Consider the following 55,239-nt stretch of genomic DNA (forward strand, 5'->3'; position numbering starts at 1 on the left):
AATAGCAATGGCCTCCGGCAGGATCAACCGGAATGGGTTCCCCGCGTGAACGGGGAGGGTTGGCGGGATTTCTCCTCGTGAAAGGAGGAATCACCAAATTGTGGATTGCACAGATCCTACTGCATTGCATCGCGTCGCATTGCATTGGTTGCGTGGTCCGTGTGGTTCGGGCGACACCGAACAGGTGTCACCGAACCACCAAGGCTAACATCAGATTCCATCGTGTACGGCGGACCGCAGGGGTGGAATCCTCATTTCTTGCGGACCTGAACGTACACCGGACGAAGCCATAAAGGCATCGGTCCGGGTCCGTTGCCGGCCGAAGCCGGCACCCAGGTCCACACTCGAACGGTCCCCGACCGGGGTGTCCCGGGCGGGCTTCCGCGTATTAATCCGAACGGCTGGGTAACATAAAACCCCGTCGAACCGTCCCCGCCTCGTTATGCGGTTTCACACCGTGGCGGGGAGGCGTGCCGCGTCGGGGACGACCCGGACCGACAGAGCGGGCCGAGAGCGGCGGCTGACGGTACTCGGAGTGTGGCGCGGCAGGAGGCCGACACGTCATCCCACGCGTTCGACGTGTGGTCGGGTCGGATGGTGACCGCGCGGTCGGCACTCGCCACGGAACGGATAAACCGGTGTCGGACGCCGTCGGAGCCCCGACGGCGCCGGCGTGAGGACGGAAGGGAGCGGCTGTTCGGCCCCGATTTGCGGCCGGAACGGTGGATCGGACTGACGCGGGCCGCTACGTGTCGATGTGTTCGATCCCTTGTTTGGAGACGTTGCCCCGCGTGACCGTCGACACGTCGTTGTCTTCCATCCAGTCCGGTTTGGTGTCGGGCGCGCTGTCCTCCCACGCCCAGGCGTGGTAGACGTGGACCCGGTCGGTGCCGCGTTCGAGCAGCCGGATCTCGGTCGGGTTCTGCTCGGCCTCCGACTCGGAATCGTAGGACTCGTAGCCCTCCAGCCGCCGGGCGGCTTTCAGTGCGGCCTGCCGCGGCATCTCGCCGGTGAACTGTTTCGTCTTTTCGCCGTCCTCGAGCATTACGAAGTTTCGTTTACCGTCCTCGCGTACCATCGGGTGACACCCTGTGTCAAACCAGCACACAGTTCGGCATAAATATATCGGCAAAATAAGGTGCGGCGTCGGGGTGGCGGCCGTTCCGTTCGGAACAGTGTCGTTGCGCGGGCGCCGACGACATCCATCCCCCGGCCACGACGGCGCCCGAAGGACGCTGCGTGCGCCCGCCTATCGGAGACCCGGTACCACCGGGGGTAACGGAGCGACACATATGTATATCGGGCGCCGAATTGGTCCGTAGACACCGCCGATGGTTCGGAAAAAGAAGCTCTCTCCGAGTGGCGCCAAGGGCGAAGACGGCGAGTACCACAACGTCCACGTCAACCTCCACGAGGACGAACTCGCCGTCGCCGGGATGGACATCGGGGACGAAGTGTTCGTTCGCGTCCGTGACGGCAAGATCATCATCCAGAAGGCCGACACCGACGCGGTCGAACACGACTTCTGAGTCGCGATGACCGACCGATCGGCGAGGGGTCGGGTGATCCGCCCCGCGTACCGCGCCCTCCGGCCGGTGCTGTTCTCCGTCCCTGCCGAGACCGCCCACCGGACGGTCCACGCCGGGCTGCGGGCGGTCCAGCACACCCCGGTCGAGGACCGACTTCGCGACCGGTTCGCGGTCGACGACGGCCGGCTCGCGGTCGACGCCTTCGGGCAGTCCTTTCGGAACCCCGTCGGCGTCGCGGCCGGGTTCGACAAGAACGCCGAACTCCCCGCGGTGCTCGGCGCCCTCGGGTTCGGGCACGTCGAGGTCGGGGGCGTCACCGCCGACCCCCAGCCCGGTAATCCCCGGCCGCGGATGTTCCGGTTGGTCGAGGACCGCGCCCTGGTCAACCGGATGGGGCTGAACAACGAGGGCGCGGCGGCCGTCGGCGACCGGCTCCGGACCGGCCCCGACCCCGGGATCCCCGTCGGCGTCAACGTCGCGCTCTCGGAGACCGCCGACGCCGACGACGCCCCCGCGGACTACCGCGAGACCTACGAGCACGTCGGCGACGCCGCCGACTACGTCGCGGTCAACGTCTCGTGTCCGAACAGCGAAGGGGTCCGTGACCTCCAGAACCGCGACTCCCTTGAGGCGATCCTCGGGGCGCTGGTCGACGCCGGCGCCTCCCCGCTGCTCGTGAAGCTCTCGCCGGACCTCCCGGGGCTGGCGATCGAGGAGGCGCTCGCGGTCGTCGACGACTACGACCTCGACGGCGTGATCGCGGTCAACACCACCACCGACCGCCCGGAGGGGCTGGAGAGCCCCAACCGGGCCGAACGGGGCGGACTCTCCGGCGCGCCCATCGAGGACCGTGCCACCGAGACAGTCCGGTTCGTGGCCGAACGGGTCGACGTCCCCGTGATCGGCGTCGGCGGCGTCTCCGACGCCCCGGGGGCGTACGCGAAGATCCGTGCGGGGGCGAGCCTGGTCCAGTTGTACACCGGGCTGGTCTACGAGGGGCCGACGCTCGCCCGCGACATCAACGAGGGACTCCTGGACCTGCTGGACCGGGACGGCTTCGACAGCGTCGCCGAGGCCATCGGCGCCGATCTGTAGCGGGACGAAGGAAAACGGCGGGTGGCACTACCCCTCGCGGCGGACGATCACGACCGCGTCGCCGGCTTCGATCATCTCGCCGTCGCCGGTGTACTGCCGTTCCTCCTCGATCTCGAACGTCTCCGGATCGAGTTCGGCGCCCGCGGCGTGGAGGTGGCCGTCGACGACCTCGTAGTCGCCGGCCTCGATCGCGGCCTCGATGTCGGGCACCTGGCTCCCGTACTCCGGACCGACCAGCGAGTAGTCCAGGTCGACGCCGGTCACGACCGACTCGATCGCGGGGCGTTCCGCGAGGGAGCGAAGCTCCGCGACGTGCATCACGCCGGAGATGTCGGCCTCGAACCCGGAGATGTCGCCCCACACGTCCACGCGGGCCAGCGGCTCGTTCATCGGGAGCTGGCGGTCGCTCTTGTACTTCCGGAGCGCGCCGACGACCGCCATTGCGGTCTCGCCGGCCGCGAAGTCGGCGTCGATCCCGAGCGGTTCGGGCCACCCGCTGGTGTGGACGCTCTCTCCGCCGTGCAGATCGTGCCACAGCTCCTCGGTGACGTGCGCGAGGATCGGGGAGAACAGCTTCAGGAACCGGCGGTGGGCGACCGCGAGGGTGTACGCCGCCGAGTCGGCCGCGGCGTCATCGTCCGCCGACCTGATCCGCTGTTTCGCGATCTCCAAGTAGTCGTCACAGAAGGTGTGCCAGAAGAACCCCCGAAGCTCGTCGCGGGCCTTCGAGAACTCCCGGCTCTCGAACCAGTCGGTGAGCCGCTCGATCTCCCGGTCCAGCGAAGCCAACAGCCACCGGTCGAGTTCGGTGAGGTCGTCGTGGTCGACGTCGTCGTAGTCGGGCGCGTCGTCGGTGAGGCTCTCCACGAGCTTCGAGGCGTTCCACAGCTTCCGGAGCAGCTTCTCGCCCGCCCGCAGCCCCTTCTCGGAGTACGGGAGGTCGTCGCCGACCGCCGACCCCGCCGCCCAGTAGCGCGCGGCGTCGACCGGGAACTTCGAGACCACCTCGTCGGGGTCGACGACGTTGCCCTTCGATTTCGACATCTTTTCGCGGTTCTCGTCGAGCACCATCCCGTTTATCATCACGGAATCGAACGGGACCTCGCCGGTGTGCTCGTAGCACTTCACGACCGTGTGGAACAGCCAGAAGGAGATGATGTCGTGGCCCTGCGGCCGGAGGTCGAACTGGTAGAGTTCGGGGTTCTCGAAGGTGAACTCCTCGGCCTCGTCGTCCCAGTCCCACCCGGCGTTGATCAGCGGCGTCAAAGAGGAGGTCGCCCACGTGTCGAAGACGTCGTCCTCGGGGACGAACGCGTCGTGGCCACACTCCGGGCAGGCCTCGACCGGCGGGTCGTCGGCGAGGGGATCAACCGGGAGGTCGGCCTTCTCGGCGACGACGGCGTGATCGCAGTCGTCGCAGTACCACACCGGGAACGGGATCCCCGACGAGCGCTGTCGGGAGATGGCCCAGTCCCACTGGAGCCCCTCGATCCAGTTCCGGTATCGGGTAAACATCTTCTCGGGGTACCAGTCCATCTCCCGGCCGGCCGCGAGGTACTCGTCGGTCTTGTCGAGGAGTTCGACGTACCACTGCTCTTTCACCAGGAACTCGACCCCGGTGCCGCAGCGCTCGTGGACGTTCACCGTGTGGGTGATCGCCCGTCGGTCTAAGAGTGCGCCCGCCTCGTCGAGATCCTCAACGATCGCCTCGCCCGCCTCGTCGGCCGAGAGCCCCTCGTACTCGCCGGCGACCTCGGTGAGTGTCCCCGATTCGTCGATCGCGAGCCGGAGGTCGAGGTCGTGGGCCTGGTACCACTCGATGTCGGTCTGGTCGCCGAAGGTACAGCACATCACGATCCCCGAGCCGGTCTCCATATCCACCCGCTCGTCCTCGATGATGGGGACCTCCTGCCCGAACAGCGGGACCGCCGCCGTCTCGCCGACGAGGTACTGGTTCTCCTCGTCGTCGGGGTGGACGAACACCGCCACACACGCCGGCAGGAGTTCCGGCCGGGTGGTTGAGACGGTGAACGTCTCGTCGCTGCCGGCAACGCCGAAGGCGATGTCGTGGAAGTGGCTCGGCTGCTCGTCGTCCTCGGTTTCGACCTGCGAGATCGCGGTTTCACACTCCGGACACCAGATCGCGGGCGCCCGCTGTCTGTACTCCCGACCCTGCTCGTAGAGGTCGACGAAAGAGAGTTGCGAGACCCGCTTGACCTCGGGGGAGATGGTCTGGTAGGTCTGGGTCCAGTCGATGGAGATCCCGAGGCTCTGCATCTTCTCGGTGAATTCGGCCTCGTAGCGGTCACAGACCTCCCGGGTCATCTCCTGGAACTCCCGGCGGCCGTAGTCCTGGTGGCGGACGCCGAGTTCCTCCTCGGCGAGCCGCTCAGAGGCGATCCCGTTGTCGTCGTACCCGAACGGGAAGTACACTTCGTTCCCGCGCATCCGGTTGAACCGAGCGACGAAGTCCTGGAGCGTGAAGCCGTAGACGTGGCCCCAGTGGAGGCTCCCCGATACCGTCGGCGGCGGCGAGTCGATCGAGAAGGCGGTGTCGGGGTCCGCTACGTCCCCGTCGTATGCGTAGCGGTTCGCCTCGACCCACCGGTCCTGCCACTTCACCTCGACGGTCTCGGGATCGTATTCTCCGCTCGGCATTCTCGGGCGAAAATACCGGCCGGCGGGCTGTTAAGTGGCTCGATTGGTGGAGCGATACGGGTTAGAAAAGAACGAGAGTGTGGAAAGAGTGCGGAGACGACCGTGGAAGCCCCCGCGCTCTCGACTCCCAGGACTCGCCGCGCTCCTCGTCGCTCACTGCGTTCGCTCCTGCAGTGCTTGCGTCGTCCGGGTTCGCCGAGAGCGCGGCCCCTTCCATACCCGCCCGCTAGCGGGTTTCCGACCGTCCAACGCACAAGGAAACGGGCCAGCGGAGCGGAGAGAAAGCGAAGTCTTTCGAGAGGTCAGGCTCGGAAAGCGTCGATCGAGCCTACTCCCCGCCGAGCGCCTCGAGCGCGAACTCGAAGCCCGCAACCGGGAGTTCGAGGTCGTGCTCCACCAGAACCGCGGGGTGGATCTCGCCCACGACGCCCACGTCGTCGCCGTCGATCACGACCGACGCCGCGCGGCCGTCGATGAACGAGGGGTGGGCGGTCGGCGGCGTCTCCAGCTCGACGCCGAAGCTCCGGCAGACCGCCTGGAGCCGCGCTTTGGCGTCCTCGTAGGTCGCGTCGGTGCGGGCGAGGACGGCCGCGACGTGTCTGGACTCCGCCACGCGGGTGTTGACGTCGTCGTCGCGCTCGGCCACGAGTCCGACCTCCGCGAGGTCCTGCGGGTACGCGCGGTGGGTGTTGTTCTCCAACACCATCACGAGCGAGGGCAGCGCCCACGGCCGGAGGATGGTGTAATCCTCGCTGTAGGGTTCGGTGATCCCGACGGGGTCGCCGCCGCCGAGGACGTCAGTCCCGGACTCGACGCCCATCCGGTCGTAGACCTCCGGCTCGGAGATCATATGGAAGTTCAGCAGATCCTCGAACCCGAGCCCGGTCAGGACATCTCGTGTGGCGGCCTCCAGCCGCGAGCGCTCGTGGCGGCCGCCGACGGTGCCGACGTCGGGATATCGGGGGTCGAGTTCGTCGAAGCCGTACGCCCGACCGACGTCGTCGACGAGGTCGAGTGGGTGGAGCACGTCGACGCGGTACGGCGGAATCGACACCTCGTAGGTGGTGGCGTCCGCGGGACCGTCGGCGTCGTCGCTCTCGGCATCGTCCGCGACGGCGGCGTCCAGCCCCGACCGCTCGAAGAGGTCGACGACCTCCCGCTCCGTGAGGTCGACCCCGAGCATCGTCTCGATCCGGTCGTGGGTGACGGACTTGCTCCGAACCTCGAAGTCCGGCCGCCGGAGCGTTCGGCCGCCGGCGTCGGAGCCGCCCTCGTATTCGACTTCGACGTCCTCGATCGTGGCACCGCGGGCCGACAGCGCATAGCAGATGATGGCGCACATCCGGTCGATGGTCCACTGGTCGGTCCCGGTGAGTTCGATCAGGAGTTCCCGCGAGTCGGTCGAGACCTCGGTTCGGCGGCCGTTGATGACCGGCGGGAACGAGAACAGCCCGAGTTCGTCGTAGATCGCGGGGTAGCGGTCGTAGTCGGCGACGAGGTCGGCGTACGTGCGACCCGTGGAGTGCTCCTCAAGGACCTCGGCGGGTGTCAGTTCGCGGTCGCTGTCGAGCGGGACGAACGTGTCGCCGCCGGGCGCGATCCCGGTGTAGGTGATGGAGTTGCCGCCGCTGTCCTCCGAGGCGTTGGGCGCCTCGCCGAGCGTGTCGCCTTTGATCGCCACGAGGTCGTGGATCCCGATGGCGCCCTTCGCGCGCTTCCGCCCCATCGTGGCGTGGAGCTTCTCCTGCAGTTGGATCACGGATTCCAAGGCCGCCTCGTCGAGGTCGAGGCCGCGGACGACCGCGCCGGTGACGTACGGCCGCGCGTCGGGCACGTCGCCGTCGACGACGAACGTGAAGTCGGGGTCGTTCGTGTCGGGGACGTCGACCCCGCGGTCGTCACCGTACTGGTACCGCAGCGAGCGCGCGACGCCCTCCACCGACAGGCGGTCCAGGCGGTCGGGGCCGAACTCGAACTGCAACAACCCCTCGTCGGTCTCGCCCTCGAACTCGAGGCCGAGCCCGAACAGGTCGTCCTTCAGATCTTCGTCGCTCTTCTCGTCGTGGCCGGTCAACTCCCGGAGCTCGTCGGGGTCGATGTCGACGACGGGCATCAGTAGGTCACCTCCGCACCGCGGAGGAAGTCGAGATCGGCCAACGTCCCGTGGAGGTCGCGGATGTCCTCCGCGCCCGTGGTCAGCATCGCGAGCCGTTCCAGCGCCAGCCCCCACGCCATCACGTCGCAGTCGACGCCGAGCGGTTCGAGCACCTCGTCGCGGAACATCCCGGAGTTGCCGATCTCGATGAGTTCGCCCGTCGTGGGGTGGCGGCCGAACAGCTCGAAGGACGGCTCGGTGTAGGGGTTGTAATGGGGTTTGAACTGGATGTCGGTGATCCCGAACTGCTCGTAGAACTCCACGAACGTGCCCATCAGATCGCGCACCGAGAGGTCCTCGGCCATCACCCACCCCTCGATCTGGAAGAACTCGAGTAGATGGGTCGCGTCCAGCGTGTCGTTACGGTAGACCTTCTCGACGGAGAAGAACCGCTGCGGCGGGTCGAGGTCGCCGACCTGCTCGCCGGAGAGATACCGCATCGACAGGGAGGTGGTGTGTCCCCGGAGCGCGATCGCCCGCGCGAACTCCTCCGACCACGGCGAGTGGTAGCCGTCGCCGTCCTCACCGACCCCCTCGCGGTGGGCGGCCTCGACGCGGTCGACCAGGTCCTCGGGGAGGTCGTCGATCGGCGGGGTATCGAGGGCGAAGCGGTCCCAGTGGGTCCGCGCGGGGTGGTCCTGGGGCATGAACAGGCAGTCGTTGATCCAGAAGTCCGCGTCGGCGTGGGGGCCGTCCATCTCCCGGAAGCCCATTCCCACGAGCACGTCCTTCACGCGCTCTGCGGTCTGTCGGAGGACGTGCGTGGAACCGCCCTGGACCGCGGGCGCGTCGGCCTCGACGTTGTAGTCGGCGAACTCGACGTCTTCCCACTCCCCGGAGGTCAGCAGTTCCGGAGTCAGCCGGTCGACCGTCTCTGCGGCCTCGACGCCCTCCATCAGCGCGGTCACGCCCGCATCGGTGAGCGTGACCGTCCGGTCGGTCCGGTCGCGGCGGACCGCGAGGTTCCGCGAGACCAGCCGGTCGAGCACGTCGTCGTCGGCGTCGTCGACGCCGTCGCCCGCAACGAGCGCAGCGAGCGCCTCCGCCTCGGGGTCGGCGTCGGGGTCGGCGTCGGGATCCGCCGAGAGGTCGCCGCCCTCGATGGTTCCGTACCCCTTCCGGCCGAAGTTCGCCAGCGCGATGTCGACCGCGTCGCCAGCGAGGTCGGCCGCGCCGATGACCTGCCCCATCGAGACCGACCCCTCGTCGGCGCCGGCGTCGACCGCCGCGCGGTAGAGCCGGGTCTCGGGGAGGTGCTTCTCGACGTACGTGCGGCCCTCGTCGGTGGGTTCGTACTCGACCGTCTCGCGCTCGGCCACGTCGAGGAGGCCCTCGTCCCGCAGCTCGAAGACGGCCCGCGTGGCGGTTTCGGGTTCGAGTCCGGCCGCCTCGGCGAGTCGGTCGATCGGCGTTTCCTCGGTCGCGCTCGCGGCGTTCAACACCGCGACCTGTGGTTCGGGGAGTTGCATCTGTGTGTGTTCGTGTCGGTCGTTGTGAGAGCTACCGACCGGCCGGAAGTTAGGGGTTCCGAAGACTCCGCGGGCGATCGAGGCCCTTTCGGGCGTGATGTTTTATGCTCGGCCGCGTCGTCGTAGGTGTATGCCCGAAGAAGTGCTCTTCGAGACCGAGGACCGCCGGAGCCGGGCCGAGATCGCGTCGTACCTCCGGACGCTGGCGGACAAACTCGACGCCGACGGCCCGATCACGCTGACCGCCGGCGACCAGTCGGTGACCGTCGACCCCCCGGAACGGCCCACCTTCGAGGTGAAGGCCGAGCGCGAGGGACCGGGCGATGGACCGGGCGAACTGAGCGTCGAATTCGAGATCGAGTGGGATGAAGGGGAAGGCGGCGACAGTGGTGACGGCGAACTCTCGATCGAGTAATCCCACCTCGTTACTGCGTCGGGTGCGCCTGCGGCGCACCACTCTTCAGGGGCGACTCGAGAGTCGTCCGCGAAGAAGCCGGACGGCTCTGCCGTCTCGCCCGACTCGCGGATACGCAGTTCGGACGAACGCCGTATCGGATCGGACGTCCACCTGCTGGGGATCCGCTCGGACCGGGCTACTGAGCGTAGACGGTGTCCCGGTCGAAGCGTAGCGGTTATCTGCACCGGGGAGCCGGAGGTTCCGAACCCTGAATCGGCCGATCACGCGTCGATCGCGGTCGGCGAAGGCCCGATCGTCCCGCTTCACGTCCGGGAGAGAGCGGTGTAGACGAGCTGACCGCACCACCGTCTATCGCTGTATGATGATCGGCGCCGGGAGCCACCTTCGACACGCGTTTGGGGCTACTGCGTTCGTTATTCCGTTGCAGCGTCCGGCGCTCGTTGGAGCCGCCCCATCACCTCGGGGACGAACTCGGCAAAGGGGGCGAACGCGGGCGTGTACAGCGGGACGCCGCCGGGTGCCGCGGCCTCGGAGATCAGGTAGCCCGAGTTGCCGACGACCTCCATCACCCGGTCCGGCGTCGAGACCGGCCGGGTGGTCCCCCCGACCGCGATCACGTGGTCGTCGTCGGTGATCCGCGCCACCGACAGCACCACCGCCCACGGACCGTCCTCGCCGCTGACGACGCCGGCGAAAGAGGCGAGGTCGGTCCCGGTGCCAAGCAGCGTCGCCTCCGACGGCGCGTCCTCCGTGAGGACGACCTCCCGGGGGCCGCCGAGCCACTCCACCGTGTCCCCGTCGGTGAGGCCGGTCGCGGCCAGCACCCGCTTTGTGGCGTCCCGCTGGAGCAGGTCCGTCGTCGCCATCCCCACCAGCGGGTTCGCCGACTGGCCGGCCACCGACGCGTTCGGCGTCGCCAGCACACCCACCCCGAACGGCTGGCCACCTAGCGGGGCCGGGACGCCCCTGTCGAACGCTCGGTCGGCGGGGACGTCAATTACGTCCCCCGCGGTGACGATGACGTCCCCCTGGGTGACGAACACCGTGCCGGCCGTATCGATGGTGGCGCCCGGGTCGACCCGCTCGGCACCCTCGGGCAGCCCGTCCATCCCGACGCTGCTCATCACCGTCTCCACGTTCGGCACGAACACCCGCACGTCGTCGGGCGAGTCGGGGGAGAGGGTCTCACTCGGGAAGTACGTCTCACCTGGGAAGTACGTCTCACCCGGGAAGTACGTCTCACCTGGGAAGTACGTCTCACCCGGGAAGAACGCACCCGGCTCGTCGCCGTCGTACGTCACCGTGTCGCTCCCGACGGCCGCGCCGGGCACGAGCGCCATCACTTGCTCGGGGGCAATCCCGTCCCCGCCGCGCGCGCCCTCCGGGATGACCAGGCTGAACTGGTCGCCGGAGACCTGCACCCCGCCTTTGATGAACGACAGCTCCGCCCCGTCGACGCCGATGTCGCTCGCGACGGCGTTGATCGCCGACCCCGACCCGGGGGTCTGGTTGACGCTGCTGACGAACTTCTCCAGTACGGTGGGCGCGCCGCGGGCAGGCCCGCGCTGGTAGACCGCGCTGTGGCTGGTGATCGACACCTCCACGTTGCCGGAGGGGCCCTCCCGTTCGATGGTTTCGGACTCGTTTGCGGTCTCGGCTAGCAGTACCTCCTCGCGGGCGCTCTCGGGCAAGACAACCGACGTAGCCTCGAAGGACTGGTCGGTCACGTCCGAACAGCCGGCCAACCCGGCCAGCACCGCGCCGCCCACCGCCGCCAGCGTCCGTCGCCGCGACACCCGCCGGCTTCTATCGGTCGGGAATGTCATACGATATATATTGTCAACTGTCGTGATAAAAGATGTGGCGTGACACGGTTACTCCACCCGTGTACTGCGTCGGGTCGCGCTCCGCCGTCTCGCGCTGCTTGTACGGATCCGTCTCGCCCGGCTCGCGGATGCGCAGTTCGGGCGACCCATACATCGTTCATACTGTTGGCTATAACTACGTGAAGATGTTCGACACCCCGGGGTGTCGAAATCCGTCACGGGACGATAGCCGACAGTATCAGAACGGACGAACGCTGTACCGTACCCGCTCCGCAGCCGTTCGTGTTCCGCCAGGAGCCGGGTGCCGACTATAGTAGCGTTTGCAACTGGTTTCATATCCGATCGCACGCCGTCGTGCGATCGAGTGAGCGAAGACTTGCAAACGCTACTATAGGGAGCCTGCATCTTGCACTCCGATATCAGTCCTCTGTTGGCGTGCTCGGGTTGTTAGGTGACAGATTACACCGATTTCCGGGTAGACGGCTTCACGCACTAAAGGAGTCGACCCGATCAACGAAGTTTGCAAGGGCAACTCGGAGATGCGGTAGTCGCGCCCGTTCGGGGACGAACGAGATAGTGACGTCCTCCTCGATCAGACCCGAATACTGTTCGTGGCTGTCACTTCTCCAACGGACCGCGGTTTCATTGGTGACATCACCGGGGGAGCCGTGGACGTGGTACCCGGGAGGTCCGTACAGAAGCAACCGATCCGCTCCCGGATACGGAGTGCCTTCTCCACCACTGGCGAACGGTGGTGCACCACGCGTGTGGAACGCGTCGAACTGCACGATGCCAAGGGTTTTGTGTGCTACTTCGTCGGAGGAATAGCGGACACGTAACGTATCTCCAACTACGGACGTTCGGAGGTTTCGCCGGTCGTCGACTACAGTATAGGATACCTCTTTGACGATCGCATGTCGAAGCGAGTCGTTGTTGAGCTGTTCGGCGCCCTTCAGTAGTTCGACACCGGCGACGAACTCCGCACGTCCGGTTTCCGACACTCGGATAGTCATTGTACTCTGGCCGCGCTCGACCGTCACTCCGCGCTCGCGTGCGGCCTCATCGAGAGCGCCCGTACACACGCCACAGACTGGCTCAGGCGGTGCTTTGGCCGTTCCTGAGCCGATAAGTGCTGGACTGGCGATGAGGAGTCCGAACACGAATACGCCGATGAGAAGGCGGTGCCGACTGGACGAGCACATCGTGGCTATCGTATCGTGGGAGATGTAGATGGAAAGTATCTCCGTAAAGTACAGTCACCACTTGTGTCAAAGCGACTCTTTGTTCCTCCGAGTCCGCGGCGATATGGCCACGTTGACTGACACGTGAATCGGTCCATCCGCCGCTAATACTGTCGGCTATCGTCCCGTGACGGATTTCGACACCCCGGGGTGTGGAACATCTTCACGTAGTTATAGCCGACAGTATGAATCGACATACGACACCGTCGATACGCGGTGGCCGGCTACGGCGGGCCGTATCACGCCCCGGTCGTTCCGACCCGCCGTGTTACTCGTCACCGGGGGCGACGCCACGCCGCGACGATTCCAGCGAGACGTCCAGATCCTCCAGCAGCGCTTCGGCCTCCGCACGCTTCTCCTGGTGGTCCGCCAGGAACTCAGCCATTAGCTCCGCGGCCTGCTCCTTGCAGTCGCCGCAGAGCCGCTCGCCGCCGACGCACTCGTCGTAGACCCGCTTTGCGAACTCGTCGTCGTCGCCCGAGAGCAGGTAGGCGTAGAGTTCGTAGACCGGACACTCGTCGGCCTCACCGCCGAGTTCGCGCTGCTTCTCGGCGGTGTCGCGTCCGCCCGTCGTCGCGGCCTTCACCTTGTCGTACCCCTCCTCGGGGTCGTCGAGAAGCGAGATGTGCGACGCCGGGATCGACGACGACATCTTCCCACCGGTCAGCCCGGTCATAAACCGGTGGTAGATCGAGGAGGGCGGGACGAACCCGTAGCCGCCGTGGTCGAGTTCGACCTCGCGGGCGAGTTCCGCGGCCGCCTCGCGGTCGAGGTCGAAGGCGTCGACGTGGGCGTCGTACCGCCGCTTCTCGCCGTCGATCGCCTCGATCAGCGCCTCGAAGGCGTCGTCGGTGGCGTTGGAATCGAGGAACCGCACCCGGGGACGGAGCGGTTCCATCCCGGCGTTGTCGAGTTTCTCGGCGGCCGACTCCCGGACGTCGCCGGCGACGACGACGCCGAGGGAATCGAGGGCGTCGTCGCCTGCGTCCCGGAGCCACGCGGCGGCCTCCTCACACCGGGGTCGGTCGGGGTCCTCGGCGTAGGCGTCGCGCTCGCCGTAGACCGCGCCGACGAGGGGGCGCTCGGCGTCGGTGAGCTCGAAACTCGCGTACGCCTCGGTGACTTTGAAATACCGCATCCGCGCGGCGAGGTCGCGGGCGAACCGGACGTGGGGGTCCTGGTCGGGGCCGACCGGGATCACGGTGGGTTTCGGCTCCTCCAACTGGGGATAGAGGATGTCCGCCATCTGGGTGACCACCGACTGTATGTGCGAGACGTTGGTCCCGCCGTCGAAGCCGTAGATACCCTGGAACTCCGAGAAGTTGGCCTTCGACCCCAACTCGAAGGCGAGATCCTGGAGCTCTCTGTTGTCGGACTGCCGGTAGAGTTCGCCCTCCTCGGGGTCGAACCCCAGCGCCAGCAGGCTCAGGAGGTAATCGCGGGCGTGCTCGTCGATCTCGGCCCACGTCATCCCGCGGGCGGCGTGGGCTTCGAGGTCGGCGATCAGCCCGTAGGCGTCGGCGCCCTGCTCTTGATGCCAGATGATCTCGTCGAACACCAGCTTGTGGCCGATGTGGGGATCGCCGGTGGGCATAAAGCCCGAGAGCACCGCGGCGTCGCCGCCCGCCCGGAGCGCGTCGGCGACGGGGGAGTAGTCGCGGTGGCCGAAGATGACACCCCGGCGCATCAGGTAGTGGGGGTTCGGGACGCCGGGGAGCACGTCGTCGAACTCCCCGATCCCGAACTCCTCGAAGAGGCTCCGGTAGTCGGCGACCGTCGACGACCCCCACGGGTCGAGGGCGACATCGTCGGCGCCGGCCGCCCCCTCGGTACCGCCGTCGGGGGCGAGCGGCCCGTCGTCGGCCGGTCGCTCTCGCTCGTGATCGCCCTCGGCGACCGGCGGCGTCGCCTGCGGGCCGTCCTCGCCGCGCCGGGAGTCGTCGTCTCGTGTCATAGGGTGAGTCGGGCTACCGAGAGCCAGCGTATGCGTCCGTTGGCCGCGGTACGCGCAAAAACCATTCGCTTCCGGACCCCGCCGGCCAGCCGGACGTCCAAGGAGAGGTCCCGCGGGTAGACGGTGTGCTCGGGGCCGACCACCCGAACCAGGTTCGCGGAGTGCCCCAGGGAATCGACGCCGTCGAAGCCGTCGTACACCCGGAAGTCCGCGCCGAACTTGAACCCGCTTTTCGGAACGACCCCCCGGCCACGGAGCGCGGCGTAGACCCGCAGCCGGCGGTCGAACCGCTCGCCCTCGACGGCCTGGCCGCGGTCGACGATCGCTGCGGGATCGGCGTCGAGGACGCCCCGCTGGGCGAGGTACGCGGCCTCGACGAGCGAAAGCTGGAGCGGCCCCGAGTCGGCGTTGCGGCCGAACAGCCGCTGGCCGTAGAACCGCGACTCGTAGAGGCGATCGGCGGCCTCGTAACAGACCACCCGGTCGTCGAGCAGGTCCGCGTCGACCGATGCGGGGAGGTCGGCGTCGCCCGTGCCGTCCGCGTCGTCGGCGCCTATGTCGGGGGCGGCGTCGGTGTCGAAGTACGTGAGTTCGCCGTCCTCGTCGACCACCGCGAGCACGACCCCGCCGAGCGACGCCGCCGGGACGCCCTCGCGCTCGCCGACCACGCGAACCCGGTGGGCCACCTCGTCGTCCCACGGCCCCTTGCCGCGGGGGTAGACCACGAAGTCGACGTCCGAGTGCCCCTCGGACTCCGCGTCGACCCCCGGCCACGCCGGGCGGGCCGGGGAAAGGTAGAAGCCCCGGTCGCGGAGGTCCTTGTAGACGGTAAACCGGAGCGCGGTCCCGGTCCGGGCCAGGAACGCCCGGAAGTCCAGCCGGTCTTCGTCCGCCGGGGGGTCGGCGTCGCCCGCGGAATCCGCGCCGGACTCGTCGACGACGGCCTCGAGGTCCCCCCGGGAGAGCAGGTGGGCGGCTTCGACGGGCGCCACCTCGATGCGGCTGCGGTCCAGCGGCCGGCCGTAGCCGTGGGCGTCGTGGAACCGCTGTCTGGCGTCGCCGGCGATGCGGACCACGCCGTCGGTCAGGATCCCGTCCATATCCGTCCTGGCGGCCGGCCGCGACATAGGGGCTGCGGTGTGGCCGGCTCGAAGAGAGCCGACTTCTCGACCGCATCACTCCACGAACCGCTCGCAGGTGCCGTCGAGACACCGCCGGCCGCGGTCGGTCTCGAAGACCGGCAGCCCACAGTCGCACTCCCCGTCGACGACCCCTGCGGGGATCGCGAAGGCGGTCTCGCAGTCGGGGTAGGCGTCACACCCCGCCAGCAGCCGGCCGCCGCGGCGGATGATCCGGAGGTCGGAGCCGCACTCCGGACAGGCCCACTCGCGGTCGAACCGCTCGCGGACGGCGTCGTCGAGGGAGTCACACGACCGGTCGAGACACACCTCGAAGGTCTCGCCCGCCGGCGCCCGGATGGTCGGGAGCCCGCAGTCGGAACACGACCCGTCGGTGACGGTCGCGCCGCGGGGAAGCGGATAGCGGACCTCGGAGTCGACGCCGCGGACGTCCCCCCCGGTCCGAACCAGCGGCTCGCCCGTCTCGGGGTCGGAACCGACCGGGACGCCCGCCTCGGAGACGGGGTACTCCGCCCGTCCCGCGGCGCGGTGACAGACCACCCGGAGAACCTGGTCGCCGGCGCGGGCGACGATCCCGAAGCCCTCGTCGTCGACGGCTTCTTCTCGCGGGCCGGGGGACGGCTCCGCCGTCCCGTTCGAGGCGGCTTGGCCGCCTCGCAGCCCGCTCGGACGGCCCGAGGCGCTTTGCGGCTCGCTGTCGCCGGCTGTTCGGGCCGTTTCCGAGGCACCGCCGGTCTCGACGGTCAGGGCGTCGGGGCGGGTCAGCCACGCGACGGGCTGGTAGCCGTCGGCGTCGTGGACCAGGGTGGTGCGGTCGGGCTTGATCACGACCGCGACCCGGCCGCGCTGGGTTCGGGTGCGGTCGCCCTCGAAGGTCGTCGTACAGTCGCCGGCGAAAACGCGGATCGTCTCTGGCATACGGGGGGTCTGATCCCGGCATCGTTCATAGACCCTCGCGACAAGGGCTTTATCCGGTGGCGTTCGACCCGGCGTATGGAGCCGCCCGCCGGTCCGGTGCTGTTCGATATGGACGGCGTGCTGGTCGATTCGGAGACGTACTGGACCCGCTTCGAGTCGGAGTGGGTGTTCGGGACGGCGGTCGCGTCGGGGTCACCCACGCACGCGGAGGTAACCGGAACGTCCGTCCGCGAGCGGTTCGACCTCGACCCGCTGGACCTGGTCGTCAGCGCCGACGACGTCGGCGGGCCGGGGAAGCCCGAGCCCGACATCTACGAGTACGCCGCCGTGGAACTCGGCCGGGAACCCGAGGATGTGTCGTGGTGGAAGACTCCCCGAACGGGATCGCGGCCGCGGTCCGGGCGGGCGCGTTCACGGTCGCGTACCGGTCGACGCACGACGCGGAGTTGGACCTCTCGCGGGCCGATGCTGTGGTCGAAAGCCCCGACGCGCTGCGGTCGTTGCTTCGCGGGTGATCACGCGACTGCGACGGTCCGCGACGCCCGGATCGGATGCAGCGGCTCGTCGGGAAACGTCACCTCGACCGTGAACTCGAGTTCGTCGGCGTCGGCACCGAAGACGCCGACGGGGACCGTCTCGGCGTCGGCGAGATACGTCTCGGTCGCGGTCATCTCGACGCCGTTGACCGTCACCCGGATCCCGACGGTGGCGCCGCCGCCGCCGTTTTCCACCGTCACCTCGCACAGCCGGTTGGCGCCGGCGGCGATCTCGTCGGGGAACGCCCCCCACGACACGTCGATCGCCGGGAACGCCCGTGCGTTCTCGGCGATCTGCTCGGCGACGCCCTCCGAGAGTCCCGCACGCCGGAGTTCGGACGCCCCCGCCGCGGCGACGTCCGCGGGGCTGTGAAGCCCGCCGGTGGCGAGCGTCCGGGCGCGCGCCGGGCCGATCCCGTCGACGGCGGTCAGGCCGACGGCGTCGCGGGGGACGCCGTGTTCGACGCGGGCCTCGACCCGGCGTGCGAGGTTCGCCGCGCGCGGGCCGGCGAAGGCCGCGAGGAACTCCCGGAGCGCCGAGATGAGCCGGAGGGCGTTCTGCCGGATGATCCAGGCGTCCGACCGGAGATCCGCGGGCGTGGCGTCGTCCATCCCCGCCCGCAGGATCGCGAGCACCTTCCGCGGGCCGTCCGCCAGGTCGGTCCCGGTTCCCGAGAGCACCTCGTCGACGGCGTCGGCCTCCGACTGGCGGGCCGACACCGAGTGGAACTCCGCGGCGCCCGCGACGGTCTCTAAGATCCCGCCGGCGGAGATGGTCTCACGACCGGCGAGGTCGCGGAACCGGGCGGCAGTGTCGAGCCGGAGGTAGTACTTCGAGGCGAGCCGACCCAGCGTCGTCGCCGAGACCGACAGGTCCTCGCCCATCTCCACGAACCCCCGGTCGACTAAGGATTCGAGGGTGTCGCGGACGCGCTCCCGGAGCGTGTCGAAGGCGTACGCGTCGGGTTTCGACTGCGCCCGCCGGTAGTAGAAGGTCGTCTCCAGCCACGCCATCACGTCGTCGAGTCCGCGGATGGTCCCCATCGCGATCTCGGCGTTCAGATGCGAATCGAGGTCCTCCGCCAGCCGCGACTCGATCTCCTTGCCCTCCCGGAGCAAGCGTCGGTACTTGTCGGCGTCCGACCGGTCGCAGACCACCCACCCGTAGCCGACGTCGTCGTAGCCGGGGCGGCCGGCGCGGCCGAGCATCTGGAGGATGTCGAGCGGCGACATATCCACCTCGCCCTCCAGCGGATCGTGGTACTTGGTATCGCGGATCACGACACACCGGGCCGGGAGGTTCACCCCCCACGCGAGCGTCGAGGTCGAGAAGAGGAGTTGGATCCGGCCGTCCTTGAACCACTCCTCGACCCGGTCGCGGTCGGCCTTCGCGAGCCCGGCGTGGTGGAAGGCCACCCCGTCGGGGACGCCCTTCGCGAGGGCGTCGTTGCCCAACTCGGCGGCCTCCGTATGGAAGTCGTAGTCGCCGCGGGCGCCCATCGGGATGTCGCGTTTCGCGATCTCGTCTCGGGCCTTCCCGGCGGCCCGGACCGCGTCCTGCCGCGAGGAGACGAACACCAGCGCCTGGCCGTCGTCGCGGAGGTGCTCCTCGGCCAAGTCGAGAGCGCGGTAGAGCCGCCGGTACTTGTCGGCGAAGGAGTTGTCGCCGTGGGAGTACGTTTTCACACCGGCGTGGAGTTTCACCGGGCGATACTCCTCGCCGAACTCGAAGGTCGTTTCGGCGGGAGCGTCGAGCCACGCCGCCACGTCGTCGATGTTGGGCATCGTCGCCGACAGCGCCACGATCCGGGGGGCACACAGCCGGCGGAGCCGCGAAACCGTCACTTCGAGCACGCCGCCGCGCGTGTCGGAATCCAGTAGATGGACCTCGTCGACGACACAGCAGTCGACGTCGGCGACGAACGCGTACCGCGCGGAGTCGTGTTTCCGGGTGGCGGAGTCGGCCTTCTCGGGGGTCATCACCAGGATGTCCGCCCGTTCGGCACGGCGGGGGTTCAGGTCACGCTCGCCGGTGACGACGTACACCGAGTAGCCGAGGTCCTCGAAGCGTTCCCACTCCGATTCCTTCTCGTTGGTGAGCGCCCGCATCGGCGCGACGAAAAGCGCCGTCCCGCCCCGCTGGAGGGTTCGACAGATCGCGAGTTCCGCGAGGGCGGTCTTGCCGCTTGCGGTCGGGGCGGCGGCGACGACGTTGGCGTCGCTTTCGAGGATCGCCGGCGCGGCCTCCCGTTGCATCCGGTTGAACTCCTCGAACCCGAACGCGTCGGCGAACTCCGGGAGGACGTCGGCGACCTTCACGCGGCGCACCTCCGGGGCGCAGGTCGGGACCGGACGCCCGTCTGTCGCGTCGGGAGAGTCGGAAACGCCGTAGCGGAGTGAAAAGCGCGGAGCGACGGCGCGAGGCGAGTCATACGACCCACCGGGGACTCCGGGGGGAAAGACGTTTCTCCATCGCCGCCGGGCCCACCGTCGGCGAAGGTTTATCCGCGAACCCGCGGCCACCCGCCCTGTGACCTGAGAACTGGCCCGGGTCGGGCAGCGATTGCTCGGCATCACCGGCGCGGGCGCGGGAAGCGGGTGCCGACTGTTCGCTTCGAGTCGAGACCGCACAGCCGACACGCCGCCAACCCCCAGCCTTTTGCTCGGGCGCTCGAAGGTGGGGGTATGAGCAGCAGGCGGAAACCCGACTGGCTGAAGATGCGCCCGCCGTCGGGGCGGCAGTTCACCGACATCAAGGAGACGCTCCGGGAGCGCGATCTCCACACGGTCTGTGAGGAGGCCAACTGCCCGAACATGGGGGAGTGCTGGAGCGGCCGCGACGGGCCGGGGACGGCGACGTTTATGCTGATGGGCGACCGCTGCTCGCGCGGCTGTAACTTCTGCGACGTCGAGACCGGCGGGATGGAACCGCTGGATCCCGACGAGCCCGCAAACGTCGCGGAGGCGGTCGCGGAGATCGGGCTCGATTACGTGGTCCTTACTTCGGTCGACCGTGACGACCTCCCCGATCAGGGGGCGGAACACTTCGCCGACACGATCCGCGAGATCAAAGAGCGGGACCCGGGGATCCTCGTCGAAGTGCTGATCCCCGACTTCCAGGGCGACCCCGACCTCGTCCGGAGGATCATCGACGCCGGCCCCGACGTGATCGCCCACAACGTCGAGACCGTCGAACGGCTCCAGTGGCCGGTCCGGGACCGCCGGGCGGGCTACGACCAGTCGCTGTCGGTGCTCGAACAGGTGTCCGAGGAGTCCGACATCTACACCAAGACCAGCCTGATGCTCGGGGTCGGCGAGTACGACCACGAGATCTACCGGACCCTCTCGGACCTCCGGGAGGCCGACGTCGACGTGGTCACGCTGGGCCAGTACCTCCAGCCCTCCCGGTCGCATCTGGACGTCTTCGAGTACGTCCACCCCGACGCCTTCGAGACGTGGCGGCGCGTCGCCGAGGAGGAACTCGACTTCCTCTACTGCGCGTCGGGGCCGATGGTCCGGTCGTCGTACAAAGCCGGGGAGCTGTTCGTCGACGCCGTGATGCGCGAGGGCAAGACCGTCGAGGCCGCGCGGCGTGAGGCCCGAGCGGCGGGCGACTAACCGGTCGTCGCCGACGGTCCGCACACCCGGAGGTATAAACCACCGCCCGGGAGAACGGGGTCGTATGTCGATTCCACAGGGGACCGAAGCGACGACGGCGGGACGGGAGCACAGATGACCGCCGGGGGACTTCAGACGGGCGCGACGGGGGTTGCCGGCTTTCTCGGCGACCTGCTCGCCGACGTCGGCCTCCCGCCACAACTCGCCGACGCCACTGCCGCGGCCGTCGTCTTTCTCGTGGTGTTTCTCGTGATCTACGTCGCCAGCAAGCTCGGGGTCCTCCCGCTGAGCGAGCGGCTCCTGCAACGGCGCGAGATCGACGAACACGTCCGGAAGCCGCTGATCCTCCTGATCTACGGGGTGACGCTCTTCTTCGGGCTTTCGCTTGCGTTCTCGCTTGCGGGGCTCGGGAACATCCTGGTCGCGCTGTCGACGGTCACCGCGGCCGCGACGCTGGCGGTCGGGTTCGCGATGCAGGACGTGCTGAAGAACTTCGTCGCCGGCGTGTTCATCTACACCGACGAGCCGTTCCGGACCGGCGACTGGATCGAGTGGGAGGGCAACTCCGGCTACATCGAGGACATCAGCCTCCGGGTGAGCCGGGTCCGGACCTTCGACAACGAGCACCTCACGGTGCCGAACTCCCAGCTCACCGACGGGGTGATCAAGAACTACGACAAGAACCGGACGCTGCGCGTGAAGTTCACGTTCCGGATCAGCTTCGAGGACGACATCGACGAGGCCACCGACATCATCGTTGAGGAGGCCCGGAAGGTGGAGGGAATCCTCGACGATCCGGAGCCGTCGGTACGGCTGATCGAGATCAACGAGGCGTCGTTCGGCCTGCAGAGCCGGATCTGGATCGAAGAGCCCGGCCAGTCCGACCTCCTGGGGATCCGCGGGCGGTTCGTCCAGTCGGTCACCGAACGGTTCGAGGCGGAAGGGATCACCATTCCGTACCCGCACCGAACCGTCGACGGCGCGATCGAGGGCGTCGGCGGGGGCCAGCCCGCCGGGCGCGGAACGGACGGCTGATCGACAGTGCGGGCCGGGCGCCAGTGTTTTGCGGCTCGGTGTGGAGTCGTGAGTATGGCAGGGATGGACGAGGCGACGGCGGAGTTGATCCAGTCGGTCCGGAGGGACGACAGCCGGACGGCGGTGCTGTCGACCCTCGCGGACGGACCACAGAGCGCGTCCGAGCTCCGGAGCGACCACGCTGGCGACGTCGACGCCCTGCTTTCGGCGTTCGTCGACGACGGCGTTCTCCAAGCCGACGGGGCGACCTACGAACTCACCGAGTTCGGCGAGCGCGTCCACGAGTACGCCACGACCGACTGGAACCCCTCGAACGAGGGCACCAAACGCGCGGCGACCTTCGAGATCCTCGCCGACTGCGAGTGGCACTGCTCGGCGTGTGAACTCCCGAGTTCCCAGCCCGCGAAGGACATCCAGATGCTCCGGAAGGAGGGCTTCGAGTTCGTCCGGAACACCGGCCAGGGGCAGGGCGACTACCGCCACTGTGAGACCTGTGAGGCGACGACGTTCCACCGGAAGCTGCAGTACCCGTTCCCGACGGGGCAGTCGGTCACCAGACAGGGGATGCCCGACTCGTTCAAGCGTCGGGTTCGGGACCTCTACGATCACCGCGACGCGTTCGACGGCTCCTCGCCGAGCACGACGCTGGAAGTCGACCACCGGGTGCCGGAGATCCGCTGGGACTCCTCGGAGGACTTCGACTACGAGTCGATGACGGACGAGGAGGTCAGGGAGCACTTCCAGATCCTCACGCGGAGTCACAACCTGCTCAAAAGTCGAAAGTGCGAGTCCTGCGTCGAGAACGACGAGCGGCCGCCGTTCCTCGGAATCGAGTACTACTACGAGGGCGACGCGGCGTACGACGACTCGCTGGGCTGCGTCGGGTGCGGGTGGTACAATCCCCACGAGTGGCGGGCGTCGCTCCACGCGGAACTCGACGGGTGAATCGACGCCGCGGTCGGGCGGATGGCCCGCTTACAGCCGCTCGGCGTCGCCGGCGACATCGTGGCCGGGGAGCACGCCCTGCGACTCCAGCAGATAGTAGACCGCGACGTGGACGACCACCGCGGCGACGAGCCCGTTCAGCGCCGCGCCCGCGACGCCGGGGAGTAGCTGCGGCGCCGCGACGCCGGGAACGACCTGGCCCGCGGTCAGCACCGCGACGACGGCGCCGACGGCGTACGCGATAACGCCCGTCCACCGAACGCCCGCAAAGCGCACGTCGCCCATCTTCGGCACGCGCAGCCGCCAGCATAGCAGGAAGTCGGCGATGATCACGCCGCCGAGCGGCGGCACGTACTGCCCGAGCGTCGACAGCCACGGGATGAGCAGGCTGTCGGCGCCAACCAAGGCGAGCACGATCCCGATCGTGCCGCCCGCGAGGATGAACGGCCGTTTCCGGTCGAACTCGAAGGCCTCGCTGCCCGCGACCCCGAAGGCGTAGGCGGCGTTGTCGTTGGTCGTCCAGATGTTGAGGATCAGCGCGATCAGCCCGATCGCGGCGAGGCCCTGCGCTGCGAGCACCTCATAGAGGTCCCCCGCGGGCGTGACGTCGTACACCGCCCCGCCGACGGCGCCCGACAGGAAGAGGAAGCCGTTCCCGACGAGGAAGGCGACCAGTCCGGCCCAGAACCCCACGCGGCTGCTGCTCGCGAACCGCGCCCAGTTCGGGGCCTGCGTTCCGCCGCTGATGAACGTCCCGACGACGATGGTCACCGCGGCGGCGAAGCCCATCCCGCCGCCACCGCCGCCGAAGAGGCCGCCGAACCCGCCGGCGTCGCCGACCGCGATGACCATCGAGAGCAGTCCGACGACCACAAGAACCGGGACCGCAACGAGCGAGAGCCGCTCCATCCCCTCGTACCCGAAGTACGCCGTCGCGAGGTGGAGCACGCCCCAGACCAGGATGAGCGCGGCGGTGAACGTCGGCGTGTCGAGCCCGAAGAACGTCGCCGTCGGGATCGCGACCAGCGGGATGGTGACGCCGAACCACCCGACCTGTGTGCCGCCGAGCATCAGATCCGCGAACTTCGCGCCGTACCGGCCGAAGCTGTACCGCGCGAGCAGGACCGTCGTCAGCCCGGCCTTCGCGGCGACGCCACACAGCGTCGCGACGTAGACGCCCAGAATGGCGTACCCGACCGCCATCGCGGTCAGCATCGGCCCGAAACCCATCGCTGCGCCGACCTCCGCGCCGGCCCACAGGGTCCCCGCAAAGAACACGAACCCCAACAGCACGGCGGAGATGCTCACGAGCCCCTTCCGTTCGTCCCCCGGAACGTGATCCAGCGGGTAGTCGGGATCGGGAAGGTTCTCGTCGCCGAACACGAACCGTCGCCACGCGGGCGTGTCGTCCTCCGTTGCCATCGGTCCCGGCTTGTCACCGGTGTGTATAAAATTGTGGATGGAGTCGGTGTTTGTAGGCACGGTTCTGGATTCCCCGACGGGGGGCGGAAATAATTAACCGTCCCCTTCGTGACCACCGGGTATGTCCGATTACATCGTGACCGACGGCCGAACGCTCGCGGGCGAAGCGGTCGACATCGCGATCCGCGGGGGGACGATCGACCGCGTCGCGCCCGCAGGAGAGGTCGATCCCTCGGGGGTGTCCGCCGACCGCCGGTACGACGCCGCGGGGCGGCTGGTGACGCCACCGCTGATCGAACCCCACGTCCACCTCGACGCCACCGGCACGGCGGGCGACCCCGCCTGGAACGAGAGCGGGACGCTCGCGGAGGGGATCGAGATCTGGGCGTCGTACAAGGCGGACATCACCGTCGACGACGTCCTCGAACGGGCGACACGGACGGTGGAGTGGTACGCCGCCCACGGCGTGACCCGGATCCGGACCCACGCCGACGCGACCGAGCCGTCGCTGTCGACTGTGGAGGGGCTTGTCGAACTCAGCGAGGAGGTATCGGACCTGGTGGATCTCCAGGTCGTCGCGTTCCCGCAGGACGGCATCCTCACGGATCCGACACACGAGGACCTGCTCCGGGAGGCCGTCGGGATGGGCGTCGACCTGATCGGTGCGATCCCCCACAACGAGCACACCCGCGAGGACGGGGTCGAGAGCGTCGAAGTTGTCTGCGACATCGCGGAACGCCACGACCTGCCGCTGGATCTGCACATCGACGAGACCGACGACCCGAACTCCCGGTTCACCGAGGTGCTGGCGAGCGAGGCGCTGAAACGCGGAATCGGCGACCGCGTGACCGCGAGCCACACCACCGCCATGCACTCGTATAACAACGCCTACGCCGACAAGCTGATCTCGCTGCTTGCCGACAGCGGCGTGTCGGTCGTGACCAACCCCCCGGACAACTCGATCCTCCAAGGCGCCTACGACGACTACCCGCGGCGGCGCGGCCACACCCGCATCGACCAACTCCGCGAGGCCGGCGTGACCGTCGGCCTGGGCCACGACTCCGTGCTCGACCCGTGGTATCACTACGGCGTCGCCGACCCGCTGGACGCCGCGTTCGTCCTCGCTCACTACGCACATATGGCGGGCCGCGGCGACGTGGCTGCCCTCTGGGAGATGCTGACCGACGCCAACGCGGCCGTCTTCGGTGCAGAACGGTACGGGCTCGACGAAGGGACGGAGGGGTCGCTCGTCGTCTACGACGCCACCGACGGGTTCAACGCGTTGCGGACGCAGGCCCCGCGAACGCTCGTCCTCCGGGAGGGCGATCCGATCGCGCGGACCGAGCCGGCGACGACGGAGGTGCTGCGGGCGGCGGGGTCGAAATCGGTCGATTACAAGCGGTGACGGAAGGCGGTCGGGCGGGAAGGCGGCGCTACTCCACGTCGGGCGCGGACTCGTCGGTCCGGCCGGGGAGTTCGATCTCGATTTCGAGTTCGGGGTCGCCGGCGCCGTCGTAATCGAGTTCGAGTTCGACGGGCTCGCCGAACGCGAACGGCAGCTCCCACTCCTCGTCGACGATGGTAAGCTCGTCGCCGTCGCGGAGCTGCTCGCCGAGGTCAATCAGGAACCGTCCGGCCTCGTCGGCGTCGAGACGGTACTCCCGCTCGAACTCCCGGCCCGATCGAATGACTGTTCGGTCCGATTCCTGGGTGTCGGCGTCCGGGTCCATATCCGCACTGGGGGCTTCGTCCGTCATAGCGCTTACTGGTGGGGGTCGACGGTCAGGTCGGTGGCGATCCAGCCGTCGCTGTTCCCGGACTCGACGAAGACGGCCCGTCCGGGGCAGGTCTCACAGACGTGGACGGCGGGCCGCCGCTCCGGCGACGACGTCGCGTTCGGTTCGACTGACGAGTGGGTTCCGGTTGCCATTACCATCTTTTAGGACGGCCTAAATTGAAAAGGCTACGGGTTCCGGCCGCGGGGCCGGGCCACGAACTGTTAAATACGACCGACGAGGATCGGATACCGAATGCCGGACGCCAACATCGACCGTTCGACGGTCACCGTGCTCGATCTGTTCTGCGGCGGCGGCGGGCTCTCGGAGGGGTTCCTCCGGGCCGGCTACGACGTCGTCGCCGGCGTCGACGTCGACGCGGACTTCCTTGCGACCTTCGAGCACAACCACGACGACGCCTTGGCGATCCGGGCGGACCTCTCCGCGGTCGATCCGGAGACGTTCTTCGAGACCCACCCGATCGACCCCGACGCCGTCGACGTCGTGATCGGCGGTCCGCCGTGCAAGGGGTTCAGCATCGCGGGCCACCGCGACCCCGACGACGAGCGGAACTACCTCGTCGGGAGTTTCATCGACTACGTCGAGTTTCTCGAACCCGAGGCGTTCGTCATGGAGAACGTCCCCGGGATCAAATCGATGGCGGACGGCGACACCCTCCGGTCGATCCTGGAGGGCTTTCGGCGGGCGGGCTACGAGAAGCCCGCCTACGAGACGCTGAACGCCGCGGACTACGGCGTCCCCCAGAACCGCCGGCGCGTGATCTTCCAGGGTCGCCGTGACGGCTCGATCCCGACCTATCCCGACCGCACGCACGGTCCCGCCGAGCAGACCACGCTGACCGGAACGCGGCTGGAGCCGTACGTGACCGTCGCGGAAGCGCTCTTGGAGCGGGACGGCGGGGAGACGGCGATCGAGGACCTCCCGAACCACGAGACCACCGACCACTCCGCGGAGATGGTCGAGCGGATCGCCGAGGTCGACCCCGGCGAGAGCCTCTATGAGAGTTACGGCGACAGCTGGCGCCGGCTCGAAGCGGACGAACCCGCGATCACGATCAAGGAGAACCACAACGCGCCGTTCATCCATCCCGAGGCCGACCGGGTGGGGACGGTCAGGGAGTGTGCGATCCTCCAGTCGTTCCCCGACGACTACGTCTTCCAGGGGCCGAAGAGCACCCAGCTGAAGGTCGTCGGCAACGCGGTCCCCCCGCGGCTCGCGAACGCCGTCGCGGAGGCGCTGGCGGGCGACCTCGCGGCGATGCGGGACGCCGCGGTCGCCGACAGCGAGTGAACCGGGGCGTGGCCCGGCCCGACGGGACAAGGCACTTTCCGGGCGGTGACGTACCGGCGGCGCGTGCGCAACGCCATCCACCTCGTTGACGTGTTCGCGCGCGAGCGGTACGCCGGCAACCAGTTAGCCGTCGTCGAGGACGCCGATTCCCTCGACGACGAGGAGAGGCAGGCGTTCGCGGCCGAGATCGGGTTTTCCGAGACGACGTTCGTCGGTGAGCGGTCGGCCGACGGGTGGGAGGTCCGCATCTTCACCCCCGAGGCCGAGATCCCGTTCGCCGGGCATCCGACGATCGGGACGGCTCACGTCATCCGCGAACACGTCACCGAGGGCCGGCCTGACACCGTCACCCTCGACCTCGACGTGGGTGCGGTTCCCGTCGAGGTCCGCGAGCGCGACGGCCGGGAGACCCTGTGGATGACCCAGCAGCCGCCCGAGTTCGGACCGGAGCTCACGCGGGGGGCGCTGGCGGACGTCCTCTCGCTGAACGTCGCCGACCTCGACGGCGACTGGCCGGTTCAGGTGGTCTCGACGGGCCTGCCGACGATCGTCGTCCCCCTCGAATCGCGGGCGGCGTTGACCGACATCGAGATCGACCGGGAGGCCTACGACGCGGTGACCGGCGACCGCGAGGCGAAGAACGTCCTGGCGTTCTGCCGGGACCCCCGGGACGACGACAACGACCTCGCCGTCCGCGTGTTCGCGCCGTTCTACGGCGTTCCCGAGGATCCCGCGACCGGCTCGTCGAACGGCTGTCTCGCGGCGTATCTGGTTCGCTATCGGGTGCTCGGGAGCGACGAGGTGGACGCTCGCGTCGAGCAGGGATACGAGATGGGTCGGCCCTCGCTGTTGCGGTTGCACGCGCACCCGACGGATGACGGGATCCGTATCGAGGAAGGAGGGACCGTCGTCCCGGTCGCTCGCGGAAACCTGGCCGCCGGCGAGGGGCGATAACTCGCGGTCGAACGGGTCCGTCTCTCCCTCTCGCTCGGGGGAAGGACGTCAGTCGGTCCCCCGCCGAACGACGTTGTGACTCTCCAGTAGCTTCGCCAGCCGCGGCATCGACGCCACCACCGCGTCACAGGCGGGGCGGACCGCCGGCTTCGGGAGGTAGCCGATCGACAGCCCCGCCACCTCCAGCATCGGGAGGTCGTTGGCGCCGTCGCCGACGGCGATGGTTCGGGACAGCGGCACGTCAAGGTCGGCGGCGAGCGACTCTAAGGCGTCGTCCTTGGTCCCGGTCACGAGCGGGCCCTCGACGCCGCCGGTGAGCCGGCGGTTCTCGGTCGGAAGCCGGTTCGCAACGATGGTGTCGACGGCGACGCCCTCCCGCTTCAGTGCGCGTTCGACCCCGGGCTCGAAGCCGCCGGTCAGGATCGCGACGTGGTGGCCGGCGTCGGAAAGCCGCTGGATCACCTCCGCGGCCCCGGGACGGAGCCGCACCCGGTCGAAGGCGGCCTCGGCGTCGGACTCCTGGAGGTCCGCCAGCAGCGACGCCCGCTCCCGCAGGCTCTCGGCGTAGGAGAGTTCGTCGTTCATCGCCCGCTCGGTGATCTCCGCCATCCGGTCGGCGACGCCGGCCCGCTCGCCGAGGAGCACGGTCATCTCCGAGTCCGAGAGGGTGCCGTCGAAGTCGAACGCGACGAGTCGCATACCGGGGGGTGGGCGGCGGAGGGTTTCAACCCACCTGTTCCGGGCGGCTCGTGCCCCGTGGCTGCGACTGCCACGCGAGTCGCTAACAGGCCACAGGGGGCCGGATACGCCGAGGAAGAAACGTTTAACCGCGAACCCGGGTAGGTTGAGATGTGAAGGTGGTTATTACGGACCCGATCGACGACGCGGGGATCGAACGGCTCCGCGAGTCGGGTCACGACGTCGAGACGGCCTACGGTCTGTCGGAGGGGGCGCTGCGTTCGGCTGTTTCCGACGCCAACGCCCTGGTCGTCCGCTCCGGAACCGAGGTCACCGAGGCGGTGTTCGAGGCCGCTCCGGACCTGGTCATCGTCGGGCGGGCGGGAATCGGCGTCGACAACATCGACATCGACGCCGCCACCGACCACGGCGTCATCGTCGCGAACGCCCCCGAAGGGAACGTCCGGGCGGCCGCCGAGCACACCGTCGCGATGTCGTTTGCGGTCGCGCGGTCGATCCCGCAGGCCCACGCGCGGCTGAAAGCGGGCGAGTGGGCCAAATCCGACTACCTCGGCACCGAACTCAACGGCAAAGTGCTGGGGATCGTCGGACTCGGCCGGGTGGGCCAGGAGGTCGCCAAACGCCTCGACGGCCTCGGGATGGAGCTCGTCGCTTACGACCCCTACATCAGCGAGGAGCGCGCCGACCGGCTTGGCGCGGAGCTCGTCGACCTGAACACCTGCCTCTCGTCGGCGGACTTCGTGACGGTCCACACGCCGCTGACCCCCGAGACCGAGGGGATGATCTCCACCGCGGAGCTGGAACTGATGGGCGGCGGGTTCCTGATCAACTGCGCCCGCGGCGGGGTGGTCGACGAGGATGCCCTCGCGGCCGCGGTCGCCGAGGGGACGCTCGACGGCGCGGCGATCGACGTCTTCGCCGAGGAGCCGGTCTCGCCCGACAGCCCGCTGCTCGACGTCGAGGAGGTCGTCGTCACCCCCCACCTGGGCGCGTCGACGGAGGCCGCCCAGGAGAACGTCGCGACCTCCATCGCCGACCAGGTCGACGCGGCGTTCGCGGGCGAGCCGGTGGTGAACGCGCTGAACGCCCCCTCCGTCGACGAGAGCGCCTTCCCCCGGATCCGGCCGTACATCGGGCTGGCCGAGACCGCGGGGATCATCGCCGCGCAGCTACTCGGCGGCCGGATCTCCGAGATCGAGGTGGCCTACGAGGGCGACATCGCCGACGAGGACGTCGACCTCGTGACCGCGTCGGCGCTGAAGGGCGTCTTCGAGCCGCTGGAGTGGCAGGTCAACGCGGTCAACGCCCCCCGGATCGCGGAGGATCGCGGGATCGAAGTCACCGAGTCCAAGCGCCTCCAGTCCGACGACTTCCAGAGCCTGGTGACCGTCCGGGTCGGCAACGACGACGACTCGCTTGCGGTCTCCGGGACGCTGTTTGCGGGCGAGGACCCCCGCATCGTCCGCATCGACGACTACCGGGTCGACGCGGTCCCCCACGGGAAGATGCTGGTCGCACGGAACGCCGACAAGCCCGGCGTGTTGGGGTTCATCGGGTCGGTGCTGGGCGACCACGACATCAACATCGCGGGGATGTTCAACTCCCGGCGGGACGAACCCGGCGGCGAGGCGCTCACCGTCTACAACCTCGACGACCCCGTGCCGGACTCGGTCGTCGAGACGATTCTCGACGACGACCGGATGATCGACGTGCGGTATCTGACGCTGAACGGCGAATACGACGAGGAGTAACGCAGGGGAGTGGTGTCGGCAGGTTGCCGGCCTACTGCGCGCCGATGTGTTCGAGCACCGCGCCGGGATCGTTCGGGACCGGTTCGGGTTTGTTGCCCGCCTCGTAGGCCGCGTCGGGGTCCTTCAGGAGGTGGCCGGTGGTGAGACAGACGACGTCCTCCTCGGAGCCGACGACGCCCTTCTCGCGGAGCTTCTTCAGCCCCGCTACCGACGCCGCCGACGCGGGTTCGACGCCGATTCCCTCCTTCGCGAGGTCGCGTTGGGCCTCGGTGATCGCGTCGTCCTCGACCGCGACGGCGGTGCCGCCGGTGCCGCGGATGCCGGGGAGGGCCTTCGGGGCGTTCACCGGGTTGCCGATCCGGATCGCGGTCGCGATGGTCTCGACCTCGTTCCACCGCTCGGTGTCGGGCCAGCCGTGTTCGATGGCCTCGACCATCGGCGCCGACCCCGCCGCCTGGACGCCGGTGAGCTTCGGGACCTCCGCTGGGTCTAACGCCCCCGACTGGACGAGTTCGCGGAACGCCTTGTACAGCGCGGAGGTGTTGCCCGCGTTGCCGACGGGCAGGACGATCCGGTCGGGGAACCGGCCGTTGTCCTCGCGGAACTCCTCTAGGATCTCGAGGCCGATCGTCTTCTGGCCCTCGAGCCGGAAGGGGTTCAAGGAGTTCAGCAGGTAGACCTCGCCGCGCTGAGCGAGATCCTGGACGATGTCGAGGCAGTTGTCGAAGTTGCCGTCGACCTCTAAGATTCGGGCGTCGTGGAGCGCGGCCTGTGCGACCTTCCCCGCGGCGACCTTGCCGGCGGGCAGCAGCACGAGGGTCTGCATCCCGCCGCGGGCGCCGTAGGCCGCAAGCGCCGCCGAGGTGTTGCCGGTGGAGGCACACGCAAGCCGGCCGACGCCGAGCTTCTGTGCGACGCGGACGCCGACGGTCATTCCGCGGTCCTTGAACGATCCGGTGGGGTTCATCCCCTCGTGTTTGATCCGGAGGCTCCGGACGCCGACCGTCTCGCGCAGCCGCGGGGCCCGGTGCAGCGGGGTGGCGCCCTCGGGGAGTGAGACGCCCTCGTCGAACGGGAGCGCGGCGTGGTACCGCCAGACGCCGCGGCCCTGCCCGCGGAAGTCCTCGAACGTCGGCGGGTCGGCGTAGCGGACTTCGAGCAGGTTGCCGTCCGCGCCGGTGTACCGGATCTCGTCGAAGGGGGCGTAAGTCTCGCCCGTCTCGATGTCGGCGAGCCAGACGCCGTCCTCGGCGACGTCGGGCGCCTCGGGGGTGGGCGCGGTGAGTTCGAGACTCATTACGTCACTCCTGGCGTTCGGCGGTGAAAAACCGGGCGGTTCGGGCGCGAGCCCACGCACGCACGAGCGACTGAACCGTCGGGGAGTGCGGCACCGCCGCTGGAGGTCACGACGCCGACTCCCCGCCGTAATCGTCGATGCTGCTGTGCACCCGTTCGACCCACTCCTCTAAGGCGTCGTGGAGCATCGCCTTCGCCTCCGGGAGTTCGGTGGCGGTGTACTGGTAGATGTACCCGCCGGAGTCGAGCAACCGGCGCTCCCGCTCGGCGAGCCCCTTCTCCATCAGCGTCGTCAGCGATCGGTTGATGTTGCTCCGGTCGCGGTCCAAGACGTCGGCGAGTTCCGCGACGGTGCTTCCGGGATGGTCGAGCAGCGTGAGATACGTCCGACTTTCGTGGCGCTGGATTCCGAACACACACGACAGGACCTCCTGGAACCCCGGATCCTCGGCGTCGAGAAGATCGCCCATCTCCGGCGTGTCGCTCATACCCACAGTCATCGCCCGGCCGACAAAAATCCGCGGTCGGCGGCAGTATGGGGCGGTCCGGTTACTCCTCGCGGGCGTACCCCATCCGCTCGATGCAGCCGACCATCTCCTCGGGGTCGGTGTGTTTATGAAGCGTCGTCGGGGTGTCGCAGTAGTAGGTCTCCCCGTCGTGACGGAGCGACACCTCGTGGGTGCCGCCGAGCAACTCCGCTTCGACGACGACGCGGCGACCGTCCCGGAGGGCCTCGACGATCTCCTCCGCCGTGAGTTCCCCCGATTCGACTCGGAGTGGCGTGGACATACCCGTCGGTTCGTCGCCGAGGCGTATGATTATACTGCTGTGACTACGTGGGAAGCGGGTAAATATCACATATATTCATTATGTATTCGCGCGTCCCTACGGTATGGAAACGGAGATCAGACTCAACCGGATCGACGCCGTCCTCGAAGAACTCGACTACCCGGTCACGCCGCCGGCCGTGGCCGACGCCTGCGGCGACGTCGTCGTCCGCCTCGCGGAGGGAACGGTCACGGTCGGCGACGTGGTGGCGGAGTCGAACGCCGAGGAGTTCGACTCCAGCGAGGACCTGGAGATGGAGATTATGAACCTCCTCCCGCGGGACGCGGTCGGGGAACCGTTCCAGTCCGACGGTGACGCGTGATGGCCGATAGTCGGCCGGACGGCGGGGGCGCGACCCGGACCCGTGACGTCACCGGAACGGGCTGCGGGATGTGGCGCTGCGGGGTCTGCGGCGAAACGGGACGGCTCGAGGATCGAAACTCCCGGACGGGTGTCCGGGCTGTGGCGCGGACAGGGAGGAACTCGGCTACGTGGCGGAGGACTGATACGGATGGTTGTAACGAATTACCGGTCACCGCCGGAGACGGTGTCGCGATGACCGGTAATTGACTACAATAATCCGTATGAGTCGGACGGGTCTCAGTTGGTCGTCGACCGCGACCGTCCCTCCGGCTCCGGGGGTTCGACGCCCTCGACGGCCTCGACGGTCTCGGTTTTCTTCTCGGTGTCGACGTGCCACCGCGTCACCTCGTCGTCGAACTCGCCGAGTCGGGTGCTGACCTCGTCTTTGAGGTCGTCGTCGTTGACGTTCACCTCGAAGACGAACTCGACGTCGCCCTCCCCGCGGGTTGACTTCTGGATGTTGGCGCTCACCAGTTCGTTGTCGAAGTAGTACGGCGCGATCTGGGTCATCACCCGCTGGTAGACCGTGTTCTCGACGCGGCGGAGCGCCCGCCGGCCGGCGGAGTCGGCGGCGCGAGCGACGTAGCCCAGCGACTCCGACCACCGTTCGACGGCCTCATCGCTGTCGCCGTTCTCGACGTGCTCGTAGGACTCCGAGAGGCGCTCGCCCGCGGTCTGGAGGTCCTCGTCAGGATCCTTGCCGGCCTTCTCGCCCTCCCCCTCGGCGACGCTGGCCTGTTCGGCGGTTTTTTCGCTGACGTCCTCGCGGAGGCGTTCGTGGGACTTCGGCCGCCACTCGTCCCACTCCTCGAAGGCGTCGCCGTCGACGCCGGCATCGCGGAGCGCCCGGGTGATCCGCTCGCCGTGTTCGACCACGTCCCCCCAGGCCCCCCGAACTTTGAATCCGGAGACACTCTCTTCCATCGTCTCGGCGAGTCTACGGACGGCGAGGTATAAAGATCTATCCTGCGTGTGTGACGCACGCACCGGCGCTCCGCGGTCGAACGCCGGCAGTCCGGGCCGAACGCCGGAGGGGGACGCGACGGCGGGGGCGGGCGTCCGCCGACCGCACCCGGGAGGCTTTTGGTTCGACCCGGAATGTAACCCGATATGGGATACGAAGTAGTGGACGGCCGGGACGTGAGCCCGGCCGAGGGCCGACCGTGTGAACTTCGCCGACTCACCGCGGGGACGGACCTGTCGACGCTCGCGGTCAACCGCTACCGCGCGGACCCGGGCGAGAAGATCCCCCTGAAGTACCACTACCACGACGAACAGGAGGAGGCGTTCTACGTCCTCTCCGGGACGTTGGTCGTGGAGACCCCCGACGGGGAGTACACCGTCGAGTCGGGGTCGCTGTTTGCGGTGACGCCGGAGTCGCCCCACCGGGCGCACAACCCTGCGGACGCCGACGCGGCGGTCGAGGTGCTGGCGATGGGCGCGCCCGCCGACGAGGGGAACGTCTACCCGTACGATCCCGACGACGGGGGGAGCTGAGGATGCCGATCGAGGACCGCGACGACGCGTACCTGATCACCCACGCCTTAGCGAAGGACACCCTCTCGCGGCTCCGGGACGTCGAAACCGAGCAGGTCGCGTTCCGGAAGGGGCTGGTGAAGCTCGGCCGGATCTGCGGCTACGAGATCATTGACGGCGCGATGGAGACCGAGTACGTCGGCGTCGAGACGCCGCTGACCGAGACCACCGGCGAGCGGGTCCGCGGCCTCGGCGACGTCGTCATCATCAACATCCTGCGGGCGGCGACGCCGTTCGTCGAGGGGCTGCTGAAGGCGTTTCCCCGGGCGAAACAGGGCGTCATCAGCGCCGGCCGCGACGAGGAGGCCGGGATGGACGAGGAGGGCGGGTTCCCGATCACCATCGACTACGTGAAGCTCCCGGAGATCGGCGCCGAGGACACCGTGATCGTGGCGGACCCGATGCTCGCAACCGGGTCGACGATGACGGCGGTCCTGGATCACGTGCTCGGTGCCGCCGACGCCGACCCCGCGGACCTGTTCGTGCTGTCGGCGGTCTCGGCGCCGGACGGGCTGCTCCGGGTCGGCGAGGAGTTTCCGCAGGCGGACCTCATGACGGTCGCCATCGACGACTACCTCGACGACGACGGCTACATCATCCCCGGGCTGGGCGACGCCGGGGATCGGGCGTTCGGGACGAAGTAGCCCGGCACGGGACACGAACACCTTTGATGACGGATGCCACACGGGTAGGTATGGCCGGAACCGAGCCCTGCGACGGCTGCGGCACGCCGACGGAAGACCCCCTCGCGCGGACGGTCCAGCTCCGGGTCGACCGCTCGGAGGTCGACAGCCAGCGGCTGTGTCCCGAGTGTTTCGCCGACTGGATCGAGCGGTACCGGACGCGGATGCAGCCCGGAAGCGACGAGTCCGCGGTCGACACCGACGCCGACATCATCGTCGATTGAACTCGGCGGGGACACACGCGTAGGGTCGTTGTCAGACCGCCACCGCGGTGCGGTACCGCCGGTTGCTGTCCTCGTAGACCGCGATGTACGGCTCCCCGGTGTCGTCGTCGGGACACGCCGCCGTCCGCTCGACGCGGAAGGTCTCGCCGGTGACGTTGGCCGCGTCGAGGAACAGATAGGCGGGATACGTCCGCGAGGAGAATCCGAGGACGTGGTCGTTGTAGCCGTCGTCGACGTTCAGGTTCGCCCTGACCCGCGGGCGCTCCGTCCGGTCCGGCTCCGCGGGACGGCGGTACTCGCTCCAGTCGCCCGCGACGCAGGCCTCATAGTGGGGCGTGTCGACCCGCTCGGGCAACGGCGTCGGGTTCGTTACGGTCACGGTGGCGGCGACGGGGTTCTGCCGGGAGTCACCCTCGATCTCGATCCGGGTCTCCGACTGGAGTTCGTACGCGAGGCCGCCGGTGACGACGTCGACGACGACGATCACGACCGCGACCGCCGCGAGTGCGCCGAACAGCCGGGTCGCGGTCGCCCCGGAGACCAACCGGTTCGCGTCGTCAAGGCGGGCACGGAGGGAGAAGAGCACGGCGGCGATCCCGAGAAGGCCGAGCACCGTCACCTCGCTGCCGAGATCGAGGGTGTTCACGAGATCGACGAAAACGCCAACCGTCGAGACCACGACGACGCCGTACCCGAGGAACGTCAGCTGGCGGTCGTCGGTGCGCTGGGTGATCGCGACGACGCCCGCCAGAAACGCCGCCGCGACCGCGAGAATCGAGACCGGGGAGTAGCCGAGATCGACGTTGAACACGAACACGAGCACCGCGACGGTCGTGAGCCCCGCCGCCGCGGCGTTGAACAGGGTCTCGGAGTCGACATCGACCATGGATCCGGGTTCGACTGTCGCCCGCAAGTATCCGGGGGTGGAACAAAGAGCCGCTTCAGCCTCGGGGCCGGGATCGGGGCGACAGCCACAGTCGGTGCTTCCGACCCTCGTGGCTGGTCGGGGTCGTGATCAGTATCCCTCCCGGATCGAGAACGTAATCGGTCGCTGTCGGCAGTAGCCTTCTGTCCGATAGCGATCGATACCCTCGTATGAGTCTCACTGCCGACGATTTCGAGCGGTATCTCCGCGAGGACGACGACGGGGAACCATCGGGCGACGCACTCGCTGCCCTCGCACTCGATGTCGAAACCGACGCGGTCGACGCCGTGCGTGAGATTCGCGAGCGGTAATGAAGACATCTTCTAGTAGGAATGTTCTCGTCGCCGCGGTGACCACGGATACGACCGTTCGCAAGCGGCAGTCGATCTGCTGAACGGGGTCGATGACGGCTACACGTCCGGTGTGAACCTGCTGGAGTTGTGGAGCGTCCTCGCGAGGAAGAAGGCGTTCGAGCGAGACAGGATTGAGCGCATCGAGGACCGGATCGCCCGGAAGACGACAGTCGTCTTTCCGGACGCCTCCGACATCGTGACGGCGAACTCCCGTCAGCGTGAGGCTCTGCTCTATCCACTCGACGCGATCATCCTCGGCACAGCCGAGTCCGTCGACTGTCCACTCGTCTCCTTCGGCGGCGAACTACGCGATCACGACGCTGTGGAGCCGTCCGAGCTGCTCGATGGGTATGTCACCGCTCGATCGTCGCCCGGCCGCTGGTGGCGCTTCTGATCCGGTCGCGGAGTGCCGCGGCCTCGCCGACCGGCGCCCGGACCGCGAAGGAGACCTCCGCCTCGTAGGCGGCCTCGAATTCGACGCCGGCGCTCTCAAGCAGCCCGCGGACGGTCCCGGAATCGTCGTATTCGACCGTGACCTGGAACCGCTCGTGGGGAACGGCCTCGACCACGCCTGCGTCGTCGACAGCGTCGGTGACGGCCCTGGCGTACGCGCGGGCCAGCCCCCCGACCCCGAGGTTAGTCCCGCCGTAGTACCGGACCACGACGCTCGCGACGTTCCGGAGGTCGCGCTGGAGGAGAACGTTCAGCGCGGGTTTGCCCGCCGATCCCGTGGGTTCGCCGTCGTCCGAGTGGTACTCCCGGAGCATCGGAGCGCCGCCCGCGGGTCCGTCAGGGGTGTCACTGCCCGTAACTCCGTTCGAGCCGCCACCGCCCGCCTCGTCGGCGGGCACGCGATAGGCGGGGACGTGGTGGGTCGCGTCGGGGTGTCGCGAGCGGACCGACTCAAGCAGGGATTCGGCGTCCGCGACGTCGGCCGCGGGGGCGACGTGGCCGATGAACTCCGAGCCGCGGACCTCGAAGGCCGCCTCGCCCGGGCCGTCGACCGTCCGGAAGGACTCCGGGGCGCCGGGATCCGCGGCTGGGTCGCTCACGGTCGGAGGTAGTCGGCGGCGGGAGGAAAAGGGTTCGGCGTCGGAATCGGACGGTGGATCAGCTACGCGATGCTGATCCGCCGGACGAAGTCGAGATCGGAGAGTTCGTTCAGCAGGTCGCCCGGGATCGGCTCGTCGGTGACGACGTACAGCAGGGGATCGTCGGTGAACTCGGGGTCCTCGGTGACCGTCTGCCGGATGGAGATTTCCCGGTCGGCGAGCAGCCCGGTCACCTCCGCGACGATGCCGGGTCGTTCGGCGTCGTTGGGGTCGATCGTCAACACCGAGAGATCGAGAACGGGCGCGAGGTCCATCAGACTCGGGATCGAGGAGATGTTCTGGAAGATCCGCCTGAGTTCGTCGTCCTCCAGGATCGCGGTGGTCGTCGAGTCGACGACCCGGCGGTCGACGTCGATCTCGCGGGCGATCCCCGTGTTCGGGATCTCGATGCCGCCGGAGACGACTCGGCCGTCGTCGTTGACCGAGAAGCCGCGCTCCAAGAGCAGGCGGATGACCGCCTGCTGGCTCGGGCTCCCCTCGAACTTGCCCATTATTTCGTCGAACATAGCGGTTGTGTGGCGTCTGGAGTGTCGTGGGTGGGTCAAGCGGTGTGGAGGTCAGTTGTCGAACCGCGCCTGGACGAACGGTTGGGCGTTCTCGATGTCGCCGAGGCGGGAATCGGAGAGCAGCACCGCCTCCGTCTCCTCGATCGGGACCGACAGCGAGATCTCCTTCGTGCGGCCGTACCGGCCCTTCGAGACGACGACCGCGTTGACGATCCCGAGCATGTCGAGTTCGGAGATCAGGTCCGTGACCCGCCGCTGGGTGAGCACGTCGGCGTCGATCTCCTCACAGAGCCGCTTGTAGATGTTGAACACCTCGCCGGTGTTGACGTTGTGGACGCCGTTCTTCTCCAGGAGGATCGTCGCAAACAGGACGATCTTCGACTGTGTGGGGAGAGTGCGGACGACCTCCACGACGCGGTCGAGTTCGATCTTGTCCTGTGCCTTCCGGACGTGGGCCTCCTCGACGGTGTCGGCCTGGCCGCGCTCGGCGAGTTCGCCCGCGGTCCGGAGGAGATCCAGGGCGCGCCGGGCGTCGCCGTGCTCCTGGGCGGCGAAGGCGGCACACAGCGGGATCACGTCGTCGGTGAGCGCGTCAGGTTTGAACGCGACGTTCGCGCGGTGCTGGAGGATGTCGCGGAGCTGGTTGGCGTCGTAGGGCGGGAAGACGATCTCCTCCTCCCCGAGGCTGGACTTGACCCGGGGGTCGAGGAAGTCGGTGAACTTCAGGTCGTTCGAGATCCCCATGATCGAGATCCGGGAGTTGACCAGCTCGGAGTTCATCCGCGAGAGGTTATAGAGGGTGTCGTCGCCGGACTTCTCGACGAGCTTGTCGATCTCGTCGAGCATAATGACGACGACCCGTTCCTCGTAGTCGACCGCGTCGAAGAACGTCGAGTACACGCGGTCGGTCGGCCATCCGGTCATCGGGACCGGGTCCATTCCCTCGCGGTCGGCTTCGAGTTCCTCGATCCGCTCGTCGACGGCCTCGACCGCGTCGAACTCGGTATCGGCCAGCGCCGTCACGTCGTCGCGGGCCCGCGACCGGAGGTCTTCGAGTGTCTCGACCCGGGAGCCGACGAACTCCTTGTTCTTCTCGATGAACTTGTTCGCGAGCTGGGCGAGCACGCGATACTGGGTGTCGGTCACCTCGCAGTTGATGTACTCGACTTCGCAGGGGACGTCGTACTTCTTGGAGGTGGATTCGAGCTCCTGGCTGACGAACTTCGCGCTTGCGGTCTTTCCGGTCCCGGTCTTGCCGTAGATCAGAATGTTCGAGGGGGTCTCCCCGCGGAGCGCCGACACGAGGATCGTCGCCATCTGGTTGATCTGCTCGTTGCGGTGGGGGAGTTCGTGTGGAGTATACGAGGGTCGGAGGACTTCCTTGTTCTCGAAAATGGGCTCACCGGAGAGGAGGTCGTCGAAGAGTCCCTGGCTCTCGTCGTCGTCGAGAACGACCTCGTCGAGTCCCAGGTCCCCAGTTTCGCCGGACTTCGTCGGGGCGTCGATGTCGACGCCGACGGTCTCCTCGATGTCGATGTCGTCGGCGGTGACCGGATCGCGGTCGGAAGGGTCCGGGTCCTCGGGGGGATCCGCCGTCCGTTCGTCAGTCGTCTCTCGGGGACCCGCTTCGGGGGACGGGTCAGTGCGCGAGGAGTCGTCGGAGCCGGAGTCGGTGCCTGTGTCGGCGTCGGACCCATCGTCGTCGGCGGGCGGGCGGTCGTCGTCGCTGTACGCGTCGAGGGAAGTCGTCGGCTCGTCGTCGGGCGGGTCCGTTGGATCGCTGTCGCTCGGCGGAGCGTCGGCGCTTCCGTCGTCGCTACTCCAGGCGTCCGATTCGAGAGACGCCCCGCTCCGTGTCGCACTCGCCCGGTCGTCACCGTCGTCGTTCGGTGTGTTCTCGTCCATTGTGTCCCCCCAATTTCGACTGGAAATCGCGCCATTTTCCCCGTCAAATCGGTCGTTAGCGGAGAAAACGCGGTTTTTCGGGAGTTTTCCCGAAGTGACGCGTCCAGTTGATGCAGTCGAACCAGACGAACAGGCGTCATAAAAAAGTTCCTTCTCACACCGTCGGGGGAGCGAACGAAGACCCCCGGACCGTCGATTTTCGATCGAGACGCGTGTCTGAAGCCGGGTTTCGGGAACAGTCCCGGGCCGGGGAGTGGGAAGTCCGATACACCGGGCGTGGACGGCCGACACTGGAGCCGGATTCCGGAGAAGCCCCGCGCCCCCCACCCCTTCGTTTCAGGTGGAGCGTGAGAACAGGGGGAGGGGGTGAGTTCGGCAGTGTCCTAGAAGACGGTAGCTTTATAATCTGTCGTCAGAAACAGTAACCGTAATGCGCTGTTATAGTTATATTATTACCGTCATTATTTAATTTTAGTATTTCTACTACTGTACTTATTTCGAACAGAAGCGAAACTGCACGCTGTCGCACGTCTCCAGTTGAAACGAAGGGGTGGGGGGCTGCCGTGAGTCCACGGACTCCCCTTCGGATCGTGGGCTGTCCGGGGGCCGCCGAACCGTGTCGGATCGCGGCCTCGATTCGACCGTCCACAACTTGAGCGGACTCCGAGCGACATCGACAGGCGTGGCTCCAGTCCTCATCGATATATCCGACTTGGCCTAAGTCGTCGTCGGCGAGGCCGCCGACGGTCGTGTCAGTCCTCATCGATATGTCCGACTTCCCCCGTCATCGTCGACCGATACGACCTGGCCCCGTTCATCCGGTGGTTTTGGAGGCTGCGGACAGCGACGAGTTAACCTTACCGACGGCATTGGATGCCCTTGCCGATCGACCTCCCACCGAACTCGACGGATAAGGCACCGGAATCGGCTGATAAGGACCGGTCTCGGAGGGGTTCCGCCGAACCCGTCTGACGCAGTGTTTAAGTAAGCACGGAAGTGTGATACGTCCATAGCCCTCAAAACGGGAGGCGCGGAGGCCAGGATGGGACTGCTCACAGAACTCAGAAACAGCATCTCACGGGCCGTCGACCGGATGTTCTCGGACGCCGACCCGAAGCGGATCGGCATCTACGGACCCCCGAACGCCGGGAAGACGACCCTCGCGAACCGCATCGCACGTGACTGGACCGGCGACGCCGTCGGCCCCGAAAGCCACATTCCCCACGAGACCCGGCGCGCCCGCCGGAAGGAGAACGTCGAGATCGAGCGGAACGGCAAGACCGTCCGCATCGACATCGTCGACACCCCCGGAGTGACCACCAAGGTCGATTACAAGGAGTTCCTCGAACACGATATGGAGAAAGACGACGCCGTTCGGCGGTCCCGGGAGGCCACCGAGGGCGTCGCCGAGGCGATGCACTGGCTCCGGGAGGACGTCGACGGGGTCATCTACGTTCTCGACAGCACCGAAGACCCGTTCACGCAGGTGAACACGATGCTGATCGGGATCATCGAGAGCCAGGACCTCCCGGTGCTCATCTTCGCGAACAAGACCGACCTCGAGGACGCGAACGTCCAGCGGGTCGCAAACGCCTTCCCCCAGCACGAGACGGTGCCGCTTTCGGCGCTGGAGGGGAACAATATGGACGAAGTCTACGACAAGATCGCGGAGTACTTCGGGTGACCACGATGCCGGAAGTTACCCCAGGCGAAACCGACGACGGCGTCCAGATCGACCTCATCAGCGGCGCCCGGATGGAGGGGTTGACCGGGATGGAGAAGATCCGCCTCATCCTCGACGGCGTCCGCGAGGGCAACATCGTCGTCCTTGAGGAGGGGCTCTCCCCCGACGAGGAGTCGAAGCTCATCGAGGTCACGATGACCGAGATCAGCCCCGACGAGTTCAACGGGATCGAGATCGAGACGTACCCACAGACCGGCGGCGGGGACAAGGGCTTCATCAGCCGGCTGATCGGCAAGGAGTCCCCCAAGAAACTCACGGTCATCGGCCCCGCGAACCAGATCGAGACGCTTCACAAGGACGAGAACCTGATCAGCGCCCTGGTCTCCCGCAAGTGATGGCCCGAGGCTTCCCACGAGACGACCGGCGCCGGACCCACCACCCATAGATGCCTCACGAATGTACGACCTGCGGGCGCGTGTTCGCCGACGGCTCCAAGGAGATGCTGTCGGGGTGTCCGGACTGCGGCGGCAACAAGTTCCAGTTCAAACCGGCTGCGGCCACGGAGCGGGACGACCCCCCGACGGATGCCGCCGGCCGGAACCCCGAGTCCGGTGCTGTCGACTCGACTGGGAGGGGCGGCGCCGACTCGACCACGACGGCCGACGCCGACTCGACCACGACGGCCGGCGATCAGGACGATGCTCCCCCCGACTCGACCGGGACACGGCGGGACCTCTCGGCGGACTCGACGGAGTGGCCCGACCACGGGTACGAGTCGACCGGTGGCTCCGGGACCGACGATCCCTCTCCGGATGCTTCTGCCGCTGACGCCCCCGCTGCTGATACGCCCGCGACGGACGCCTCCTCCGCCGAACCGGACGCCGCTGCGGACTCCGATGCCGCGATCGAATCCGCGAACCCGGAGCCCACACCGTCCGAACCCGGCCCGAGCTCCGAGGACTCCGCAGAGGATCCCGCACAGGCCGACGCCAGAACCGACGTGGTCTCGCCCGACGAGATCGCCGCCGCCACGCCCGAGGAGACGGAGGGCACCGCGGACCCGGACGCGCCCGGGTCACCCGCGACCCGTGCCGACGACCCGGCGGGTGACGTGGGTGGTCAGTCTCCGGGGCCGCGGCCCGACGACCGGCCGGACCTCGACGACCTCCGCGAGGAGCTCAACGAGCAGTTCGAGAGCATTCGGATCGTCGCCCCCGGGGAGTACGAACTCAACCTGATGGAGCTGTACGACCGGACGGAGTACATCATCTCGCTGCAGGAGGACGGCCGCTACGTGATCGAGGTCCCGGACACCTGGGACACCACGCCGGACCCCGACGAGACGTGACCTCCCGAGCGGACCGGAGTGTGGCCCCCGACGAGGCGTGACCTCCCGAGCGGACCGGAGTGTGGCCCCCGACGAGGCGTGACCTCCCGAGCGGACCGGAGCGTGGCCCCCGACGAGGCGTGACCTCCCGAGCAGGCCGGGGTTCGGCCCCCGAGGAAACTACCGAGGCGACCCCGCCGGGGGAGATTGAAGCTTTTAACCCACCTGCGGCGAGAGCGGTAGTATGAGTCAGGCCACCAAGATCGTGCTCGGGACCCTCGGCGCGTCGGCGCTGCTCGCCATCGCGATCATTCTCGCGCTCGCGTTCGGTTGACGGTCCGTCCCGGAACCGTCCGTCTCAAGACGGTAGCGACCCAACACGGCGTATGTTCGACCGACGCGACCTCGACGACGACATCGCCGCCGTCCGCGACGAGCACGCGCCCGACGCCGCCGTGCTCGATGTCGCGGCCGACTTCGAGACCGTGCCGCCCGCCGCGGCGGAGGATCTCGGGCTGTTCGTCGACGCGCTCACCCCTACCTCCTACCCGAGCGACTGGCTTCCCGGGGACGCGCCGGACGCCTTGGTTGCGTACGCGGGCCCGGATTTCACCGTCGGGATGCCCGGCGACGGAACCGTCGTCTGGACCCGACAGACCACCCCGCCCGTCGTGCTTGTAAAACAGCGCGCCGAGGGGACCCCCGCGGAGTTCCGGCGGTTCCTCCTGGCGGAGGCGTTCGTCCAACTCGGCACCGACGCCCCCGAGCACTTCCTCCCGTTCTTCGGCGAGGCCTATCCCGACCTCGACCGGGCGGTCCCGCTGGGTCCCGGCGACGTGTACCAGATCGCGGCCGCGCTGTACGAGGCCTGGCTGGGGCTCCAGACCCGCGAGTCGTTCCGCGCGTGGGAGGGGGACCACCCCCGGCTCTTCGACGCGTGGTCGGACGCCGGCTCCCGGCTGGAAGGCCGGCTCTCGACGCTCCCGAGGGCGGTCGCACGCGGCGGGACCTCCTTCCCGGAGGCCACGGAGTACGCGTGTTCGGCGGTCAAACACGGCCTCGAACTTCCGGCCCCGTTCGCCGCGCTCGACACGCAGGCGTTCGTGGAGTACGGCCCGCAGTACGGGGTCCGGTGGGCGGAGAAGACGTTCGAGAAGCTCGAACGCACCTCCGAACCCGGGACCGCCGGCGACGACCCCGACAGCTCAGACTCGGGGTCGGAGTGATCACCCGAAACGGGGCCTCGAAGTCCTCCTCCAACTCGAAGCGACGACTGAAATCGGGTTCCGACACCGAAGCGACCGACAGCCGCTCGCCTACTCCTCGCGTCGGACCGCACCGTCGACGTCGAGTTCGAGAACGACGTCGAAGAGGTCCCGGAACCGGTCGAGCGTCCCCTCGTCGTGGACCTCATTCGAGAGGTGGAACAGTCCGACGGCGTCGTGATCCGAAAGCAGGCCGAGCAGCCGTTCCGTCGCGTCGCGGGCACCGTCGACGCCGGCATAGTACGCCATCTCGGTCACCGAGTCCACGCTGACGCGGAGCTTCCCGTCGTGTGATTCGAGGAACTCGCGGGTCTGTTCGACGATCCCGTCGAGGTCCTCGGGGGTGGAGACGTAGTGTACCCGATCGGACGTCCGGCGGGAGTATCCGCGCTCGACCGACAGCGCATCGAGGATGTCCGCCTTCGACTCGTCGACGTCGTAGTGTTCGAGTTTCTGTTCGACCTCCCGTGCGGTGGTTCGGGTGGAGATCACCAGGAAGTGGTCGGTGTCGGTCCTCAGGAAGTCGGTGTCGATCCGGTCGGTCTCCCCGATGCTCGGATGTAACAGCAGCACCCCGGTGCCGGCGGGGATCGAGTCCGGCGCCTCGTCGATCGCGAGCGCGTAATCCATACCAGTAGGTCGGCGTGGGCCGACTTAACGGATGTGGGTTCGCCCGTCGGGGTCGTTTTCGGACGATTCGACATCGATATGCCGTCACTCGCCCCCACCGCGGGATCAGTAGATCGAGTCGGCCGTCGCGGCCCCGATCACGCTGAACACCGAGCCGATGCTGACGGCCTTCAGCGTGGTTCCGATCACGGTCCACTCGATCGAGACGTCGAGCGACGCCGTCGAGGCGGATCCCGAGGACCCGGCGAACGTCTCCGGAGCGTTGAACGCCAGGGCGAGAATGAAAACCGAGAGGTACGAGACGGCGATCAGCGAGATGAACCGGACCGGGACCCCGCCGACCTCGGTCTCGCGGTCGGGGTTCCTGTCGTCGGCTTTATACAGCGCTCCGTACCCGATCGCCAGGACGATCACGACGGTCGCAAGCGCCTGCGGCACCGACATGCTCTCCGCGAGGACCCACACCTCCTCGGTGACCACGAACGGCCCGGCCAGCAGGAACCCGCCGACGATCTGCTGGACGGTGTCCGACAGCGCGAACCGTCGGCGGCGTCCGACCATACCGCCTCTGGCCCGCGGGCGGACATATATGCTCGGTTGTTCAGACGGATGGGGTCCGACGAACTCCGTCCGAACCCGACGCTTCTTGTCCCGCCCCTTCCACGTGCGGGTATGAGCGTCCGCGAGGAGTTCGACGCGTGGGCGGCCGACGGCCGCGACAGGGGGATGGAGGAGCGCCACTGGCACACCGCGAAACACGCCTTGGCCCGGATCCCGGTCGAGGCCGGCGACACGGTTCTGGACCTGGGTTGCGGCAGCGGGTACGCCGGGCGGGCGCTCCGTGATACCCGGGACGCGGGGCGCGTATACGGCCTCGACGGCTCGCCCGAGATGGCCCGCAACGCCCGATCGTACACCGACGACCCCCAGGTCGCGTATCTCGTCGGCGACTTCGACGCCCTTCCGTTCGCGGACGACGCCGTCGACCACGTCTGGAGTATGGAGGCGTTCTACTACGCCGCCGACCCCGAGCACACCCTCGCGGAGATCGCCCGGGTGCTCAGGCCCGGCGGGACGTTCTACTGTGCGGTCAACTACTACGAGGAGAACGTCCACTCCCACGTCTGGCAGGAGCGGATCGACGTCGAGATGACCCGGTGGTCGGCCGCGGAGTACCGCGAGGCGTTCCGCCGAGCCGGCCTCGCGGTCGCCGGGCAGGATTCGATCCCCGACCGGGAGGTCGAGATCCCGCCGGAATCGGCGTTCCCGACCGACGAGTGGGAGACCCGCGAGGCGATGGCGGAACGCTACCGGACCTACGGGACGCTGCTGACGGTCGGCGTCGCGCCGTAGCCGGGTGGTCAGGTTCCGTCCGCGCCGTCACCCGGATCTCGCTCCACAGCGACCACGTGGGCGTCGCTCGCGTCGAACCCGACCCGCACGTCGCCCGAGAGCGGATCGGGCGTCCGGACCGTGAGTTCGCGGCCCCCCCACCGGAGGTACGTCCGCGTCGACTCCCCGAGGAACTCGGCGTTCGACACCGTGGCGTCGAGCGTCACCGTCGCGTCGGCCCCGCCGTTCCCGGCGCCCCCGGCGTCGCCGCCGCCCTCGGTCCGACCGCCACCGAGGACCATCATTCGCTCGGGCCGGACACAGAAGGTCACCCTCGCGCCGACCGGGAGCCGTCGGTCCGTCCGCAACGGCACCGATACCGCACCTACGTCGACGTGGACGACGCGTCCACCGTCCCCGTCGGGTCCACGCGTCGGCTGGCCGCCCGCATCGCCCTCCCCGTCGACCCCCTTCGTTTCAACTGGAGATTCGGCGGTACGGTCGGTCGAACCCCCCGATCGATCCGACCCGCCGGTCGACCGGACTCGCCCCTCGAATACGTTGTTGTCGCCGACGAACTCCGCGACGAACCGGGTCTCGGGTCGGCGGTACACCGCCTGGGGGGTTCCGACCTGCTCGACCGCGCCGTCGGACATCACCGCCACCCGGTCCGAAACCGCGAGCGCCTCCTCCTGGTCGTGGGTGACGTACAGCGTGGTGATCCCGAGCGTCGACTGGATCTCCTTGATCTGGAGGCGGAGGCGTTCCCGGAGCTGGGCGTCGAGCGCGCTCATCGGCTCGTCGAGCAGGAGGAGATCCGGCCCGGGTGCGAGCGCCCGCGCCAGCGCGACCCGCTGGCGCTGTCCCCCCGACAGCTCCCCCGGATCGCGCGCCCCGGCGTCGGGGAGGTCGACGAGTTCCAAAAGCGACGACACCCGCTCGTCGACGCTCCCGCCGTTCGGCGGATCGGTGAACCGGAGGCCGTAGGCGACGTTTTCGGCGACCGAGAGGTGTGGGAACAGCGCGTAGTTCTGGAACACCACCCCAACGCCGCGGTCCTCCGGCGGGACGCCCGCCATCTCCCGCCCGTCGAACCGGATCGTCCCCCGCGTGGGCGAGTCGAAGCCGGCCACGAGCCGGAGGGTCGTGGTCTTTCCGCACCCCGAGGGACCGACGAGGGTGAAGAACTCCCCGTCCGCCACGTCGAGGTCGATCCCGGCGGCCGCGTTTCCACCCCTCCCGCCTCGGTCCGTTTCACTGCCCGACCCCCCGAGCGCGACGGTGTCGCCGTACGCCTTCCGGACGCCGTCGAGCGTCAGTCGCATCCTCAGAACCCCCCCTGTCCGCCGTAGCGGTCGCCGAAGCGGTCGATCACGACGAAGCTCAGGCTGGTGACCGCGAGCAGGAGACACCCCATCGCGGTCGCGGGGCCGAGCCGACGGCCGAGATACCGCTCGACGGCGACGGGCATCGTGTAGCTCGAAGAGCCCTCCGCCAGCACCACGGTGGAGTCGAACTCCCCGATCGAGATGGCGAAGGCGAACGCCGCGCCCGCGACGACCCCGGCGGCCACCAAGGGGAGTTCGACGTCGACGAGCGCCCGGGCCCGAGTGGCGCCGAGGCTGCGCGCGGACTCCACCAGCCGCGAGTCCAGGTTCCCGAGCAGCGGCGCGACGCTTCGGGTCACGAAGGGATACGCCCCGACCGCGTGGGCGGCGACGATCGCCACCGCACCGGTCACCTGGATCCGTGTCCCGAAGGCCTCGACCCCGAAGACGAGCCCCCGGAGCAGCCCGAGCCCGACGACGATCCCCGACACAGCCAGCGGCGCCATCGTCAGGGCGTCGATCGCCGCCCGCCCGCGGAAGTTCCGCGTCGTCAGCACCGCCAGGACGACCCCCATCGGCACGGCAACGAGGAGGGTCCCCGCGCCGAACAAAAGCGAGTTCCACACCGCGGGCAGCGGCCGGACCTGATACGAGGCGCCGGTCCGCTGCCGTTCCAGGAGGAACCGGTAGTGATCGAGGGTCAGTTCGCCGCCTGCGGTGACGCTCGTCAGGAGCATCGACGCGATCGGGGCGACGAACACCGCGAGGACGACGACACTGTACCCGACAACGAGCGCGCGGGCGCCGACCGCCCGGGGCGTCCACGACGCGGGCCACACCGACCGCCTGGGTTGGGGGTTCGCGCCCGCCCCGTCACCCCGTTGCCGCCCCTCGTACCGGAGATAGAGGTAGGTCAGCCCAAGCGAGATCACCGTCTCGACGGCCGCCAGGGCGGCCGCCTCGGCGTACGCCAGGTTCTGAATCCGCGAGAAGATGAACACCTCGACGGTCGCAAGCTGGAAGCCGCCCAGCGCGAGCACGATCGGGAACGACGCGAACGTGAACACGAAGGTCAGTGTCGCCCCGATCGCGACCGCAGGCAGGAGCTGTGGGACCACCACGTCGTAGAACGCCCGCGTCGGCGACGCCCCCAGGCTGCGTGCGGTCTCGACCGCGGAGGCGTCGACGCTCTCCCACGCCGCGGTGGTCACCCGCGCCACCAGCGGCGCGTTGTAGAAGGCGTGGGCGATCACGATCGCGGGCAGCGTAAACAGCAGTTCCACCGTCGGCAGCCCGAGCGCCCCGAGCACGGCGTTGAGGGTTCCGTTCCGCCCGAACGTCGCGACGAACCCGATCGCGACCATGATCGACGGCATCACGAAGGGCAGGATCGTGAGCGACCGCAGCAGCTCCCGGCCGGGGAACTCGAAGCGCGCGAGGATCCACGCCGCCGGTAGCCCGAGCGCCACCGACGCCACCGTCGACACCAGCGCCTGATAGGCGGTGAACCAGAGGATGTCGACGAGGTAGAACTCCGAGGTCAGCACGTCGACGAGGGGCTCGGCGGTGAGCCGCCCATCGACGACGATAGCCTCGACGAAGACGGTCGCGACCGGAAAGTAGAACACCACGAGCAGGACCGCCGCGGTCGCGGCTGCGACGAGGCCGAGGACGTGCCGTTCGGCCCACACTCCGGCGGTCGAGACGGCCCCGAGGAGCCGCCGCTGGATCCGGCGGATCGGGTCGGGTGGGACGGCCCTCACGGCGACGTCACTCCGGGCGCCGGAGCACCGGACTCCGGCGTCCCGATCCACCCCACAACCGGGTCATTTGCTGGCGAACTGCCGCTCCCACGCCCGCGTCCACTCGCTCAGGTTGTCCCGGAGCGTGTCGTACTCGAATATGACCCCTTCGGGCGGCTCCTTTGCGTAGGTCGAAAAGGAATCCGGAAGGTCGGCGGTCGTCGTCGCGGGGAACGACACCCACTGCTGTGCGATCTCGCCCTGCACATCGGGGCGGAGCATAAACTCGACGAAGGACCGGGCGAGGTCGGGGTTGTCGGTGCCCTCGAACAGCGCTATCCCTTCGGCGTCCGCGTACCCCTGGTCGTTCAGGAAGCGGATCTGGTGTTGGTCCAAGTCCTCGTCGGACCGCACGGCGTATACCTGGTCCGTCGAGTACGACACGACCATCGGCGCTTCCCCCTCCTGGTATGCGGTGTAGGAGTCCGACCAACTGCCGAGGACCCTGGCGCCGTTGTCCTGGAGGTCCGCCCAGTAGTCGAGGTAGTTGTCCCGGCCGAGCGCCTGTATCGTGTGTAGCAGGAACAGCCGTCCGGTCGTGCTCGAAGCCGGGTTCTGCGCGAGGAGGTCGCCCTCGTGTTCGGGGTCCAGCAGCCCCTCGAACGTCTCCGGCGCGGCGTACTCGCCGTTGGCCCCCTGCGTCTCGTCGTAAACCAGGCTGACGTAGCCGGTCGCAAACGGGACGACACGACCGTTCGGGTCGAACTGGATGTCGGATTTGACGTCTCCCTGCCCCGGAATTCCCTCGACCGGCGTGAACAGTCCGTCGTCGAGCTGTTCGTCGATCCGGATCAGATCCCGCACGCGGACCCCGGTGTAGACGTCGGCCTCGATGTCGACACCGCGGTTCGCCCGCTCGATGTAGTAGTTGATCTCGCTGTCGGGCGTGGCGAACGACAGCGTCGCGTCGAACTCCGACTCGAAGGTCTCCTTGATCCACTGACCGGGACTCGTCGAGGGGGCGTCGACGAACGTCCCGTACGTCCCGACGACGAGTTCGGGGGTGCTCGACGCCGCGGTCCCCGCCGTGGTCCCGGTACTCCCGCTGTCGCTGCCGCCACCGCCGGTACAGCCGGCCAACCCGGCGACGCCGCCGGCGCCGACGGCCCGAAGGAAGGTTCGCCGTCTCATTACCGGGTGATTACACCGAGTGGTATTTAATCGTGGCGTCTCGGCGCCGGCGCCGTCGGCCGGAACAACGCTCTTGCCCTCCCGCGGTGAAGGCGGTGTATGTCGTTCCAGCGCCGTACGTCCTCGGCAGCCTGTTCGTGCTGGCCGGCGTGGTCACCCTGGCGTCGGTAGTCGGAACGGTGTTCCTTTGGATCACCGTCGCGTACCTGCTGTGGCCGGTTCGACGAAGACTCGTCGCTCGGGGCTGGACGCCGCGGGTCGCGTCCCTGCTCTCGGCGGAACTCGACCCGCCCCCGCTCGACGACGCCCCCTCACCGGAGTCGTCCGGGGACGCCCCGGATCGGCAGTGATCCTGGTATCAAAATCGATATTTTGACCGATACACTTTCACCGGGGTTACTCCAAAGGTTCCGTATGTCCGAGACGATCGATGGCGGAGCCGGCCGCAGGACCTCCTGGACGGTGCTCGACCGTTCGGGATGGGAGACCGGCGACGAGCTGTTGCGTCGGCTCGCCGACGCGCTCGCGGGGTTCGGACCCGGGAAGAGCACGGTCCTGTACGACCACGTCTCCGTCGACGCCGTGATCGACGCGCTGGATCCCGAGTCCCCGTCCCGCGCCGTCTCCGAGATCCGGTTCGACTACGGCCGCTACGAGATTATGATCACCCGGGACGGCGTCATCGCGGCCCACCCTGACCCCGCCGCGTCCCCGCGCTCCTCCTGACCCGCGCCGGTTCACCCCGAGTCCGCGCTCGCTGCCGACCCGCCATCCTCGTACCCGCTCCCGACGACCTCCCGGATCCGCGAGGCGGTCACCTCGCCGACGCCGTCGACGTCGCGGAGGTCCTCCTCCGGCGCCGTCATCACGCCCTCGACGGTCCCGAACGCGTCGAGAAGCGACTGGGCGGTCACGGGTCCGACGTCGGCGATCGCGGAGACCACGTACTCCTGCTGTTCGGCCAGGGTCTTTGCGCTCTTGTCGCCGTGGACGCTCACTGTCCGGTCGCGCTCGGTCTGCTCCCGCGCGGCGATCGTCCGGAGGAGTTCCCCGGTCTCGCTCTCGTCGGCGGTCTGCAGCACGCTCACGTCGAAATCGACCGCCAGCGACGCCAGCGCCCCGCGGATGGCGTCGGGGTGGACGTTCCGCTCCTCGTAGAGGCCGTCGCCTTCGAGAATCAGGATCGGGCGCGCGTACGCACGAGAGAGGTCGCCGATCTGCTCGAACAGCGACCGGTCGCCGTCAAGCAGGGTGTCGAGGAAGTCCGCGACCGACTTCCGCTCGACGGCGACCCGATCCGAGAGAACGTAGTCGCCGACCGCGAGGGTTTCCAGTCGGGTTCGGATCCCGTCGCGCTTCGAGAGGTCCTTCGCGATCGCGGCGTCGAGTTCCCGCTGGTCGACGACGATCTCGGTCTCCCCGTCGTCGCTCCCGGCGGTCGCGACGGCCGATTCGGTTCCACCCTCGCCGGCGTCGGATCCGCCTTCGTCCGACTCCACGCTGTCGCCGTCCCCGGTCGCCTCCTCCTCGCTTTCGGTCGGCTCGCCGTCGGCCCGTTCGTCCGCGGTCCGCTCGCCGTCGGTCCGTTCGATCTCCGTCTCTGTCGGGCCGAAGTCTGTCAGCCCCGCCTGGCCGTTCGTCTCGGCCGGGGTGTCGGCGTCGGGGGGGTCCGCTCCAGCGTCGGCGCCGGACTCGGCATCCGACCCCGCGTTAGCGCCGGCTCCGGCGTCGGCCGCCCCCGAACCGGGAGCGCCGTCGTCGCCATCGGCCGCCCCGTCGTACGCCTCCAACGCCGCCTGCGGCGGGGTCAGTTCGGATTCGATGTCGCCGGCGACACCCTTCAGGTCCCTGAGTTCCGACTCCATCTCCTCCTCGCGACGCTTGGAGATCCAGTAGTACGCCTCGTCGCGGGTGTCCTCCGCCAGCAGGACCACCACCTGCCCGTCGGCCTGCCGCCCGGTCCGACCCTTCCGCTGGATCGACCGGATCGCCGTCGGGACCGGCTCGAAAAAGAGCACCAGATCGACCTCCGGCACGTCCAGGCCCTCCTCGGCGACCGAGGTCGAGACCAGCACCTCGAACTCCCCGTTCCGGAACGCGTCGAGGGCGTCCTGTTGTTCGGTCTGGGTCATCCCCTCGGAGCTCTCCTTGTCGCCCTGGCCGACGAACCGGCGGGTGTCGAACGACGCCGAGAGAAACTCCGTCAGCGCCTCCGCGGTGTCCCGGGACTCGGTGAAGACGATCACGCGGTCGCCGCCCTCGATGCCCAAGGTCTGCGCCAGCAGGATGCGGGCCCGCGAGAACTTGGGGTGGGTGCCGTCGAACGACTCCGCCAGCCGCATCGCCTCGCGCACCTTGGGCTCGGCAACGAGCCGCTGGCTCGCCTTCGACGCCCCCGACGAGCGGGCGGCGTTGCGCTGCCGCTCGAAGTACCGCCGAACCGACTCCACCGACTGCGTTTCGACGAGTTCGACCGCCCGGCGGAGCTTCATCACCTCCGCGTGGGTCGACATCCCCTTGTAGCCCTCCGACTTGTCGGCGTCCATCAGTTCCTGGAGCTTCCCCCGCATCCGGTTGAGTTGCTTCTGGGAGACGTCGGGCTGTGTCGTGTTGGTCACCCCCAGCGACTTCAGCTTCTGCAGACGATCTTTGATCACCTCGTTCAGCGCGTCGCGGATCCCGATGATCTCCTCCGGGAGTTCGATCCGCTCCCACTCCACGGAGGTGTCGTGGGTGTAGGCCGCGACGTCGGCGTCGTCCTCGGTCATCACCTCCACCTCCTCGAGCCCGAGGTTCCGGCAGACGGTGAGGATCGACTCCTTGTCGCCGCCGGGCGAGGCGCTCATCCCGGTGACGAGGGGGTCCGCGGCGTCGTCGTGGTACCGCTCGGCGATGTAGACGTAGGCGTACTCGCCGGTCGCGCGGTGACACTCGTCGAAGGTGAGGTGGGTGACGTCCCCAAGCGAAATCCGGCTCCCCACGAGGTCGTTCTCGACGACCTGCGGCGTCGCGACCACGATGCGTGCGTCGGTCCACCGGTCGGCGCGGTCCTCCGGGCGGATCTCGCCGGTGAAGACCACGACCTCCTCCTCGGGGATGTCGAGGGCCTCCCGGTAGAACTCCGCGTGCTGCTGGACCAGCGGCTTCGTCGGCGCGAGAAACAGCACCTTCCCCCCGACCGATTCGAGGCGGTCGGCGGTCACGAGTAGGCTCACCGTGGTCTTGCCCAGCCCCGTCGGGAGACAGACCAGGGTGTGGGCGTCGCGTGCGGCGTCCGCGAGTCGCGTCTGGTACTCCCGGCGTTCGATGAACCCGGGGTTCAGGAGCGGGTGGTCCACGTACGCGGGGTCGTCGGTGGCCGCCATCACGCCCGATTGGGCGCCATCGCTGTTAAGGGTTCGCCGACTACGGCGGAAGTGAAATCCGTGGCGTTACGGGGGCTGCCGCGCGGAGCCGGGAATCACGCGGGACGACCGCCGGGACGGTGCCGGGAGGCGACTCACTGACCTCCGTCGCCGAACTTGCGGTCGAACGACTCCGCGGCGTCCGGTTCCGCGTGGCTCTCGAACCCCGCCGACCCGTCTGTGCGGTCCTCGACGGAGTCCGGCAACGATGCGCCCGTCAGCGCCGCCCACTCCGAGAGGGGCCGCTCGTGGTTTCGGTCGTTCATACGTCTCTCGGGCGTAACGTTCTCGCCAGTGACTATAATGATTGTGCCCGTTCCCCGACTTCGGAAACGGGCCGGAGATCCGGACCGGCGGGATCGACGAGCGTGGCGTCGCTGCCCCGGACTCCGATGGGTCAGCGGTCCGCCCCCCCTCAGACGACCTGTTCGTCGCCGTCGTACAGTTCGATCGCGTCCACCGGACAGGCCCGCGCCGCGAACTCCGCGTCGAGTTCCGCGTCGGGGGGGACTTCCACCTCGTAGATCCCGGGGTCGACCTCCGTGCTCCCGTCGAGGTCGGCTTTCCCGGCGTCCATATTCCGCTCGAAGGCGTCCCACTCCTCGACGCACTGGAACATTCCGATGCAGGTGTCCCGGTCGAAACGGATTCGCATACTTCCTCTTCGGCCACCGGGCACATAGCGGTGGCGACGGGACGGCCCGGGACCGCAACTCCTCCCGTCCCGCTCCGGCGGCGGAGTCCCGACGGGTGACCGCGTAGCGAGCGGGATCGCGCCCTCTCGCGTGTCTGTCGCACTCCGGGGCCGACCCCACTGCGGGACCGGGTGCTCGCGTTGCGTCTCGCGCGTCTGCGCCAGTGTTATTGTGTAACACTACCAATACGGCCTATGGACAGGCACGAGCAGCCGATCCACGAGATAATGACTACCCCGGTCCGGTCTGTCACGGCGGACACGCCCGCACGCGAGGCGGCATCGGTCCTCCTTGAGGAGGGGATCGGGTCGGTGGTCGTCGCGGACGCCGACGGCATCGTGACCAAAACCGATCTCCTCGCGGGGATCGAAGAGCAGCGGCTCGAGGCACCCGTCTCGGAACTGATGACCGACCCGGTGGTCACCGTCTCACCGGACGCCGACGTGCAAACCGCAATCGACC

55 protein-coding genes and 1 pseudogene (1 of these 56 only partly in view) are annotated in these 55,239 nt (G+C 68.3%); 26 read left to right on the forward strand and 30 right to left on the reverse strand.

Annotation, left to right across the window (positions count from 1 at the left end):
- Window positions 1–745 precede the first annotated feature (745 nt).
- Window positions 746–1,078 carry a non-histone chromosomal MC1 family protein gene (locus tag H5V44_RS13195; protein WP_185193607.1) on the reverse strand — a complete coding sequence of 111 codons (333 nt, stop codon included), beginning with the start codon at window positions 1,076–1,078 and terminating at the stop codon, window positions 746–748.
- A gap of 253 nt (window positions 1,079–1,331) precedes the next feature.
- Between H5V44_RS13195 and H5V44_RS13200 the strand changes: the two genes are divergently transcribed.
- Both H5V44_RS13200 and H5V44_RS13205 read left to right on the forward strand, forming a co-directional pair.
- Window positions 1,332–1,529 carry a hypothetical protein gene (locus H5V44_RS13200; RefSeq protein WP_185193608.1) on the forward strand — a complete coding sequence of 66 codons (198 nt, stop codon included), beginning with the start codon at window positions 1,332–1,334 and terminating at the stop codon, window positions 1,527–1,529.
- Window positions 1,530–1,535: 6 nt separating this feature from the next.
- Entirely contained in the window at window positions 1,536–2,624 is a 1,089-nt protein-coding gene (locus tag H5V44_RS13205; RefSeq protein ID WP_185193609.1) for a quinone-dependent dihydroorotate dehydrogenase, read from the forward strand.
- A gap of 27 nt (window positions 2,625–2,651) precedes the next feature.
- Here H5V44_RS13205 and H5V44_RS13210 read toward each other — a convergent pair whose 3' ends face one another.
- The 3 genes from H5V44_RS13210 to pheS form a co-directional block, all read right to left on the reverse strand.
- Window positions 2,652–5,282 (reverse strand): valine--tRNA ligase, encoded by a 2,631-nt coding sequence (locus tag H5V44_RS13210; protein WP_185193610.1) that lies wholly within the window; start codon window positions 5,280–5,282, stop codon window positions 2,652–2,654.
- Window positions 5,283–5,610: 328 nt separating this feature from the next.
- A complete protein-coding gene (pheT, locus tag H5V44_RS13215) occupies window positions 5,611–7,395 on the reverse strand; it encodes a phenylalanine--tRNA ligase subunit beta (protein ID WP_185193611.1) in 1,785 nt (594 codons plus the stop codon).
- Entirely contained in the window at window positions 7,395–8,906 is a 1,512-nt protein-coding gene (pheS, locus tag H5V44_RS13220) for a phenylalanine--tRNA ligase subunit alpha (RefSeq protein WP_185193612.1), read from the reverse strand. The genes pheT and pheS overlap by 1 nt, the downstream gene beginning before the upstream one ends.
- Window positions 8,907–9,036: 130 nt before the next feature.
- On the opposite strand from pheS, the gene H5V44_RS13225 reads away from it, so the two are divergent.
- Entirely contained in the window at window positions 9,037–9,321 is a 285-nt protein-coding gene (locus tag H5V44_RS13225) for an amphi-Trp domain-containing protein (protein WP_185193613.1), read from the forward strand.
- A 416-nt stretch (window positions 9,322–9,737) separates the two neighbouring features.
- Here the strand turns inward: H5V44_RS13225 and H5V44_RS13230 are convergent, their stop codons facing one another.
- The 5 genes from H5V44_RS13230 to H5V44_RS13250 all read right to left on the reverse strand — a co-directional run bounded on the left by H5V44_RS13230 (window position 9,738) and on the right by H5V44_RS13250 (window position 16,402).
- On the reverse strand, window positions 9,738–11,150 hold the full coding sequence (locus tag H5V44_RS13230; RefSeq protein ID WP_185193614.1) for a DUF6517 family protein: 1,413 nt from the start codon (window positions 11,148–11,150) through the stop codon (window positions 9,738–9,740).
- A 485-nt stretch (window positions 11,151–11,635) separates the two neighbouring features.
- The gene (locus H5V44_RS13235; protein ID WP_185193615.1) at window positions 11,636–12,310 is read right to left on the reverse strand and encodes a hypothetical protein; all 675 of its coding nucleotides are present in this window, start codon (window positions 12,308–12,310) and stop codon (window positions 11,636–11,638) included.
- A gap of 349 nt (window positions 12,311–12,659) precedes the next feature.
- Entirely contained in the window at window positions 12,660–14,345 is a 1,686-nt protein-coding gene (locus H5V44_RS13240) for a tryptophan--tRNA ligase (protein ID WP_185193616.1), read from the reverse strand.
- Window positions 14,342–15,445 carry a tRNA-intron lyase gene (gene endA, locus H5V44_RS13245; protein ID WP_185193617.1) on the reverse strand — a complete coding sequence of 368 codons (1,104 nt, stop codon included), beginning with the start codon at window positions 15,443–15,445 and terminating at the stop codon, window positions 14,342–14,344. Before endA ends, H5V44_RS13240 begins: the two co-directional genes overlap by 4 nt.
- Window positions 15,446–15,520: 75 nt before the next feature.
- Complete coding sequence (locus H5V44_RS13250) at window positions 15,521–16,402, reverse strand: endonuclease NucS domain-containing protein (RefSeq protein WP_185193618.1); 882 nt, start codon at window positions 16,400–16,402, stop codon at window positions 15,521–15,523.
- Window positions 16,403–16,477: 75 nt separating this feature from the next.
- Between H5V44_RS13250 and H5V44_RS13255 the strand changes: the two are divergent.
- Window positions 16,478–16,917: pseudogene (locus H5V44_RS13255) on the forward strand (HAD family hydrolase).
- Here the strand turns inward: H5V44_RS13255 and H5V44_RS13260 are convergent.
- A complete protein-coding gene (locus H5V44_RS13260) occupies window positions 16,918–19,257 on the reverse strand; it encodes a DEAD/DEAH box helicase (protein ID WP_185193619.1) in 2,340 nt (779 codons plus the stop codon).
- 366 nt (window positions 19,258–19,623) lie between these two features.
- Between H5V44_RS13260 and lipA the strand changes: the two genes are divergently transcribed.
- The 3 genes from lipA to H5V44_RS13275 all read left to right on the forward strand — a co-directional run bounded on the left by lipA (window position 19,624) and on the right by H5V44_RS13275 (window position 22,536).
- Complete coding sequence (gene lipA / locus H5V44_RS13265; RefSeq protein WP_185193620.1) at window positions 19,624–20,556, forward strand: lipoyl synthase; 933 nt, start codon at window positions 19,624–19,626, stop codon at window positions 20,554–20,556.
- A gap of 114 nt (window positions 20,557–20,670) precedes the next feature.
- The gene (locus tag H5V44_RS13270) at window positions 20,671–21,591 is read left to right on the forward strand and encodes a mechanosensitive ion channel family protein (RefSeq protein WP_185193621.1); all 921 of its coding nucleotides are present in this window, start codon (window positions 20,671–20,673) and stop codon (window positions 21,589–21,591) included.
- 54 nt (window positions 21,592–21,645) lie between these two features.
- Window positions 21,646–22,536 carry a hypothetical protein gene (locus H5V44_RS13275; RefSeq protein WP_185193622.1) on the forward strand — a complete coding sequence of 297 codons (891 nt, stop codon included), beginning with the start codon at window positions 21,646–21,648 and terminating at the stop codon, window positions 22,534–22,536.
- A gap of 30 nt (window positions 22,537–22,566) precedes the next feature.
- Here the strand turns inward: H5V44_RS13275 and codB are convergent, their stop codons facing one another.
- Window positions 22,567–23,958: a cytosine permease gene (gene codB, locus H5V44_RS13280; RefSeq protein WP_185193623.1), complete on the reverse strand. Its 1,392-nt coding sequence runs from the start codon at window positions 23,956–23,958 to the stop codon at window positions 22,567–22,569.
- Between the two features lie 121 nt (window positions 23,959–24,079).
- Between codB and H5V44_RS13285 the strand changes: the two genes are divergently transcribed.
- Window positions 24,080–25,363 carry a cytosine deaminase gene (locus H5V44_RS13285; RefSeq protein WP_185193624.1) on the forward strand — a complete coding sequence of 428 codons (1,284 nt, stop codon included), beginning with the start codon at window positions 24,080–24,082 and terminating at the stop codon, window positions 25,361–25,363.
- Between the two features lie 28 nt (window positions 25,364–25,391).
- Here the strand turns inward: H5V44_RS13285 and H5V44_RS13290 are convergent, their stop codons facing one another.
- Together H5V44_RS13290 and H5V44_RS13295 are read right to left on the reverse strand one after the other, a co-directional pair.
- The gene (locus H5V44_RS13290; RefSeq protein ID WP_394354544.1) at window positions 25,392–25,688 is read right to left on the reverse strand and encodes an amphi-Trp domain-containing protein; all 297 of its coding nucleotides are present in this window, start codon (window positions 25,686–25,688) and stop codon (window positions 25,392–25,394) included.
- Window positions 25,689–25,720: 32 nt separating this feature from the next.
- Window positions 25,721–25,888: a hypothetical protein gene (locus H5V44_RS13295; RefSeq protein ID WP_185193626.1), complete on the reverse strand. Its 168-nt coding sequence runs from the start codon at window positions 25,886–25,888 to the stop codon at window positions 25,721–25,723.
- A 100-nt stretch (window positions 25,889–25,988) separates the two neighbouring features.
- Between H5V44_RS13295 and H5V44_RS13300 the strand changes: the two genes are divergently transcribed.
- Together H5V44_RS13300 and H5V44_RS13305 are read left to right on the forward strand one after the other, a co-directional pair.
- Window positions 25,989–27,044, forward strand: a complete 1,056-nt coding sequence (locus tag H5V44_RS13300) for a DNA cytosine methyltransferase (RefSeq protein ID WP_185193627.1) — start codon at window positions 25,989–25,991, stop codon at window positions 27,042–27,044.
- Between the two features lie 63 nt (window positions 27,045–27,107).
- Window positions 27,108–27,998 carry a PhzF family phenazine biosynthesis isomerase gene (locus H5V44_RS13305; RefSeq protein ID WP_185193628.1) on the forward strand — a complete coding sequence of 297 codons (891 nt, stop codon included), beginning with the start codon at window positions 27,108–27,110 and terminating at the stop codon, window positions 27,996–27,998.
- 48 nt (window positions 27,999–28,046) lie between these two features.
- Here H5V44_RS13305 and serB read toward each other — a convergent pair whose 3' ends face one another.
- On the reverse strand, window positions 28,047–28,697 hold the full coding sequence (gene serB / locus H5V44_RS13310; protein ID WP_185193629.1) for a phosphoserine phosphatase SerB: 651 nt from the start codon (window positions 28,695–28,697) through the stop codon (window positions 28,047–28,049).
- 152 nt (window positions 28,698–28,849) lie between these two features.
- On the opposite strand from serB, the gene serA reads away from it, so the two are divergent.
- Window positions 28,850–30,448, forward strand: a complete 1,599-nt coding sequence (serA, locus tag H5V44_RS13315) for a phosphoglycerate dehydrogenase (RefSeq protein WP_185193630.1) — start codon at window positions 28,850–28,852, stop codon at window positions 30,446–30,448.
- A 31-nt stretch (window positions 30,449–30,479) separates the two neighbouring features.
- Here the strand turns inward: serA and thrC are convergent, their stop codons facing one another.
- The 3 genes from thrC to H5V44_RS13330 form a co-directional block, all read right to left on the reverse strand.
- Window positions 30,480–31,745 carry a threonine synthase gene (gene thrC, locus H5V44_RS13320; RefSeq protein WP_185193631.1) on the reverse strand — a complete coding sequence of 422 codons (1,266 nt, stop codon included), beginning with the start codon at window positions 31,743–31,745 and terminating at the stop codon, window positions 30,480–30,482.
- 106 nt (window positions 31,746–31,851) lie between these two features.
- Complete coding sequence (locus H5V44_RS13325) at window positions 31,852–32,232, reverse strand: helix-turn-helix domain-containing protein (protein ID WP_185193632.1); 381 nt, start codon at window positions 32,230–32,232, stop codon at window positions 31,852–31,854.
- 61 nt (window positions 32,233–32,293) lie between these two features.
- Window positions 32,294–32,533: a hypothetical protein gene (locus H5V44_RS13330; RefSeq protein ID WP_185193633.1), complete on the reverse strand. Its 240-nt coding sequence runs from the start codon at window positions 32,531–32,533 to the stop codon at window positions 32,294–32,296.
- Between the two features lie 103 nt (window positions 32,534–32,636).
- Here H5V44_RS13330 and H5V44_RS13335 point away from each other — a divergent pair, with 103 nt between their 5' ends.
- A complete protein-coding gene (locus tag H5V44_RS13335) occupies window positions 32,637–32,894 on the forward strand; it encodes a DUF5789 family protein (RefSeq protein ID WP_185193634.1) in 258 nt (85 codons plus the stop codon).
- 278 nt (window positions 32,895–33,172) lie between these two features.
- Here the strand turns inward: H5V44_RS13335 and H5V44_RS13340 are convergent, their stop codons facing one another.
- Window positions 33,173–33,859, reverse strand: coding sequence for a DUF5828 family protein (locus H5V44_RS13340; protein WP_185193635.1), 687 nt, complete (start codon window positions 33,857–33,859; stop codon window positions 33,173–33,175).
- 186 nt (window positions 33,860–34,045) lie between these two features.
- On the opposite strand from H5V44_RS13340, the gene H5V44_RS13345 reads away from it, so the two are divergent.
- From H5V44_RS13345 to H5V44_RS13355, 3 genes are read left to right on the forward strand one after another with little or no spacing between them, the layout of a single operon-like run.
- Window positions 34,046–34,432, forward strand: coding sequence for a cupin domain-containing protein (locus H5V44_RS13345; RefSeq protein WP_185193636.1), 387 nt, complete (start codon window positions 34,046–34,048; stop codon window positions 34,430–34,432).
- A gap of 2 nt (window positions 34,433–34,434) precedes the next feature.
- Window positions 34,435–35,115, forward strand: a complete 681-nt coding sequence (gene upp, locus H5V44_RS13350) for a uracil phosphoribosyltransferase (protein ID WP_185193637.1) — start codon at window positions 34,435–34,437, stop codon at window positions 35,113–35,115.
- Between the two features lie 50 nt (window positions 35,116–35,165).
- On the forward strand, window positions 35,166–35,378 hold the full coding sequence (locus tag H5V44_RS13355; RefSeq protein ID WP_185193638.1) for a DUF7569 family protein: 213 nt from the start codon (window positions 35,166–35,168) through the stop codon (window positions 35,376–35,378).
- Between the two features lie 31 nt (window positions 35,379–35,409).
- On the opposite strand, the gene H5V44_RS13360 is transcribed toward H5V44_RS13355, so the two are convergent.
- A complete protein-coding gene (locus tag H5V44_RS13360; protein ID WP_185193639.1) occupies window positions 35,410–36,264 on the reverse strand; it encodes a hypothetical protein in 855 nt (284 codons plus the stop codon).
- Between the two features lie 209 nt (window positions 36,265–36,473).
- Here H5V44_RS13360 and H5V44_RS13365 point away from each other — a divergent pair, with 209 nt between their 5' ends.
- Entirely contained in the window at window positions 36,474–36,614 is a 141-nt protein-coding gene (locus H5V44_RS13365) for a hypothetical protein (RefSeq protein ID WP_185193640.1), read from the forward strand.
- A 112-nt stretch (window positions 36,615–36,726) separates the two neighbouring features.
- Window positions 36,727–37,050: a PIN domain-containing protein gene (locus tag H5V44_RS13370; RefSeq protein ID WP_343067753.1), complete on the forward strand. Its 324-nt coding sequence runs from the start codon at window positions 36,727–36,729 to the stop codon at window positions 37,048–37,050.
- Here H5V44_RS13370 and H5V44_RS13375 read toward each other — a convergent pair.
- The 3 genes from H5V44_RS13375 to H5V44_RS13385 form a co-directional block, all read right to left on the reverse strand.
- Window positions 37,010–37,708, reverse strand: coding sequence for a YigZ family protein (locus H5V44_RS13375; RefSeq protein WP_185193641.1), 699 nt, complete (start codon window positions 37,706–37,708; stop codon window positions 37,010–37,012). The two genes, H5V44_RS13370 and H5V44_RS13375, sit on opposite strands and share 41 nt — an antisense overlap.
- Before the next feature lie 62 nt (window positions 37,709–37,770).
- A complete protein-coding gene (locus H5V44_RS13380; RefSeq protein WP_185193642.1) occupies window positions 37,771–38,274 on the reverse strand; it encodes an amino acid-binding protein in 504 nt (167 codons plus the stop codon).
- A 51-nt stretch (window positions 38,275–38,325) separates the two neighbouring features.
- Entirely contained in the window at window positions 38,326–40,179 is a 1,854-nt protein-coding gene (locus tag H5V44_RS13385; protein WP_185193643.1) for an AAA family ATPase, read from the reverse strand.
- A gap of 1,042 nt (window positions 40,180–41,221) precedes the next feature.
- Here H5V44_RS13385 and H5V44_RS13390 point away from each other — a divergent pair.
- The 5 genes from H5V44_RS13390 to H5V44_RS13405 all read left to right on the forward strand — a co-directional run bounded on the left by H5V44_RS13390 (window position 41,222) and on the right by H5V44_RS13405 (window position 44,416).
- Window positions 41,222–41,863: an Era-like GTP-binding protein gene (locus tag H5V44_RS13390; protein ID WP_185193644.1), complete on the forward strand. Its 642-nt coding sequence runs from the start codon at window positions 41,222–41,224 to the stop codon at window positions 41,861–41,863.
- Between the two features lie 5 nt (window positions 41,864–41,868).
- A complete protein-coding gene (locus tag H5V44_RS13395; RefSeq protein WP_185193645.1) occupies window positions 41,869–42,258 on the forward strand; it encodes a DUF2073 domain-containing protein in 390 nt (129 codons plus the stop codon).
- 50 nt (window positions 42,259–42,308) lie between these two features.
- The gene (locus H5V44_RS13400) at window positions 42,309–43,211 is read left to right on the forward strand and encodes an OapC/ArvC family zinc-ribbon domain-containing protein (protein ID WP_185193646.1); all 903 of its coding nucleotides are present in this window, start codon (window positions 42,309–42,311) and stop codon (window positions 43,209–43,211) included.
- Between the two features lie 223 nt (window positions 43,212–43,434).
- Window positions 43,435–43,524: a hypothetical protein gene (locus H5V44_RS18270; protein ID WP_449271817.1), complete on the forward strand. Its 90-nt coding sequence runs from the start codon at window positions 43,435–43,437 to the stop codon at window positions 43,522–43,524.
- Window positions 43,525–43,576: 52 nt separating this feature from the next.
- A complete protein-coding gene (locus tag H5V44_RS13405) occupies window positions 43,577–44,416 on the forward strand; it encodes a DUF7089 family protein (protein WP_185193647.1) in 840 nt (279 codons plus the stop codon).
- Between the two features lie 90 nt (window positions 44,417–44,506).
- Here H5V44_RS13405 and H5V44_RS13410 read toward each other — a convergent pair whose 3' ends face one another.
- Window positions 44,507–45,085, reverse strand: a complete 579-nt coding sequence (locus H5V44_RS13410) for a DUF7090 family protein (RefSeq protein WP_185193648.1) — start codon at window positions 45,083–45,085, stop codon at window positions 44,507–44,509.
- Between the two features lie 105 nt (window positions 45,086–45,190).
- Window positions 45,191–45,646 carry a DUF2391 family protein gene (locus H5V44_RS13415; RefSeq protein ID WP_185193649.1) on the reverse strand — a complete coding sequence of 152 codons (456 nt, stop codon included), beginning with the start codon at window positions 45,644–45,646 and terminating at the stop codon, window positions 45,191–45,193.
- A gap of 111 nt (window positions 45,647–45,757) precedes the next feature.
- On the opposite strand from H5V44_RS13415, the gene H5V44_RS13420 reads away from it, so the two are divergent.
- On the forward strand, window positions 45,758–46,438 hold the full coding sequence (locus H5V44_RS13420; RefSeq protein ID WP_185193650.1) for a class I SAM-dependent methyltransferase: 681 nt from the start codon (window positions 45,758–45,760) through the stop codon (window positions 46,436–46,438).
- Between the two features lie 8 nt (window positions 46,439–46,446).
- Here the strand turns inward: H5V44_RS13420 and H5V44_RS13425 are convergent, their stop codons facing one another.
- From H5V44_RS13425 to H5V44_RS13435, 3 genes are all read right to left on the reverse strand, one after another.
- Window positions 46,447–47,742, reverse strand: coding sequence for an ABC transporter ATP-binding protein (locus H5V44_RS13425; protein ID WP_185193651.1), 1,296 nt, complete (start codon window positions 47,740–47,742; stop codon window positions 46,447–46,449).
- Window positions 47,743–47,744: 2 nt separating this feature from the next.
- Window positions 47,745–49,475: an ABC transporter permease gene (locus H5V44_RS13430; protein WP_185193867.1), complete on the reverse strand. Its 1,731-nt coding sequence runs from the start codon at window positions 49,473–49,475 to the stop codon at window positions 47,745–47,747.
- A gap of 96 nt (window positions 49,476–49,571) precedes the next feature.
- Window positions 49,572–50,678, reverse strand: coding sequence for a thiamine ABC transporter substrate-binding protein (locus H5V44_RS13435; RefSeq protein ID WP_185193652.1), 1,107 nt, complete (start codon window positions 50,676–50,678; stop codon window positions 49,572–49,574).
- A 95-nt stretch (window positions 50,679–50,773) separates the two neighbouring features.
- On the opposite strand from H5V44_RS13435, the gene H5V44_RS13440 reads away from it, so the two are divergent.
- Window positions 50,774–51,028, forward strand: a complete 255-nt coding sequence (locus H5V44_RS13440) for a hypothetical protein (RefSeq protein ID WP_185193653.1) — start codon at window positions 50,774–50,776, stop codon at window positions 51,026–51,028.
- A 64-nt stretch (window positions 51,029–51,092) separates the two neighbouring features.
- Window positions 51,093–51,404: a hypothetical protein gene (locus H5V44_RS13445; protein ID WP_185193654.1), complete on the forward strand. Its 312-nt coding sequence runs from the start codon at window positions 51,093–51,095 to the stop codon at window positions 51,402–51,404.
- A gap of 11 nt (window positions 51,405–51,415) precedes the next feature.
- Here the strand turns inward: H5V44_RS13445 and H5V44_RS13450 are convergent, their stop codons facing one another.
- The 3 genes from H5V44_RS13450 to H5V44_RS13460 form a co-directional block, all read right to left on the reverse strand.
- Complete coding sequence (locus H5V44_RS13450) at window positions 51,416–54,043, reverse strand: DEAD/DEAH box helicase (protein WP_185193655.1); 2,628 nt, start codon at window positions 54,041–54,043, stop codon at window positions 51,416–51,418.
- A 134-nt stretch (window positions 54,044–54,177) separates the two neighbouring features.
- Complete coding sequence (locus H5V44_RS13455; protein ID WP_185193656.1) at window positions 54,178–54,348, reverse strand: hypothetical protein; 171 nt, start codon at window positions 54,346–54,348, stop codon at window positions 54,178–54,180.
- 149 nt (window positions 54,349–54,497) lie between these two features.
- The gene (locus H5V44_RS13460) at window positions 54,498–54,737 is read right to left on the reverse strand and encodes a ferredoxin (RefSeq protein ID WP_185193657.1); all 240 of its coding nucleotides are present in this window, start codon (window positions 54,735–54,737) and stop codon (window positions 54,498–54,500) included.
- A gap of 234 nt (window positions 54,738–54,971) precedes the next feature.
- Between H5V44_RS13460 and H5V44_RS13465 the strand changes: the two genes are divergently transcribed.
- Window positions 54,972–55,239: the 5' portion of a rubrerythrin-like domain-containing protein gene (locus tag H5V44_RS13465; RefSeq protein ID WP_185193658.1), read on the forward strand. It continues 263 nt past the right edge of the window; 268 of the gene's 531 nt are visible here — the first part of the coding sequence; it begins with the start codon at window positions 54,972–54,974; its stop codon lies beyond the right edge, outside the window.

The organism is Halobellus ruber, assembly GCF_014212355.1.
Classification (GTDB): domain Archaea; phylum Halobacteriota; class Halobacteria; order Halobacteriales; family Haloferacaceae; genus Haloquadratum; species Haloquadratum rubrum.

Excerpts from the sequence above, each read along its gene's own strand:
- H5V44_RS13210 (WP_185193610.1), bottom strand. The coding sequence starts at position 5,282 with ATGCCGAGCGGAGAATACGATCCCGAGACCGTCGAGGTGAAGTGGCAG.
- H5V44_RS13300 (WP_185193627.1), top strand. The coding sequence starts at position 25,989 with ATGCCGGACGCCAACATCGACCGTTCGACGGTCACCGTGCTCGATCTG.
- H5V44_RS13400 (WP_185193646.1), top strand. The coding sequence starts at position 42,309 with ATGCCTCACGAATGTACGACCTGCGGGCGCGTGTTCGCCGACGGCTCC.
- H5V44_RS13395 (WP_185193645.1), top strand. The coding sequence starts at position 41,869 with ATGCCGGAAGTTACCCCAGGCGAAACCGACGACGGCGTCCAGATCGAC.
- H5V44_RS13330 (WP_185193633.1), bottom strand. The coding sequence starts at position 32,533 with ATGTCCACGCCACTCCGAGTCGAATCGGGGGAACTCACGGCGGAGGAG.
- H5V44_RS13270 (WP_185193621.1), top strand. The coding sequence starts at position 20,671 with ATGACCGCCGGGGGACTTCAGACGGGCGCGACGGGGGTTGCCGGCTTT.
- serB (WP_185193629.1), bottom strand. The coding sequence starts at position 28,697 with ATGCGACTCGTCGCGTTCGACTTCGACGGCACCCTCTCGGACTCGGAG.
- H5V44_RS13460 (WP_185193657.1), bottom strand. The coding sequence starts at position 54,737 with ATGCGAATCCGTTTCGACCGGGACACCTGCATCGGAATGTTCCAGTGC.
- endA (WP_185193617.1), bottom strand. The coding sequence starts at position 15,445 with ATGGACGGGATCCTGACCGACGGCGTGGTCCGCATCGCCGGCGACGCC.
- H5V44_RS13295 (WP_185193626.1), bottom strand. The coding sequence starts at position 25,888 with ATGGCAACCGGAACCCACTCGTCAGTCGAACCGAACGCGACGTCGTCG.
- H5V44_RS13420 (WP_185193650.1), top strand. The coding sequence starts at position 45,758 with ATGAGCGTCCGCGAGGAGTTCGACGCGTGGGCGGCCGACGGCCGCGAC.
- H5V44_RS13450 (WP_185193655.1), bottom strand. The coding sequence starts at position 54,043 with ATGGCGGCCACCGACGACCCCGCGTACGTGGACCACCCGCTCCTGAAC.
- H5V44_RS13340 (WP_185193635.1), bottom strand. The coding sequence starts at position 33,859 with ATGGAAGAGAGTGTCTCCGGATTCAAAGTTCGGGGGGCCTGGGGGGAC.
- H5V44_RS18270 (WP_449271817.1), top strand. The coding sequence starts at position 43,435 with ATGAGTCAGGCCACCAAGATCGTGCTCGGGACCCTCGGCGCGTCGGCG.
- H5V44_RS13290 (WP_394354544.1), bottom strand. The coding sequence starts at position 25,688 with ATGGACCCGGACGCCGACACCCAGGAATCGGACCGAACAGTCATTCGA.
- pheT (WP_185193611.1), bottom strand. The coding sequence starts at position 7,395 with ATGCCCGTCGTCGACATCGACCCCGACGAGCTCCGGGAGTTGACCGGC.
- lipA (WP_185193620.1), top strand. The coding sequence starts at position 19,624 with ATGAGCAGCAGGCGGAAACCCGACTGGCTGAAGATGCGCCCGCCGTCG.
- H5V44_RS13205 (WP_185193609.1), top strand. The coding sequence starts at position 1,536 with ATGACCGACCGATCGGCGAGGGGTCGGGTGATCCGCCCCGCGTACCGC.
- H5V44_RS13225 (WP_185193613.1), top strand. The coding sequence starts at position 9,037 with ATGCCCGAAGAAGTGCTCTTCGAGACCGAGGACCGCCGGAGCCGGGCC.
- H5V44_RS13390 (WP_185193644.1), top strand. The coding sequence starts at position 41,222 with ATGGGACTGCTCACAGAACTCAGAAACAGCATCTCACGGGCCGTCGAC.
- H5V44_RS13360 (WP_185193639.1), bottom strand. The coding sequence starts at position 36,264 with ATGGTCGATGTCGACTCCGAGACCCTGTTCAACGCCGCGGCGGCGGGG.
- H5V44_RS13240 (WP_185193616.1), bottom strand. The coding sequence starts at position 14,345 with ATGACACGAGACGACGACTCCCGGCGCGGCGAGGACGGCCCGCAGGCG.
- H5V44_RS13250 (WP_185193618.1), bottom strand. The coding sequence starts at position 16,402 with ATGCCAGAGACGATCCGCGTTTTCGCCGGCGACTGTACGACGACCTTC.
- codB (WP_185193623.1), bottom strand. The coding sequence starts at position 23,958 with ATGGCAACGGAGGACGACACGCCCGCGTGGCGACGGTTCGTGTTCGGC.
- H5V44_RS13355 (WP_185193638.1), top strand. The coding sequence starts at position 35,166 with ATGGCCGGAACCGAGCCCTGCGACGGCTGCGGCACGCCGACGGAAGAC.
- thrC (WP_185193631.1), bottom strand. The coding sequence starts at position 31,745 with ATGAGTCTCGAACTCACCGCGCCCACCCCCGAGGCGCCCGACGTCGCC.
- upp (WP_185193637.1), top strand. The coding sequence starts at position 34,435 with ATGCCGATCGAGGACCGCGACGACGCGTACCTGATCACCCACGCCTTA.
- H5V44_RS13415 (WP_185193649.1), bottom strand. The coding sequence starts at position 45,646 with ATGGTCGGACGCCGCCGACGGTTCGCGCTGTCGGACACCGTCCAGCAG.
- H5V44_RS13285 (WP_185193624.1), top strand. The coding sequence starts at position 24,080 with ATGTCCGATTACATCGTGACCGACGGCCGAACGCTCGCGGGCGAAGCG.
- H5V44_RS13200 (WP_185193608.1), top strand. The coding sequence starts at position 1,332 with ATGGTTCGGAAAAAGAAGCTCTCTCCGAGTGGCGCCAAGGGCGAAGAC.
- H5V44_RS13405 (WP_185193647.1), top strand. The coding sequence starts at position 43,577 with ATGTTCGACCGACGCGACCTCGACGACGACATCGCCGCCGTCCGCGAC.
- H5V44_RS13230 (WP_185193614.1), bottom strand. The coding sequence starts at position 11,150 with ATGACATTCCCGACCGATAGAAGCCGGCGGGTGTCGCGGCGACGGACG.
- H5V44_RS13365 (WP_185193640.1), top strand. The coding sequence starts at position 36,474 with ATGAGTCTCACTGCCGACGATTTCGAGCGGTATCTCCGCGAGGACGAC.
- H5V44_RS13445 (WP_185193654.1), top strand. The coding sequence starts at position 51,093 with ATGTCCGAGACGATCGATGGCGGAGCCGGCCGCAGGACCTCCTGGACG.
- H5V44_RS13195 (WP_185193607.1), bottom strand. The coding sequence starts at position 1,078 with ATGGTACGCGAGGACGGTAAACGAAACTTCGTAATGCTCGAGGACGGC.
- H5V44_RS13325 (WP_185193632.1), bottom strand. The coding sequence starts at position 32,232 with ATGAGCGACACGCCGGAGATGGGCGATCTTCTCGACGCCGAGGATCCG.
- H5V44_RS13380 (WP_185193642.1), bottom strand. The coding sequence starts at position 38,274 with ATGTTCGACGAAATAATGGGCAAGTTCGAGGGGAGCCCGAGCCAGCAG.
- H5V44_RS13275 (WP_185193622.1), top strand. The coding sequence starts at position 21,646 with ATGGCAGGGATGGACGAGGCGACGGCGGAGTTGATCCAGTCGGTCCGG.
- H5V44_RS13335 (WP_185193634.1), top strand. The coding sequence starts at position 32,637 with ATGGAAACGGAGATCAGACTCAACCGGATCGACGCCGTCCTCGAAGAA.
- H5V44_RS13410 (WP_185193648.1), bottom strand. The coding sequence starts at position 45,085 with ATGGATTACGCGCTCGCGATCGACGAGGCGCCGGACTCGATCCCCGCC.
- pheS (WP_185193612.1), bottom strand. The coding sequence starts at position 8,906 with ATGCAACTCCCCGAACCACAGGTCGCGGTGTTGAACGCCGCGAGCGCG.
- H5V44_RS13425 (WP_185193651.1), bottom strand. The coding sequence starts at position 47,742 with ATGCGACTGACGCTCGACGGCGTCCGGAAGGCGTACGGCGACACCGTC.
- H5V44_RS13435 (WP_185193652.1), bottom strand. The coding sequence starts at position 50,678 with ATGAGACGGCGAACCTTCCTTCGGGCCGTCGGCGCCGGCGGCGTCGCC.
- H5V44_RS13455 (WP_185193656.1), bottom strand. The coding sequence starts at position 54,348 with ATGAACGACCGAAACCACGAGCGGCCCCTCTCGGAGTGGGCGGCGCTG.
- H5V44_RS13345 (WP_185193636.1), top strand. The coding sequence starts at position 34,046 with ATGGGATACGAAGTAGTGGACGGCCGGGACGTGAGCCCGGCCGAGGGC.
- H5V44_RS13385 (WP_185193643.1), bottom strand. The coding sequence starts at position 40,179 with ATGGACGAGAACACACCGAACGACGACGGTGACGACCGGGCGAGTGCG.